The 57,163-nt window shown below is 69.2% G+C and carries 47 protein-coding genes, 4 pseudogenes and 1 other annotated feature (1 of these 52 cut by a window edge); of the genes and pseudogenes, 6 read left to right on the top strand and 45 right to left on the bottom strand.

Going from position 1 to position 57,163, the window contains the following annotated elements:
* The 32 genes from MFF64_RS22630 to MFF64_RS22480 form a co-directional block, all read right to left on the bottom strand.
* Positions 1–617, bottom strand: the 5' portion of a protein-coding gene (locus MFF64_RS22630; RefSeq protein WP_099901629.1) for a hypothetical protein. 301 nt of this gene lie to the left of the window's left edge; the window shows 617 of its 918 coding nt (coding positions 1–617); its start codon is at positions 615–617; its stop codon lies off the left edge, out of view.
* Positions 618–619: 2 nt separating this feature from the next.
* On the bottom strand, positions 620–3,265 hold the full coding sequence (locus MFF64_RS22625; protein WP_238192470.1) for a hypothetical protein: 2,646 nt from the start codon (positions 3,263–3,265) through the stop codon (positions 620–622).
* The gene (locus MFF64_RS22620; RefSeq protein ID WP_238192469.1) at positions 3,262–5,427 is read right to left on the bottom strand and encodes a baseplate J/gp47 family protein; all 2,166 of its coding nucleotides are present in this window, start codon (positions 5,425–5,427) and stop codon (positions 3,262–3,264) included. The genes MFF64_RS22625 and MFF64_RS22620 overlap by 4 nt, the downstream gene beginning before the upstream one ends.
* A gap of 1 nt (position 5,428) precedes the next feature.
* A complete protein-coding gene (locus tag MFF64_RS22615) occupies positions 5,429–8,875 on the bottom strand; it encodes a putative baseplate assembly protein (protein ID WP_238192468.1) in 3,447 nt (1,148 codons plus the stop codon).
* A 1-nt stretch (position 8,876) separates the two neighbouring features.
* Positions 8,877–9,323 carry a GPW/gp25 family protein gene (locus MFF64_RS22610; protein ID WP_238192467.1) on the bottom strand — a complete coding sequence of 149 codons (447 nt, stop codon included), beginning with the start codon at positions 9,321–9,323 and terminating at the stop codon, positions 8,877–8,879.
* A gap of 1 nt (position 9,324) precedes the next feature.
* On the bottom strand, positions 9,325–9,606 hold the full coding sequence (locus MFF64_RS22605; protein WP_238192466.1) for a PAAR domain-containing protein: 282 nt from the start codon (positions 9,604–9,606) through the stop codon (positions 9,325–9,327).
* Positions 9,607–9,616: 10 nt separating this feature from the next.
* Positions 9,617–10,279, bottom strand: coding sequence for a phage baseplate assembly protein V (locus MFF64_RS22600; protein ID WP_238192465.1), 663 nt, complete (start codon positions 10,277–10,279; stop codon positions 9,617–9,619).
* A gap of 13 nt (positions 10,280–10,292) precedes the next feature.
* Positions 10,293–11,513 carry a phage late control D family protein gene (locus MFF64_RS22595; protein ID WP_238192464.1) on the bottom strand — a complete coding sequence of 407 codons (1,221 nt, stop codon included), beginning with the start codon at positions 11,511–11,513 and terminating at the stop codon, positions 10,293–10,295.
* Complete coding sequence (locus MFF64_RS22590) at positions 11,513–12,166, bottom strand: CIS tube protein (protein WP_238192463.1); 654 nt, start codon at positions 12,164–12,166, stop codon at positions 11,513–11,515. Before MFF64_RS22590 ends, MFF64_RS22595 begins: the two co-directional genes overlap by 1 nt.
* A gap of 2 nt (positions 12,167–12,168) precedes the next feature.
* Positions 12,169–12,942 carry a hypothetical protein gene (locus MFF64_RS22585; protein ID WP_238192462.1) on the bottom strand — a complete coding sequence of 258 codons (774 nt, stop codon included), beginning with the start codon at positions 12,940–12,942 and terminating at the stop codon, positions 12,169–12,171.
* Positions 12,939–13,169 (bottom strand): DUF6760 family protein, encoded by a 231-nt coding sequence (locus tag MFF64_RS38030; RefSeq protein WP_309296460.1) that lies wholly within the window; start codon positions 13,167–13,169, stop codon positions 12,939–12,941. The genes MFF64_RS22585 and MFF64_RS38030 overlap by 4 nt, the downstream gene beginning before the upstream one ends.
* Positions 13,082–13,474 (bottom strand): hypothetical protein, encoded by a 393-nt coding sequence (locus MFF64_RS22580; RefSeq protein WP_238192461.1) that lies wholly within the window; start codon positions 13,472–13,474, stop codon positions 13,082–13,084. The genes MFF64_RS38030 and MFF64_RS22580 overlap by 88 nt, the downstream gene beginning before the upstream one ends.
* A 10-nt stretch (positions 13,475–13,484) precedes the next feature.
* Positions 13,485–13,928: a phage tail protein gene (locus MFF64_RS22575; protein ID WP_238192460.1), complete on the bottom strand. Its 444-nt coding sequence runs from the start codon at positions 13,926–13,928 to the stop codon at positions 13,485–13,487.
* Between the two features lie 28 nt (positions 13,929–13,956).
* The gene (locus MFF64_RS22570) at positions 13,957–15,132 is read right to left on the bottom strand and encodes a phage tail sheath family protein (protein ID WP_238192459.1); all 1,176 of its coding nucleotides are present in this window, start codon (positions 15,130–15,132) and stop codon (positions 13,957–13,959) included.
* 10 nt (positions 15,133–15,142) lie between these two features.
* Positions 15,143–16,009, bottom strand: a complete 867-nt coding sequence (locus MFF64_RS22565) for a Pvc16 family protein (RefSeq protein WP_238192458.1) — start codon at positions 16,007–16,009, stop codon at positions 15,143–15,145.
* Positions 16,009–18,105 carry an ATP-binding protein gene (locus MFF64_RS22560; protein WP_238192457.1) on the bottom strand — a complete coding sequence of 699 codons (2,097 nt, stop codon included), beginning with the start codon at positions 18,103–18,105 and terminating at the stop codon, positions 16,009–16,011. The genes MFF64_RS22565 and MFF64_RS22560 overlap by 1 nt, the downstream gene beginning before the upstream one ends.
* Complete coding sequence (locus MFF64_RS22555; RefSeq protein WP_238192456.1) at positions 18,102–18,308, bottom strand: hypothetical protein; 207 nt, start codon at positions 18,306–18,308, stop codon at positions 18,102–18,104. The genes MFF64_RS22560 and MFF64_RS22555 overlap by 4 nt, the downstream gene beginning before the upstream one ends.
* A 511-nt stretch (positions 18,309–18,819) precedes the next feature.
* Complete coding sequence (locus tag MFF64_RS22550) at positions 18,820–19,596, bottom strand: AfsR/SARP family transcriptional regulator (RefSeq protein WP_238192455.1); 777 nt, start codon at positions 19,594–19,596, stop codon at positions 18,820–18,822.
* 833 nt (positions 19,597–20,429) lie between these two features.
* Positions 20,430–21,191 (bottom strand): SDR family NAD(P)-dependent oxidoreductase, encoded by a 762-nt coding sequence (locus MFF64_RS22545; protein WP_238192454.1) that lies wholly within the window; start codon positions 21,189–21,191, stop codon positions 20,430–20,432.
* Positions 21,192–21,309: 118 nt separating this feature from the next.
* On the bottom strand, positions 21,310–22,302 hold the full coding sequence (locus tag MFF64_RS22540) for an acetamidase/formamidase family protein (RefSeq protein ID WP_091754777.1): 993 nt from the start codon (positions 22,300–22,302) through the stop codon (positions 21,310–21,312).
* Between the two features lie 23 nt (positions 22,303–22,325).
* Positions 22,326–23,036, bottom strand: a complete 711-nt coding sequence (locus MFF64_RS22535) for an ABC transporter ATP-binding protein (protein WP_099901361.1) — start codon at positions 23,034–23,036, stop codon at positions 22,326–22,328.
* The gene (locus MFF64_RS22530) at positions 23,029–23,769 is read right to left on the bottom strand and encodes an ABC transporter ATP-binding protein (RefSeq protein WP_099901363.1); all 741 of its coding nucleotides are present in this window, start codon (positions 23,767–23,769) and stop codon (positions 23,029–23,031) included. The genes MFF64_RS22535 and MFF64_RS22530 overlap by 8 nt, the downstream gene beginning before the upstream one ends.
* The gene (locus MFF64_RS22525; protein WP_238192453.1) at positions 23,766–24,815 is read right to left on the bottom strand and encodes a branched-chain amino acid ABC transporter permease; all 1,050 of its coding nucleotides are present in this window, start codon (positions 24,813–24,815) and stop codon (positions 23,766–23,768) included. The genes MFF64_RS22530 and MFF64_RS22525 overlap by 4 nt, the downstream gene beginning before the upstream one ends.
* 11 nt (positions 24,816–24,826) lie before the next feature.
* Entirely contained in the window at positions 24,827–25,699 is an 873-nt protein-coding gene (locus tag MFF64_RS22520) for an ABC transporter permease subunit (protein WP_238192452.1), read from the bottom strand.
* Positions 25,700–25,772: 73 nt separating this feature from the next.
* Entirely contained in the window at positions 25,773–27,008 is a 1,236-nt protein-coding gene (locus tag MFF64_RS22515) for an urea ABC transporter substrate-binding protein (protein ID WP_238192451.1), read from the bottom strand.
* Positions 27,009–27,031: 23 nt separating this feature from the next.
* Positions 27,032–27,634, bottom strand: coding sequence for an ANTAR domain-containing response regulator (locus tag MFF64_RS22510; RefSeq protein ID WP_238192450.1), 603 nt, complete (start codon positions 27,632–27,634; stop codon positions 27,032–27,034).
* 32 nt (positions 27,635–27,666) lie between these two features.
* Positions 27,667–28,824 carry a transporter substrate-binding domain-containing protein gene (locus MFF64_RS22505; protein WP_238192449.1) on the bottom strand — a complete coding sequence of 386 codons (1,158 nt, stop codon included), beginning with the start codon at positions 28,822–28,824 and terminating at the stop codon, positions 27,667–27,669.
* A gap of 808 nt (positions 28,825–29,632) precedes the next feature.
* Complete coding sequence (locus MFF64_RS22500) at positions 29,633–30,844, bottom strand: HAD family hydrolase (RefSeq protein ID WP_238192448.1); 1,212 nt, start codon at positions 30,842–30,844, stop codon at positions 29,633–29,635.
* Between the two features lie 186 nt (positions 30,845–31,030).
* Positions 31,031–32,734, bottom strand: coding sequence for an arylsulfatase (locus MFF64_RS22495; protein WP_238192447.1), 1,704 nt, complete (start codon positions 32,732–32,734; stop codon positions 31,031–31,033).
* Positions 32,731–33,651, bottom strand: coding sequence for a formylglycine-generating enzyme family protein (locus MFF64_RS22490; RefSeq protein ID WP_238192446.1), 921 nt, complete (start codon positions 33,649–33,651; stop codon positions 32,731–32,733). Before MFF64_RS22490 ends, MFF64_RS22495 begins: the two co-directional genes overlap by 4 nt.
* Before the next feature lie 199 nt (positions 33,652–33,850).
* Positions 33,851–34,120, bottom strand: a complete 270-nt coding sequence (locus MFF64_RS22485; RefSeq protein WP_238192445.1) for a hypothetical protein — start codon at positions 34,118–34,120, stop codon at positions 33,851–33,853.
* A 200-nt stretch (positions 34,121–34,320) separates the two neighbouring features.
* Positions 34,321–34,725 (bottom strand): hypothetical protein, encoded by a 405-nt coding sequence (locus MFF64_RS22480; RefSeq protein ID WP_238192444.1) that lies wholly within the window; start codon positions 34,723–34,725, stop codon positions 34,321–34,323.
* 294 nt (positions 34,726–35,019) lie between these two features.
* On the opposite strand from MFF64_RS22480, the gene MFF64_RS22475 reads away from it, so the two are divergent.
* From MFF64_RS22475 to MFF64_RS22465, 3 genes are all read left to right on the top strand, one after another.
* Positions 35,020–35,346 (top strand): hypothetical protein, encoded by a 327-nt coding sequence (locus MFF64_RS22475; protein WP_238192443.1) that lies wholly within the window; start codon positions 35,020–35,022, stop codon positions 35,344–35,346.
* Between the two features lie 123 nt (positions 35,347–35,469).
* Positions 35,470–36,477, top strand: a complete 1,008-nt coding sequence (locus MFF64_RS22470; protein WP_238192442.1) for a GntR family transcriptional regulator — start codon at positions 35,470–35,472, stop codon at positions 36,475–36,477.
* A 10-nt stretch (positions 36,478–36,487) separates the two neighbouring features.
* Entirely contained in the window at positions 36,488–37,645 is a 1,158-nt protein-coding gene (locus tag MFF64_RS22465) for an ABC transporter substrate-binding protein (protein ID WP_238192441.1), read from the top strand.
* A gap of 52 nt (positions 37,646–37,697) precedes the next feature.
* On the opposite strand, the gene MFF64_RS22460 is transcribed toward MFF64_RS22465, so the two are convergent.
* From MFF64_RS22460 to MFF64_RS22430, 7 genes are all read right to left on the bottom strand, one after another.
* Positions 37,698–39,488, bottom strand: coding sequence for a hydantoinase B/oxoprolinase family protein (locus MFF64_RS22460; RefSeq protein WP_238192440.1), 1,791 nt, complete (start codon positions 39,486–39,488; stop codon positions 37,698–37,700).
* Positions 39,485–41,563, bottom strand: coding sequence for a hydantoinase/oxoprolinase family protein (locus MFF64_RS22455; protein WP_238192439.1), 2,079 nt, complete (start codon positions 41,561–41,563; stop codon positions 39,485–39,487). Before MFF64_RS22455 ends, MFF64_RS22460 begins: the two co-directional genes overlap by 4 nt.
* 38 nt (positions 41,564–41,601) lie before the next feature.
* A complete protein-coding gene (locus tag MFF64_RS22450; RefSeq protein ID WP_099904644.1) occupies positions 41,602–43,260 on the bottom strand; it encodes a dipeptide ABC transporter ATP-binding protein in 1,659 nt (552 codons plus the stop codon).
* A 2-nt stretch (positions 43,261–43,262) separates the two neighbouring features.
* On the bottom strand, positions 43,263–44,132 hold the full coding sequence (locus MFF64_RS22445; RefSeq protein WP_099904642.1) for an ABC transporter permease: 870 nt from the start codon (positions 44,130–44,132) through the stop codon (positions 43,263–43,265).
* A gap of 82 nt (positions 44,133–44,214) precedes the next feature.
* Positions 44,215–45,156: an ABC transporter permease gene (locus MFF64_RS22440; RefSeq protein WP_099904640.1), complete on the bottom strand. Its 942-nt coding sequence runs from the start codon at positions 45,154–45,156 to the stop codon at positions 44,215–44,217.
* A gap of 4 nt (positions 45,157–45,160) precedes the next feature.
* Positions 45,161–46,735 carry an ABC transporter substrate-binding protein gene (locus tag MFF64_RS22435; protein WP_238192438.1) on the bottom strand — a complete coding sequence of 525 codons (1,575 nt, stop codon included), beginning with the start codon at positions 46,733–46,735 and terminating at the stop codon, positions 45,161–45,163.
* A 102-nt stretch (positions 46,736–46,837) separates the two neighbouring features.
* Positions 46,838–48,271, bottom strand: a complete 1,434-nt coding sequence (locus MFF64_RS22430) for an amidohydrolase family protein (protein WP_238192437.1) — start codon at positions 48,269–48,271, stop codon at positions 46,838–46,840.
* A gap of 47 nt (positions 48,272–48,318) precedes the next feature.
* Between MFF64_RS22430 and MFF64_RS22425 the strand changes: the two genes are divergently transcribed.
* The gene (locus tag MFF64_RS22425) at positions 48,319–48,603 is read left to right on the top strand and encodes a hypothetical protein (protein WP_238192436.1); all 285 of its coding nucleotides are present in this window, start codon (positions 48,319–48,321) and stop codon (positions 48,601–48,603) included.
* 221 nt (positions 48,604–48,824) lie between these two features.
* On the opposite strand, the pseudogene MFF64_RS22420 reads toward MFF64_RS22425, so the two are convergent.
* Both MFF64_RS22420 and MFF64_RS22415 read right to left on the bottom strand, forming a co-directional pair.
* Positions 48,825–48,976 (bottom strand): annotated as a pseudogene (locus MFF64_RS22420) (IS30 family transposase); the annotation flags it as partial.
* A 30-nt stretch (positions 48,977–49,006) separates the two neighbouring features.
* Positions 49,007–49,942 (bottom strand): IS110 family RNA-guided transposase, encoded by a 936-nt coding sequence (locus MFF64_RS22415; protein ID WP_238192435.1) that lies wholly within the window; start codon positions 49,940–49,942, stop codon positions 49,007–49,009.
* A gap of 198 nt (positions 49,943–50,140) precedes the next feature.
* Between MFF64_RS22415 and MFF64_RS22410 the strand changes: the two are divergent.
* Positions 50,141–50,814 (top strand): annotated as a pseudogene (locus MFF64_RS22410) (IS3 family transposase); the annotation flags it as partial.
* Positions 50,410–50,526: a sequence feature (AL1L pseudoknot), on the top strand. Its footprint overlaps the pseudogene before it by 117 nt.
* 119 nt (positions 50,815–50,933) lie before the next feature.
* Positions 50,934–51,476, top strand: a pseudogene (locus tag MFF64_RS22405) (IS3 family transposase); the annotation flags it as partial.
* A 39-nt stretch (positions 51,477–51,515) separates the two neighbouring features.
* Here the strand turns inward: MFF64_RS22405 and MFF64_RS22400 are convergent.
* The 4 genes and pseudogenes from MFF64_RS22400 to MFF64_RS22385 form a co-directional block, all read right to left on the bottom strand.
* Positions 51,516–52,243 (bottom strand): annotated as a pseudogene (locus tag MFF64_RS22400) (MFS transporter); the annotation flags it as partial.
* Between the two features lie 112 nt (positions 52,244–52,355).
* Positions 52,356–54,143, bottom strand: a complete 1,788-nt coding sequence (locus MFF64_RS22395; RefSeq protein WP_238192434.1) for a glycoside hydrolase family 15 protein — start codon at positions 54,141–54,143, stop codon at positions 52,356–52,358.
* 118 nt (positions 54,144–54,261) lie between these two features.
* Entirely contained in the window at positions 54,262–55,419 is a 1,158-nt protein-coding gene (locus MFF64_RS22390) for a Gfo/Idh/MocA family protein (protein WP_238192433.1), read from the bottom strand.
* A gap of 99 nt (positions 55,420–55,518) precedes the next feature.
* On the bottom strand, positions 55,519–56,907 hold the full coding sequence (locus MFF64_RS22385) for an amidohydrolase family protein (RefSeq protein WP_238192432.1): 1,389 nt from the start codon (positions 56,905–56,907) through the stop codon (positions 55,519–55,521).
* Positions 56,908–57,163 lie beyond the last annotated feature (256 nt).

The following is a 57,163-nucleotide window of genomic DNA, read 5'->3' as shown; positions in this document are numbered from 1 at the left end:
GCCGGATACCTCCACGCCTCCACGCCGGTCGAGCCCGCCGCGATGAACGGATAGGCCGAGGGCTTGGCCTCTCTCCGGCGCTCGAGGGAGATCCGGGAGGCGAGCTTGCAGTTCAGCACCTCGACGCGGCCGAGCGCGATCCGCTGCGCGGACAGGAGCTCGCGCAGCAGGTCGCTCGGACGCAGCACGTCAACCCATTGAAGGCTCGGGACCTCGCGCTGCCGGACCGCCTCGGGGCCGCCGCAGAAGCTGCGCCGCGTCTCGGTGGTGTCGAGGTCGTCGCCCGGATAGGCGGCGGCGAGGTCGAAGGCGGCCGCCTTGCCGTCTGCCCCTCCCGCTACCGGCGGCACGGCGATCGTCCGTGTTTCGGTCAGGACGATCTCGCGGCCGAAGGCGTCGACCGCGTAGCCGGGGCCGACGGTCACCTCCCGCGCGCCCTTCTCGCCCGTAACGGCGAAGCCGCTCGCCACTCCGGGCTGATGGAGCGAGCGGTTGTGCAGCCAGCGCAGCTCGCGGCCGCTGGCTTCGAGGTTTTCCAGATCCGAGGCGAGCAGTCGCTGGCTGGAGAAGAAGCGGAGACGCTCGCCCGCGATCGACAGGCCGATGGGGTTCTGCATGCTCAGCCCTCCGGAGCGGTTGCGTGATCGACGTCGCCGCGCTCGACGCCGAGCCACGACACGAACAGGCCGTCGCGCCGCGCCTCGGCGGGGAAGGTGTCGGCGACGCGGGCGTTGTAGTCGAAGCCGAGCCGCACGCTCTCCGGGCGCAACCGGTCGCCCTCGGCGAGGCCGTCGAGTCGGAGCGCGACGAGCCCCAGGTCATGCGTGACCGAGGAGACGAAGGCGGGGGCGAGCCTGGTCTCGCCGGTCCGGGCGTCGACGCCGCTCAGCGTGAGCGCGTCCTCCTTGGCGACGCCCTCGACGTCGGCCAGGCGCAGCACGGGCCGCTGGAGCGACAGGTCCGCGAGCCCGAGCATGTCGCCCGCAACGAGACCGTCGAGCGGATCCCGGAGCGTCAGCGTCCCATCCCGGACGCTTGCGACCGGCCGGTCCTCGGCGCGGGAGACCCAGCGCTCGACGACGCCGACGACGTCGCTCGGCCTCAGGTCGCCGGGATCGTCGACCCCGATTTCGTCGCCGGGGTCGGACGGGGAGGCCTCGAGCGGCGTTAGGACCTCGAGTTCGCAGACCGCGTCGCCGACACCGACTCCGAGCTCGCGGTCGAGCCGGATCGTTCCGTCCGTGACGGACCGGACGGTCGCGCACGTCGTGCTGCCGGCTTCCGCCGCGCTTAGCAGCGCCGTCGGACCGACTACCCCTCCTTCGAGGATGACGTCGCGGCCGTCCGCCGAGACGAAGGAGGCCCGGCCCGCGGCCGGCCGCCTCAGCGAGACGACGACCGCGCCGGGCGCGATCGGGAGGCGCTGGTTCAGCCTCACCCGGTCGCCGACGATCAGCTCGACGGCGCCGAGGTCCTGGCGGGCGTTGCCGACGAGCGCCGCCACCGGCTGTCCGACCGCGAGGCCGACCGTGGAGCCGACCCGCATGGTGACGCCGTCGGCCGCGATCTCGACGACCGAGGTGCGGCCCGCGACCATCATCCGGGCGACCGCGTCGCCTGCGGCGACCCCGTCCAGCGGGCGGGAGAGCGAGAGCACGGTCCCGTTGACGGCCGTGACCAGCGCCCATGCGCCCTTCGCCGTCGCGATCCCGTCGGCGGCGCGGAACGGCGAGGCGTCGTCCACCTCGAGCGTCTCCGCGGCCGGGACGACACGGCGGATCCTGAACTCTCCGCCGGGCAAGCGGAGCCGGGCGCCCACCTCCGGCGTCGCGCTCCCCGCGGCGAGGGTCAGCGTCGCCCCCTCGACCGAGGCCAGCCGCGCGGCCTGCCCGGCCTCCCCGTCCGGGCCGAAGTAGACGACGTCGCCCGCCGCGACAGAGGCGCGCTGGTCGAGGGTCACCGTACCGCCCTCCACGGAGACGACGAGCGCGGCGTCGGCGAGGCGAAAGAGCACCATATTCCGCCGCCAAGCCGTCACGGCCGCCGCGAGCGTGACGGTCGAGCCGGAGACCGAGGCGATCTCGACCGGGGCCGTGGATGGCGGCGGGTCGCCCGGCCGCACGAGGACGTCGCCGGCCGAGAGGTCGGCGCCGTTCGTCAGATCCAGGCTGACGCGGGGGGCGCTGCGCCCCATCGCCCTGGCGAAGCCCGGACGACGGAAGGCGCCCAGCGTCGTCTTCTCCTCGAGCTTCAGCGCCGCCGCGAGCTTGACGCTCGATCCCGAGACCTCCTCCACCCGGATCGCCCTGGCCGCGACGGGAAGCAGCCGCGTCACGGCGTCCGCCCTCGCCAGGAAGCCCGCGCCGCCTGTCGTTCCGATCTCGCGCCGGTCCTCGCCGATCGAGCGGACGCGCGCGAAGGCGGTCGCGACGCGAACGTCGCGGCGGGCAACGCCCCACAGCAGCAGTCGGTAGGTGAAGCCGTCGGCGGTCGCGTCGGCGACGTGTCCGAAGACGGCGAGCGGGCTCTTCTCCGCCTCGGCCGGCCAGCTCGCGCTCGCGAGGTAGACGGGTGCGGCCCCGTCCTCCGGACCACCCGAAAAGCCCGCCGCGCGCGTGTCGATCCTGGTCTGGACCCCGGCGACGACGAGGCGGAGCACGCCGTGGGCGTCGGTGGTCGCGACGGTCCAGCGCTCCCAGTTGGTCGAGATCCGCGAGGTTTCGCCCCGCGCGATGCGCGGCCGCCGCATCCCGCGGCTGCGGAACGGCCGGAAGTCCTCGTCGAGCCGGACGGTCTCGCCGCTCCGCGTGAGCCGGGCGAGGACAGGATCGATCCGCCGGCCGGCGCGTCCGCGCATCCAGACGAGACCGGCGCCCGGCGCCGGCGCGGGCGCCTCGCAGGGCCACGGCGTCTCCGGCCGGCCGCCGGCGTCGCGTGCGTCCGGGGCGGTCAGCGCGAGTTCGACGATCTCCGCCTCCGCGAGGTCGTCCGGAGCTGCGATCGTCGCCGGCGCGGCGAGGATGAGTTCGCGGCCGTAGGCGTCGTAGGCGAGGCCCTTCTGCGCGGTGACGCCGACGCGTCCGTCGGCAGTGGTCCCGAGGCTCGCCTCGAGCCCGAACGCGATTCCGTAGGGCCTGTGGCAGGCGCGATTGTGCCACCAGCGCAACTCGTCCCGGCTCGCGGCGGCGGCGTTGAGGCCGCCGGCCCGCAGCAGGTCGCCCTCGAGATAGCGGACGGATTCGAGGTGTTCGGGACGTCTCGTCATCGCACCGCCTCGATCCGGTGGGCGCCCGGCGCGACGAGCGCGAGCGGGCCGATGCAGGCGTCGCCGCAGGACGGTGCGCCGTCGATGTTGAATTCGAGCGCCAGCACGTGGTCCACGCCGTCGATCGCGTCGAGCAGCGCCATGATCTCGGCCCGGTAGACATCGCGGCCGAGCGGCCAGCCTCCGCCGTCCGGACCGCCGGTCAGCGGATCGAGGAAGCGGTCCAGCGCGGCCGCGGCGCGGGCCCTCAGCGGCTCGATCGCGGCCTGCGGCCGAGCGCGCAGGCGCGCGCGGCAAGCGACCTCGCGGTAATCGGGTCCGATGACGCGCAGGCCGGTCCCGAGCAGCCGGCGCTCGTCGAGGCGCCGGCGCACCGCGCTGAGCAGGCCTGCGCTCGGGCTCGGGCGCGGTCCCGGCCGGTTCGGCACGACGACCACCGTCACCAGGCCGGGCGCCTTGGCGGAGACGAGCGAGGGGTGCAGGTCGGCCCGCGGGATCGCCCGGGCGACGTCGCGTCCGGGCGCGTCGAGCGCCAGCCGTGCGAAATCCGGCGCGGTGATCGCGCGCCCGGTCGTTTCGCGCTCGGACGCGTCTCGCAGGATCGCGTCGGCGAGCAGCTCGCGGCCGCGTCCGGCTTCCAGCGTGGCTGCGACGGCGCTCGCACCGAGCCTCGCCGAGACCGCCGCGACGTCGCCGAGCAGCGCGACGTTGCGCGGGGTCGTGGCGAGCGACAGCGCCGCGCCCTCCGGGATCGCGCCGCTCCCGGCCAGCGACGCGCGCAGGCGTGCGAGGGCCCAGGCGCCGTCCGGCAGGACGCGGCCCTCGGCGCCGTCGCCGAAGCGGGCCCGGCCGTCGGAGGCTTCCGTCCAGTCGGCGTCCGCAGGACCCGAACCGAAGAAGTCGGGGCGCGGGCGCCAGCCCCGCCAGCCGCCGTCTTCGAGGGACCAGACGGACGCCCCGAGCGCGACGGCAGGGTCGGGGACGAGGCGGAATTCCTGCCAGGGTGCGCCGTCGCCCATGCGCAGCGGCGCGATGTCGAGCGTGACGCGCCCCGGTTCCCGGCCGGGCGCGACATAGTCCAGGACGGCGATCGCGACGGGGCCCTCGGCATCGAAGTCGAGCCGCACGATCGCACCGAACGGGTCGAGCGCCAGCGCGAGCCGCCGCCTTTCGCCGCTCGCGGGCGGCGCGCCGGCCACCTCCGCGCCCGGCGCGATCCGGAACGTGTGCCAGATCGATCGCGACTGCTCCGCCTCGACCGCGTCGGGCACGAGCGCGAGCGCAGTGCGCGGACTGTCCCACTCCCCGCCGGCGGCCGTGAGGCGCAGCGTGACGCGTTCGGACCCCGTCTCCTCGGTCGCGCGCAGCAGGATGGCTCCGTCCTGCGACAGGCCGCGGGTGCCGTCGAAGATCTCGACCATCCGCCAGTCGCCGTTCCTGCCGAGCGCCTCGCAGCGAAGGGACGGGGCGTCGTCGCAGCCGCAGACCCTTCCGCCGCGCGGCCGGCGCGGGCGCGCCCCGCAGGGGTCGGGCGGCGGCGCGCAGGCGGCGCGGCGGCGGAGGCGGTCCTCGATCGCCCGGCGGCGCTCGTCGCGGGAGGATCTGCGCGACAGGAGCCGGACGTAGAGCGCGATCCGGTCACCCGGCCGGGCCCGGCTCTCCAGCGCGATCGTAACGGCGTCGCCGACGGCCGGGGCGGCGTCGAACAGCGGCAGCCGCTCGCCGCGCCCGAGCGCGCCGGCCAGATCGGTCAGGACGCCGCCGGCCGAGCGCCTCAGCGAGACGATCCGGGTCCCGGCAACGGTCAGGCCCTGCGTCAACCGGACGGGGACGCCCCCGGCCGACGCCTCGGTCGTCCGCGGGAGGGCGACGGGATCGGCCCCCTCGGCCAGCGAGAACGCCGCGACGACGCGCGCGGAACGCGGCGGCAGGGGCGCGAGCCCGGCGAGGCCGAGCATGCGCCGTTTCCGCGGCTCGGGGACGCGATTGACGCGGTAGATCTGGCGTTCCGTGACGAAGGCGAACAGCTCGATCAGCGTGACGCCGGGATCGTGCGCGTTGTGGTCGGTCCAGTCCGGCGCGTGGACCGGCACGAGTGCGACGGCATCCTGGACGAGGTCGTCCCAGCGCCGGTCGTCGAGATCGGGGAGCGCGTTCGGCATCTCAAACCTCCCGCGCTTCGAGCGTGAAGGAGATCTCGCCCGCAGCGACGATCCGGCCCGCCGCGACGGCGGCGGCCCCGCCCTGCGGGATGCCGGCCACCGTCAGCGCGACGTCGCGGGCGTGGTCGAGCCCCGGTACGCGCTCCAGGACGGCGGCGACGTCGGAGAGATGGACGCCGCGGCCGAGGTCCCAGCCCTGTCCGTCCGGGCCACCGGTGAGCGGATGGAGGAAGGCGGCGAGTGCGGCGCGCGCCGCCTTCTCGACGTCGCCGGCCTCGGAGAACAGCCAGGGGACCAGCGTCGCGGCGACGCCGATCGGCGTGTAGTCGGGACCGGTCACGGTCAGCGCCTCCGGATCGCCGAGCGTCGCGGAGGCGCGGCTCGCCACGTAGTCGCGCACACGCTGGCGCAGGCCCCGGGTCGGGAACGGCCGGGCCTCCGCGCTCGCGGGGACGATCACGACGGTCACGCGGCCGGCCTGGCTGCGCCCGTTGGCGCCGCGCAGCGGCAGCACGCGGGCGAGGGCGACGGCGGCGGAGGCCTCCAGCGCCAGCGCCTCGATGTCGCGCGCCGTCACCGCCCGGCCGCGATGGGCGAGCGCCATCGGACCACGCCGGCGGAAGGCTGCGGGGGATTCGCCGTCCGAGCCGCCTTCGGACGGCTTCACGTTGTAGACCTCCTCGGCGCCAGCGACCGCGCCGATCAACTGGGAGATCGCCCTGGCCGGCAGGTTGCCCCGCGAGCCGCCGCCGGTCTGGAGCCGCCGCGCCAGGATCGCCGCGCCCACGGGTGGCGTGCGGCCCCGATGGCCATCGCCGAAGAACAGCCGGCCCCGGAGCCGATCGAGCGCATAGACGCGGTCCGAGGGGCCGGCCGCGAGCAGGCTCGCGACGCCCGTCCATCGGACCCAGACCTCGACCGGTTGCTGCTTGGCGTCGCGCCGGAGCCGGAGCGGACCGTAGACGACGTCCGGGTCGGGCGAGGCGCGGTTCAGCGCGTCGCCAATCGCCGCGATCGCGAGGTCGTCGATGCCCGCCAGCTGGCGCGCGATCAGCCGCCAGTCGGTGCGCGCTCGCGGTCCGAGGCTCTCGCGCACCTCGATCCATTCGTCGGCGAGCACGGGGACCTGCGCGATCGTGAAGCGCTGGCCCGGCGTGCCGTCGCTCGATCCGATCGCGACGTCCCGCAGGGTGCGGCGCTCGCTCGCCCAGACCGCGTTCGGTGCGATCGCCGCGAGGTTCGGCGCACCCGGCGCCTCGCTGCGCCGCAGGCGAGCGCGGACCCAGTGCAGAGGCGCGCCGAAGCGCGGCGTCGCGACGGAGCGCTCGGCGCCCAGCAGCGAGACGATGCCGGGCGCGCGCAGGCTCCCGGTCTCGTCCTGCGCCGACAGGCGGCGCCACCCGCCACCGTCGAAGCACTCCCATTCGAGCGAGGGGCCGACCGGGTCGAGCCGGTCCTCCTCGAGGTCGAGGAACAGCGAGAGCACGTCGGCAGGCGGCCTCGCGTCGAGGCCGACATAGAGCGTGGGCGCCGCGTCCCCGCTCGGCGTGAAGGGCTCGTAGCTCCGGCCCGGCCAGGTCGTCTCCTCCGTCCGGTCGGCGAAGGCGAAGTCGTTCTCGGTCAGCACCCGCTCGGGACGGAACGGACCGTGCTGCCAGACATAACCCATGGCGACAGCCGCCAGCGCCGGCGGCTGCGTCACGGTCACCGTCATCTCGTTGCTCTGCTCGTGGACGCCGAGCCACACGATCGTCTGCCTGTAGCCGTAGCCGCCGCTGACGATCCGCACGCGCATCCAGCGCGCCACGACGTCGTTCAGGCTGACCGGCTCCATGTCGTCGGGCACGACGATGTCGACGATCTCGGAGCGGGCGAAGTCGAGCGTCTGGCCGACCTGCGCGCCGGCGACGCCGAGCGGCGCCCATGCCCGGCCGTTCCAGTATTCCCAGGCGAGCCGATGCGGCATGGCGCTCGCGCCGGAGGGCGGAGCGACGTCCTGGGGGCCCTTGGTGCGGGGCAGGTAGATCCGCATTTCGGCGCCGGGCTTCGAGAAGATCTCGGCGCTCGTGAAGGCGAAGGTCGAGCCGGGCTGCGGCTGCGCGCCGAACGGCAGGAACGGCTTCGAGAGATCGATCGCGGTCCCGTCGGCGAAGGCCTTGTCGGGCGTCGCGCCCTTCAGCAAAATTGTCAGCACGGATCGCGCATAGGCGTCAGGCAGCGGGCTCGGCAGCGGGATCTCGGCGACCACGTCCGAGAAGGTGACGCGCAGATGGCCGCCCGCCTGCACGGCGTCCGCCAGGCCGAGCTGGAAGAAGCCGTCGTCGCCGGTCGGCTGGGAGATCGCGACGGCGGCGTCCGCGTCGGCGCGGTGAAGCGAGACGACCGCCCCGCGGAGAGCCTCGTCGGCCTCGTTGACGACGCGACCGCTCATGCCGGAGATCGAGCCCGTCGCGGCGAGCAGGACGCCCCCCCCTTCGATCCGGCCGGCCATCGGCCTGATGTCGAGCTGCGCGTCGAACCTGCGTACGGAGACCGCGCTGATGCGGACGGTCTCGATCGCCGGCAGCTCGGTCGAGCGGTCGATCGAGGCGGCGAGGTCCGGATCGGGCAGCAGGGGCTCGGCGAGGCTGCCGCGGATCCAGAACCCGGAGAGGCCGTCGACCGCATTCTCGACCGACTGGGCGCAGGCTGCCCTCAACCGGACGACGCCCGTCCGGCGCAGCCCGTCGGTGCCGTCGACGCTGTGGTCGTCGGATCGGGCGTCCTCCCCGACGTCCCTCGTCCCGTCCGGGAAGTCGAGGAAGCCGCGCCACACCTCGCCGTCCCAGTAGCGCCAGTCGATCCCGAGCTTCTCCGCGCTCGGCCGTGCGAGGCGGATCTCGACCGCGAGGTCGACGGCGCCGGACAGCGCGAGCAGGGTCCGGTGCGCGATGTAGATCCGGTGGGGGATCGGCTGGAGCAGATCGCGCGCGAACAGCCGCGCCGGCCGTCCCGCCGCGAGCTCGCCGGTGTGGTCAATATACTGGTCGCGCTCCGGCCACAGGCTCGCGACCTGCGCCACGCGCGCGGCCGTGAGGCCGACCGCCTGCTCGGTCTCGAACACGATCGGGCTCGACTGGCCGGGCGGCGGGGGCGCGGAGACGGGCGTGCCCGCCGGCGCCGTTCCGGAGACCGCGTCCTTCGACAGGCGGATGATCATCGGCGCGCGCGCCGATTGCGGCGGCGCGGGGCCGAGGCCGGCGAGGTCGAGCAGGGCGAACGCGTTCTTCTCCGGCGCCTGCTCCAGTCGCGCGGCGACGGCGCGCAGGTAATGCGCGAGGATCGCCGTCATGGCGCGGCCCGGTCCCAGCTCGCCGGGAGTCCAGCCTGGAACGTAGCCGGCCGCGCGCGCGGCGAACTCCTGCTCGAAGGCGTGCTCGTCCGGGACGGAGGCGGGCCAGATGGTCATGCTAGCGGCCCTCGTCCAGGTAGAAGGGGAAGACCAGGTTGCGGACCGCGTTGGTCGCCCGCACGCGATACTCGATCGAGACGAGCAGCGCCGCACCGGCCGGGACCGGCCGGAAACCGTCGGGCACGGCCGCTTCCGGCGTCTGCCCGGTCATCGGCGCGACCAGGACTTGCTCGACGATGATGCGCGCCTCCCAATCGACCAGCGCCTCGAGCACCCGCGTGCGCAGCCGCTCGGCGAGTCCGATGCCGATCGGCTCGAACAGGAAGGAGGAGAGGCCGGCGCCGAAGTCGGGCCGCATCACGCGCTCCTCCCGGTCGGTGCCGAGGATGATCAGCACCGCCTGGCGGATGTCCTCCTCGTACGCCGCCATGGCGACGTCGCGCCCGGCGACGGCCGGGGGGAAGGCCCATCCGCGTCCGAGGAAGGCGCGCGCCGGATCGGGCATCTCAGCCGCCTATCTCGACGAGCGGCATGCCGGCGAGGATCGGCGAGCCGCAGCCGGACACGTCGCCGACCCGCGCGGCACCCCGCCCGCCGATCAGCACCGTCAGGCTGCCCTTGGCGATCGGGCTCGGCGGATGCGGCCCCGCCGGCGGCGGCATGGTGCAGCCATGCAGGTCGCCCTGGACGGCGGCCGGCAGGCCGCCGATCAGGACCGTCAGGACGCCGGGCCCCACGATGGCACCGGGATGGCCGGTCGGATCCCCGACGCGCGCAGCGAACGGCATGCCGGCCTCCTCAATTCAGCTTGATGGGAAGGCCGGTGACCGTGCACGGCCCGGCCGACGTGACGGACACACTGCCCGCCTTGATCGCGACCGACGCACCGGTCAGCGAGATCTCGGTCGCCTTGAGGTCGATGCTGTTGACGGCCTGGATCGAGATCGACTGGGTCGTGTTGTCGAGCGAGATCTTGAGCGTCCCGGCGAGGTTGCTCAACGTGATGGCGAGGGGGTCGAGCGTGAGCTTCTGCATCGTCGAGGTGGTGATCGAGACCGACTGCAGGGCGTCGTCGAACTCGATCTCGTGGCCGATCCCGGCGGCGACGCCGGTCTTGATCACGCGCTTGGTCGGCGCCTCGACCGGCACGAGCGAGGGCGGCCGGGACAGCGTACTCCAGAGCCCGCCGAGCACGTAGGCCGAGTTCGGATCGTTCTGCGCGAAGGCGACGAGCACCTCGTCGTGCAGCTGCGGCACCCAGTAGAATCCGCGGCCGGAGCCCCCGCCGACGCTCGACAGCCGCGCCCACGGATCAATGCCCGGCGCGGACGCGATATGTACCTGCACGCGGCCCTCGGCGATCATGTCGACGTTGTTCGTGACGACACCCGGCGCGATCGCGAACTCGTCCGGAAGCGGTCCGTCCGCGACGCCCGCGAGCTGCCTGACCGACTGGCTCATGACGCGACCTCCTTCAGCGTGCGAACTGGCCGGTGAGCGGCCGGTAGTTTGGAGCGGAGAAAGGCAAGGGCACCGAGCCGAACCAGACCTCCTTGCGGGCCTCGAAGGAGGTGCGGTAGCCGCTGGAATCGAAGGTGTGGCTCGCTGAGGTGATGCGATAGAGCCCGCCGAACTGGCCGCCGAGGTTGCCGAGCCGGCACACCTTGGCGGACTTGATCCGCGGGTTGCCGATCGCGCTGCCGCGGCCGGTCTGCCGGCCGTTGAGGCGCGGCAGCAGCTCGCCGAGTATCTTGCGCGGGGCGGTGGCGTAGCCGGTCGGCTTGACGGTGAGGGTCTTCTTGGCGTTCGCCGGACCGATCAGGTCGTCGATCTTGCCGACCAGGTTCGGGTAGATCTGGACATCGAGCGAGGCGCGGTCGTAGTCCCAGGAGACGATGATCACGAACTCGACGCCGATGCTGTCGACCCAGACGCGCGCGCTGACCCCGAAGATGTCGCCGACGGTCGTCAGCCGCGGCGTGAACTCGATCAGCGAGGATCCCCAGTCGAGCTCGACGCTCGCCGAATAGTCCTGCAGCAGGAACTGGAAGCGCAGCACGCGGCCCTTGGGCTCGGCCGAATGATCGATGAAGATCTCCCAACCGTTCTCCCTCGATACGCGCTTCAGAAAGTCGAAGTCGCTCTCCGATGTCTGCAGCCTGACCGATTTCTGAGCGAATTGCGGGAAGCTGAGGAACGTCGCGAGCGACACCAGCGTCGAGAGCGCCCCGCCGATCGGGTCGATGTCGGGGATCAGCGCGTTGGTCCCGCTGACGATGGCGGCAACCAGCGGGTCCGGCAGCGGGAAGTTGCCGATGCTCGGAATGCTGACCCTGAAGCCGCGGTCCTTGGTCCCTTGCGTCAGCCGCTGCAGGAAGTCGTGCGCGGTGACGGTGATCATCGGCATGCCGCCGGACGGGAAGCTCGGGGCGACGCCGGTGATCTCGCCGGTGAAGACCTCCTCCAGAGTCTCGCCCGCATAGCCGATGGCGAGCGACAGGGGCTGGTCGACGGCGAGCAGCGGATGGTCGAGCCAGGTGAGGGAGGGATTGGCGATCGTGATCTCGACCCTGTCGGCGCCGTCGATGCCGTCCTCGTAGGTGAGGCTGGCGATGCAGCCGCGCAGGGCCGCCGGGATCGGCGCGTCGTCGATCCTGAGCGCGTATTCCGGGGCGTATCGGGGATAGGCGCCCATCAAGTGACGAGCTCCCCGGTCTCGGCGTCGACGTAGGGGATGGCGGGGACGACGAGGGCGCGGCCGGCCCGGAGGTCGAAGGGATCGTCCATGCCGTTGGCCACGGCCAGCACCCGCCACAGGCGCGGATCGCCGTATTTCCGGCCGGCGATCGCGCTCAGCGTCTCGCCCTGCGCCACCGTGTGAAGCTTGGTGTAGTCGGCGGTCTGGCGGCTGACCTCCTTGGCTTCGCGCTCGGGATCGATGAATTCCTGGAAGCTCGTCGTGACGCGCGCCCGGACCGGCCGCCCGTCGGCGAGGAACAGGATGAAGCGCTGGTTGGCGCGGGTCAGCACGCAGCGGAACTGCAGCGATGCCCACTCGACCCTCAGGATCGGCGGGGCGTGCAGCTCCGGGTCGATCCGCATCAGCTTGAGCAGCTTCTCGGTTTCCTGCCGCACGTCCCTCTGCTGCTCGTAGGTATCGAACAGCAATTCCACGTCGAGCGTGCGCGAACCTCCGTGCGCGAATTGGATGACCGGACCGCTGAGGCCGGGAATGCTCTGCGACGCGAAAGTGTTGTCCTGATTGACCGCGTATTCCTCCGGATTGAACATCACGGAAACCACGGCGCCCGAATGCTCGGTGGTGATGGTCGCCTTGACGAGCGCCATAGCTACCTCCGCCCCATCCGCTCGCGCATCGCGACGACGCGATGGTCGAGGGTCCGCAGGACCTCGTCGGCGATCCGCCGCGGATCGACCGGCGGCATCGGCGCGACGCTCTCGGCGGCGGATCGCAGCGCCTCCTGCCGGGCCCCGCCCGCGAGCTTGTCGACCGCCGCCTCGAGCCGCCCGATCGCCGCCGCGAGCGGCTGGGCGTCCGGCCGCGCCATCGCGCGCGGCAGCGCCGCGACGGCGAAATCGCGGCGCCCGCCGGCGGAAGGTGCGTCACGGTGCACGGCACGGGCGTCGGGCGGGGCCGCAGGATGGCCCCCCGGCGCGGGAGCACCGACCGTTCGCGTCCGGAACACGGTCTCACGGACGGTGCTGAGGCGCATCTCGCGCGCGACGGGCGGAGTCCGGAATGCATCGGACCGCGCGAGCAGCGCGCGGCGCGGCGCTTCCAGAGCACGCGACGACGCGGCGCGCTCACGGATCGTCGCGGCCACCGCTGCGATGCGGGCGGGCGGCACCGTCTCTGCGGCCGGGCGTGCCGCCTCCCGCAGAATGCCCGCGATGGTCAGCGACAGGTCGAAGCGCGGCGCGACGCTGAGCGTCGACCGGAGGTGCAGGATCAGCGACGAGCGCCGCGCTGCGTGATGCGTCATGGGGGCGGCCGAGGCCCGCGCTCGGGCGAGGGCGTGGCGTCCGGCCAGACGGGCGGCGAAGCCGCCATGCCGGCTCGCGATCTTTCCGCCGATGTCGTCGCGCAATTCCAGCCGCGTCATGTCAGCTCCAGGCTCGCTTTCGCCTCGGCGATGGATTGTTCGTTCATGCGGGAGACTTCGCTCACCCACTTCCGCCGCTCGGCGTGTTCCAGCGCCACGAGCTGATCGAGCGGCCAGTGGAAATGGTAGGCCAGGAAGGCTACCTCCTCGTAGAGCTGGTCGAGAGGGTAGCCGAGGATCCCCCCGCGGCGTGTTCCGTCGCGAAGACGTGGCTGCAGTTCGGACACATCTGCCCGCTGTGTGCATCGACGTCGTTGAGCTTGTTGTAGAGGGTCTGCAGGTAGGCCATGTCAGCCGCGTAGAGGCCTTCGATCACCTTCGGGGTGATCTGCGGCACCGAACCAAGGCGCGAGACGACGCGCGAGAGGACGATGACCGAGAGATAGGCCGGATTGCCCTGAACGCGGGAATCCTTCAGCGGCAGGATCTCGTCCGCCGCGGTCGCGAGGCGCATCACCCCATCCCGGTGCAGCGAGCCCTCCCCGTCCTGAAACCCGATCGGGAGCGTGAAGTCGTATTCTGTCTGCAGCATCGCGGCCTCCTCACGCCTTCTCGATCCGCTCGTAGGCGATCTCGAGAGATTCGATCGAAAGCTCATTGCCTTTGGCGTTGTAGGACGCGGCCGTGTACTTGACCGGGAAGGCGCTGAAGAGATTCCAGCGAAGCGTCTCCTTGCCCGCCATGTCGAGCTGGACGATCGAAATGTTCTTGCGGATCTTCTCGGTGCGCCCGGTCATGACGTCCTCGAACCAGTTGAACAGCTGCTTGTCGTCGGTGAATCCGCGCTTGAGCGACAGGTTCGAATGCTTGGTCATCCCCGGGAACTTGCGGGGACCGAGGATGTCTCCGCCCTCGCGGTACTCGATCATGTCGATGGTGGCATCGATGCCGCCCACCTCCTGGAAGCGGGCGTTGTCGATCCCGTCGATCTCGACCATGAACTGGAAGGCCCTGAAATAGATCGGCTGCTGGCCGGGCTGTGGCATGGCGGCGGCTCCTTGCTCGGGATCAGGATCAGGCAGCGGCTGCGTTCTGCATGATCAGGCCGATCCTCACGATGATGAACTCGGCCGGATAGACGGCCCTGAGGCCGATCTCGATCGTGAGCTTGCCGAGCGCGCGGTCCTCGTCCCGGTTGAAGAGATCCGGGAAGCGCACGTAGTAGGCCTCGTCCGGCGTCGCGCCGAAGAGCGCCCCGTCGCGCCAGACCCCGTCGAGAAACCCACGCACCGAGCGCGTGATCGTCTGGCGCAGGGCGAGGTTGTTCGGCTCGAACACCGCGAAGCGCAGGCCGTCCTCGAGCGACTCCTCGACGTAGTTCACCAGCCTGCGGACATTGATGTAGCGGAAGGTCTTGTCCGCCGCGTCGGCGGCCTGCAGCGTGCGCGCGCCCCAGAGCGTGGCCTGCCCGGCGAACATGCGGATGAGGTTCACGCCGTCGGCGTTCAGCGTGTTCTGTTCCGCATTGCCGAGCGGGTGCTCGACGCCGAGCGCGCCGAGGATGCGTTCGTTCGCCGGGGCCTTGTGGACGCCGCGCGCCGCGTCGACGCGCGCATAGACGCCCGCGATATGTCCGGTGGGCGAGGCGAAGATGGGATTGGCGACGCTGTCCTTCGGATCGTTGGCGAGCCTCGGCGTCACCTGGATCCTCGGATAGTAGAACGCCGCGTAGTCGGAGGCCGGAGGACGGTTGGAGCCGCCCGCCTTGAGCTTTGCGAGGTCGTCGACCTTGGCGGGCGGGTCGAGAAGGGCGAAGCGGTCGCCGGTCCGGAAGGCTTGGTCCTCGAGGGCGGCGTAGACGTCCGGATGGACGTGGCCGGGAGCAGCGATGATCGCGACCTCGTCGATCGGCTCCAGCAGCTTGATCCCGGCGACGACGTCGCCCTGGGCCTCGGAATCGACGTTGACGACGTAGCAGGTCGTCCCGCCGTTCTCGAAGAAGCCGAACACCGCCCGGGAGAGCGAGGTGCTGTCGGCGGCCGGCGGGTCGGCGGGTTTCGTGCCGGTGATGTAGTCGGCCTCGAACTGGTCGGCGCTCGTGACAAGCCGCGCGACCTTCAGGAAGCGGCCGGTCATCGGCGACTTGCCGACGAAGCCCGCGGTGCTGGTGCCGACGCCGGCGATGGGCGGCGCGCCGAGCCGGACCTCGAGGATCTGGACGCCGGGCGTGTTGGGATAGCTGGTCGCCATGGTCGCTTCCTCACGACAGCTCGAAGATGTGGTCCGCCGGCGGGCCGTCCGGCACGCTGACGTCGCGCTCGAGGGGGGTCAGCCCGGCTGCCGACGCCCGGATCCGGTGCAAGCCGGGTTGGAGCCCGGCGAAGCTGTAGCGGCCGCGGGAATCGGTCGTGATCTCCCGCCCGGCCGCCATCAGGCGGACGCTTGCGCCTTCGACCGGCGCGCCGCCGACGGCGCGGACGACGCGCCCGCCGATCTGGATGCGCTGCTCGGCCGTCGCCGATCCGGTCGTCAGGAAGCGCTGGATGAAGGTGATCACGAGCGGTTCGACCGGACCGTCGAGCAGGAGGTCGAGCGGCGCCGTCACGGTGAGCTGGACGGCCAGCCGCCAGGCCCGCTTCATCGTGGTCCAGAAGTCGTTGAGCGGCTGGCCGCCTTCGGGGTAGGCTGCCGAGAGATAGACGTGCGCGGCGTTGAACACGGTCCCGCCACTCGGAATGCCGAGCGCCTGCGGCACGACGTCCGGATTGCGCAGGAGGATGCGCAGCGCCTCGCCGAGCAAGCGGTGCTCGACGCCGACCGGATCGGCCGCCTGCTGGTCGCTCGCGGGGCTCCAGGCCGACACGACGTAGACGATGTCGAGATAGACCGGAGGATGCGAGTAGGACGCGCCGGTGCCGAGTTCGGTCTTGTCCCATTCGGGCCGCCGCAGGTGACGGTTCTCGCGCACGTCCGTCATGAAGATGTTCAGCACCGGCCCGCCGGCATTGACGACGAAGGCCGGAAAGCTGTCGTCGGGCGCGGCGAAGGAGAAGGCGGGCTTGGCCAGCGTCACCGGCCAGCCGGCGTCCAGGATCTCCTCGACCACCTTGTCCACCAGATCGAGCATCACGCGGCTCCCGCAGTGAGGCTGTCGCGGAGCTCCTGCTCTGCTGCGGGCTTGCCGAGCTTCTGGAATTCGCGCCGCAGCGCCGTGACGACGTCGCCCGTCACGACGTCCTGCCCGCGCTCCGCCGCGAGGAAGGAGGCGGCAATCGCGATGTTCGAGATGCTGCCGCCGCTGAGCTTGAACTGGGAGGCCAAGCGGTTGAGGTCGATGTCGCGCGGCCGCCGGTCCGGATCGGGCCAAGCCCCTTCCCAGATCCGCCGGCGGTGGGCGGCGTCAGGGAAGGGGAAGTGAATCACGAAGGCGAGGCGTCGCGTGAAGGCGTCGTCGATATTCGCTCGCAGATTGCTCGCGAGGATCGACACGCCGTCGAACTCCTCCATTCGCTGCAGCAGGTAGCTGATCTCGAGATTGGCGTAGCGGTCGTGGGAGTCCCTGACCTCGGAGCGCTTGCCGAGGATGGCGTCGGCCTCGTCGAAGAACAGGATGGCGTTGCTGTCCTCGGCGGCGTCGAAGATGCGGTCGAGGTTCTTCTCGGTCTCGCCGATGTACTTGCTCACGGTGTTCGGGAGGCTGATCCGGAACAGGTCAAGCCCGAGTTCGCCGGCGATGATTTCCGCCGCCATGGTCTTGCCGGTGCCGGAGGAGCCGGCGAAGAGCGCGTGGACGCCGCGCGCGGAGCCGGCGCGGTGGCGCTCGCTCCATCGCGACAACACGCTGTCGCGCAGCTCGACGCGCCGGCAGAGCTCGCGCAGCTGCCTCAGCGCGTCCTCGGGAAGAATCAGGTCCTCCCATCGCGCCCGAGGCGGCCTCCGGGCGGCGAGTGCGCCGATCCTCTGCCCGGTCTGGGCGCATGTCGCGGCGACGACCCGCCGAAACGCCGCGGACGGCGATGCCGCATCGGGCCGGACATCCGGCTCCGCCGCGGCCGCGACCGCCGCGGCGGTCTCGATCTGGCGGCCGGTCAGGCGGTAACGCTGCGCCAGGACACGGATCTGATCCGCCGTGAGGCCGAGGTCGTGCACGGCCAGACTCGTGGTCCAGATCGCCTGCCGGGCGGACGCGTCCGGACGCGGGACGGCGACCCTGGCAAGGCCGCGCGCGGCCCAGCCGTCCCTCAGCCAGGCCTGCTTGCCCGCGAGGAACGCGACCGCCCCTTTCCGCTCGGCCTCCGCCAGGAAGGCCGTGCAGAACGGGCAGGGCTCGCGGCTGTCCTCGTCCTCGAGCCCGTGGAGGAACAGCGCCGCGTCGCGCAAGCCCGCCTCCCGGACAAGCAGGGCAGCGATCTGAGCCGGCGGGCGGTCGGCGGGAACGGCTGTCTCGTCGATCTCGATCAGCGGCATCCCGGCGAGCCGCGCGGCCTCGGCCGCGACCCGCCGCTTGGCGAAGGGGTCGGGTCCGTCGAACCACACGAGCCGGGCGCGGACGAGCGCCGCGGACGCTCCGGCGGCGGCGTCATCATCCGTCCCGGCGCGCGCGGTTGCCGGTGCGAGGCGCACGAAGCCGGCGAGCCGCTCGTCGATCCCGCCATCCCCCGTGAGGAGGCGCAGAATCTGCGCATCGAGCGTGATCTGCGTCGTTAGCCAGTGTCCGCCGGGCTCGCCCCACGTCTGGATCATCCGCTCGGCGATCAGCGGCGCGTCGGGTGCGAATCTGCGCCGGAGCGCCAGCCGTTCGGCGGGGCCGCGCGCGATGAGATTGAGGACGAGGTCGAACGTCGGGCGCGTTCTCGCCAGATCGTCCTGCAGGAAGGCGTAGATCCGGCCGAAGCGGCTCGAAACCTCCGGCGCGAGCGCCAGCAGCAGCACGCAGGCGTCGAACGTGTCGGCTCCGCACAGCTGCGTCAGGCGCGTCTGCTCCGGAAGGTCTCTCGCCGCAGCGGCCCGGTCGACCGGCATGCGGGAGGAGCGGCACTCGTCCGAGAGAGCGCGCCGCGCCTCGTCCGGGCCCATGACCAACCCGTGAAAGGCGCCCGCCTGACCGCCCTCGTAGCCCCGCGCGACGCGCTCGACCTCGGGAGCGAGCCAGGTTTCGACATGAGCGAGCGCCTTCTCGAGCTCGGCCCAGCGCCGCTCCGATTTCTGCAACTCGACGTTCATCGCGCTTCGCCTTCGCCCGACCGGACGGCCGTCTCGACGGCGGCGTCCTCACGGACGGCCTGCCCGAGCAGGGTCCGTATCGCCCGGAACAGCCGGTCCATGCCGACGAAGCGGCGCTTGATCTCGACGCCGCTCAGATAGACGTGCCCGCGCCAATCCTCGTCCCGCGGCGGCGTGTGGTTCGGCTCGCGCCAGATCCGCACGATCAGAACGTGATCGCCGGAGACGGACGGACCCGCGCCGTCCGAAGAGGGGGAGTGGCACGTTTCGACCACAGGAGCTCACCTCGTTGACCGGGTCCAGCAGAGCCCACGCGGATCTGCCGGGCCTCGCGCGCGGCTTGTCGAGGCGGCGCGGCGCTCGGGTCTCGCGCTCGTCCGGTCATTGCTCGCGGCTCGCGGATCGGATGCGCCCGGCTCTCCGCCGCCGGCGCCGGGGATGCCGGAGGTCTCTCCGCAATCTCTATCCCGTCTGGTCTCGACGTCGCGCCACCGGGCCGATCACGGTCGGGCGGCCGCGAGCCGGTCGCGGGAGGAGATGCGGACGCGTTCGGGGGTGGGGTTCGCTCGCCGCCTTCGTGCTCGATGGCGCGGCAAGCTCGCGAATGTCCGGGCATGCCGGGAGCGACGCCCAGGTCGTGGCGGCCCTGGCGAGAGCGCAGGCGTGACGGGCTGGTTCGACCCGGAACGATCGTGCGCCGGGTCGCGGCGCGGCTCAGCCGCGGGTGCCGAACGTCTCGCTGAGGAGTGCCGGGATCCGCTCGAAGACTGCGCCGCTGCGGATCATCAGGTCGAGCGAGCGAGTCTCCGGCATCGGGTCGACGCCGCATTCCTCGCGCAAGGTCGCCCGGCATCGCTCGAACTGCCGGATGGCCTGACCGCGCTGGCCGTTCAGCGTGTAGAGCAGCATGGTCGCGCGCTGCGCGCTCTCGCGCATCGGGTCCGTCGCGAGGATCCGGCGCGCGCAGCTCAACGCGTCCTCGTAGCGGGACTGGTTCGCGGCCTGCCGCATCATCAGCGTCAGCGCGCGGACGTAGAGGACCTCGAGACGCTCGCGCTCCTCCAGCACCCAGTCCCCGTCGAACTCCTCGAGAAAGGCGCCCCCATAGAGCTCGATCGCCGGTCGGATCGAGTCCGCGCAGCTCGCCGAGAGCGCGACCTCGATATCGGTGGCGAAGCGGTGCGCGTCGACGATCGCCGGCTTGGCGATCTCCAGCACCACGTTCGGCCCGACCGCGTGCAGCGCCATCTGCCGGCCGGAGGCGCCGATGGTGCGCTTGATCTTCCAGAGCGCCGTGCTGAAGGCGGTGCGTCCCTGGTCCGGCGCGCTCTCGGTCCAGAACAGGTCGATCAGCCTGTCGCGCCGATGGCTGCGGTTGGGATAGGCGAACAGGTAGGCTGCGAGCCGCCGGCCGTTCCGGCCGAGCACCCCCGACTGGTCCCGTTGGGACTGCTCAAGGGCGAAGCACCCTAATAGACGGACCTGCAGCATGGCCGGATGCTCGATCGACCGCGGACGAAGCTCACAAGTCACGATAGTCCAGAGCCGCACCTGCCGCAATCTGGACACCTCCGAATACCCCTTGGAGCCGAAGGGAGGAGACAAAAGATCGCCGGGATGAGCTTCTGACGATTGGAGGTAGGCCGTCTACCCCCGGCGCCGGCACACCATACCCGCTTCAAACCGTGATATTTTTAGGGATTTCCATCCGACTTGCGGTCGATGCAGAGCCGATATGGCGATGGGAAAATCCGATCATGCAACCTTGTTGGCGAAGACACGCGGCAGTTCTTCCGAAGCCGCGCAAACGTCGTCCTTCGTTCCGCGGCGGTCCGCGAAGCGCCTCGATTGTCCGCGCCGAGTCCCGCCTCCTGCAGCGCGGATCGCCGTCGGGTCGGCTGCGGGGACCGAACGGGGCCCGGGGACGAGTTCCACCTCGCCGCAGCGGCCCAGAACCTCAGGAAACCCGCTAAGCTGATCCCGCTCCAGCAGCTGGGCCCGGCCCGATCGGCCGGGACCGCCCCACATTGGCGCGGTCCGCGCAGCCGATCGGTGCTCGATCCAAATCGGCCGCGAGTTTTTCAACACAATTCACCCCTGCGGTCGTTCGGTGAAGGCGGATCGCAGGTTCGCGTGTGGTCTGGAGTTCGCACCCCGTTTGTTCGGCTGTGCGCCAATTACAGACCCCCGGTTAGGGTCGTTCGGATGGCTGCTCACTGCCCAACACCAGACATTCAAGCTTTGCTGGTTGCGCTACTATTTTCGCGTTCGTTCGCGTAAGGTTATCGCATGAAGCCCTACATATTCGATGACCATGCGTACGCTCAGAACTGTACGCCCCGGGTCAGCGCACCGTCGACGACGAGGTTGGTGCCGGTGACGAAGCTCGCGGCCGGGCTCGCGAGGAATACGGCGGCGCGAGCGATCTCATCTGGGCGGGCCATCCGGCCGGTCGGGTTGAGGCGCAGAGCCTCGGCGAACAAGGTCGGGTTGCCCTCTTCGATCCTGTGCCACACCCCGCCCTCGAAATAGGTGTTGCCCGGCGACACGGTGTTGGCGCGGATGGCCTTGCCGGCGAGTTGGAAGGCGAGCCCCTGCGTGTAGTGGATCAGCGCCGCCTTGAAGGCACCGTAGGGCCCCGCCGCGAAGTCGATCTCACGGCCCGACACGCTCGAGATGACGACGATCGAAGCCGCTTTCGAGCGTTCGAGGAACGGCATCGCGGCCGCGACCGCCGCGACCGTGCCCATGAGGTCAACGGAAAAACCTGCGCGCCAGGCGGCCTCGTCGGCCCCGACCGCAAGCGCGCTGACATTCGGCACCAGGATGTCGAGGCCGCCGAGTTCTTCCGCAGCCTCCGCGATCCAGGTCTTGAGAGCCCCCGAATCGGCGACGTCGACGGCGCGGCCGGTGGCGGCGACGCCCTTGGCGCGGAGCGCCGCCACCTTGGCGGCGACCTCCTCCGAGTTACGGGCGCAGAGCGCGACGGCGGCTCCCTCCTCCGCCAGGAGGTCGGCGATGGCGCCGCCGATCCCCTTGGTGCCGCCGGTGACGAGGGCACGAAGCCCTGCGAGGCCGAGATCCATGGCGCGCTCCTTGATTTTAGAGCCCCCTCCGACCGCGTTGCAATCGAATGGTGCTACAGGTCGTTGATTTTACCGCATTTTCTTCGACGAGCCGGTATCCACTTCGTCGGACAATGCTCTAAGCCAGCGCGATCGACTTCGCTATCGAGGCGCCCAGAGTGTACTTCGGATCGACCATGTTGCCGAGCCGCACTCGCCCACACTGGGTGAGCAGCATATAGGCGTCGATTTCCTCGAAGCCGAAATCGGCTGCGAGCCAGCGCACCAGCTCGCGGTAGGCGATGCGAGCGGCATCCTCCATCGGCCGCGACGAGCCGATGGTCATGAAGAAGTCCTCCGTCTCCAGGCGCGGCCAGCGGATGGTCCAGCCCTTGATCAGGTCGATCTGCACCGTCGTGTGGGTCGGGTGTTCGACGGCGACGCCACAGAGTTCGCCGTCCCCTTGTGCGGCGTGGCAGTCGCCGAGGTAGAGCAGCGCCCCCTTGGTATTGACCGGCAGGTAGATGACCGCGCCGACGCCGACGTCGGGCAGGTCCATGTTGCCGCCGTAATAGTCAGGCTGGAGCGAGGAGATCGCCTCGATCTCCGGCGAGGTGCCGATCGTGCCGATGAACGGCTGGTAGGGCAAGGTGATGCGGTCGTTCCAGCGCACGCCGCCTTCCGCCGTGACCTCGAGCTTGCGCACCCGCTCCGGCAGTGACGGGTTGAGGAGCGCGGTGTCACCGGTGGCGACGAGGCCGCCGAACTCGGGCATGATCAGCGTCGTGCCGCACGGCTGGGGCCCGCGCGGCCGGATCGACTTGATGGCGACCGCCAGGCAATCGCCCTTCTCCGCCCCGTTGACCCAGATCGGGCCGTTCTGCGGGTTGAGATAGGGAAAGTTCAGGATCTTGGTCGGGCTGTCGGTCTCGTGGCGGATCTTTCCCTCGAAGGCGTCGTGGGTTTCCACCGTGACGACGGCGCCCGGATCGACGGTGAGCACCGGATCGACGAAGGGTCCGTAGACGTAGTGATAGCGGCCCTGCTCGGCCTCCGTGATGGTGTGCTCCGCGCCGGGCTTGCCCTTGGCCACGCCCTTCTTGGCCATGATCGACTGGTCGAGCCACTGCATGGTCGTCTCTCCCTTGACTGAACTCAGACGGCGAGGTGGCGCCGCACCAGGTCGCGGTCGTCGAGGTCCCGCGCCGTCAGCTCCGCAACGATCCGGCCCTTGTCCATGACGTAGCTGCGCTGGGCCATGGCACGGATCAGGTCGAGGTTCTGCTCCACGAACACCACCGTCACCCCGGTGCGGCGGTTGAGGTCGACGAGGGTACGGCCGATCTCCTGCACCACCGAGGGCTGGATGCCTTCCGAAGGCTCGTCGAGCAGGATCAGGGACGGGCTACCGACCAGGACGCGGCCGATCGCGAGCTGCTGCTGCTGCCCGCCCGAGAGGGTGCCGGCGCGCTGTGCCCGGCGCTCGCGCAGGATCGGGAACGGGCCGTAGGCACGCTCGATGTCGAAGGGTGTGCCGGGGGAAAGCAGCGAGGCGCCGACCGTCAGGTTGTCGGCCACGCTCATGCGCGGGAAGACGTCGCGCCCCTGCGGCACATAGCCGATGCCCAGGCGGGCGCGCTTATGGGCGGCGAGCCGCTCGACCGACTGGCCCTTGAAGGCGATGCCGCCCGCGGCCGCCGGCAGGAGGCCGATCAGGCTGCGCATCAGGGTCGACTTGCCGACACCGTTGCGGCCGATCACCGCCACGATCTCGCCGGCCCGGATGGCGAGATCGACGCCCTGGAGCACCGGCTTGCCGCCGTATCCGGCACGCAGGCCGGCGGTCGAGAGGAGCACGTCAGGCATCTTCGGTCCTCCGCGGCGCCTCGGTCTCCCCGAGATAGATCGCCGCGACCGCCTCGTTCGCCACGATCTCGTCGGTGGTGCCCTGCGCGAAGATGCGCCCGACATGCAGCACGGTGACCCGCTGGGCGATCTGGCGGACGAAGGCCATGTCGTGCTCGATCGCCAGGATCGCGACGCCGTCGCGGTTGAGCGCCTGCACCATTTCGCCGGTGGCGAAGGTCTCGGCCGGCGACATCCCGGCGGTGGGCTCGTCGAGGAGCAGCAGGCGCGGCTTGAGGCTGATCGCCATGCCGATCTCCAGCCACTGCTTCTGGCCGTGGCTGAGGGTGCCGGCCCGCTCGCCCGCGGAATCCGCGAGGTTGAGGAAGGCCAGCAGTCGCCGGATCTCGGCCCCGAGGGAGGAGCCCTCGAGGTGGTGCTGAAGCGCGATCTCGAGGTTGTGGGAGACTGTCAGACCGGGGAAGATGCCCGGCACCTGGAACTTGACGCTGAGGCCCCGGCGCACCCGCTCGAAGGGCTTCAAGGCCGTGATGTCCTCGCCGCGGTAGAGCACCTGGCCGCGCTCCGGCGTGTACTCGCCGATGAGCAGGCGGAAGAAGGTGCTCTTGCCGGCGCCGTTCGGACCGATCAGGCAATGAATCTCGCCGTCGCTCAAGCTGAAATCGACGCCGTTGGTGACGTGCAGGCCGCCGAAATGCTTGTCGAGGCCGCGCGTTTCGAGAATGGCGGTCATCGCGCCGGCGCCTTTCGGGCAAGGCGGGCGAGCCCGCGCATCAGCGCGACGACCAGGCCCTCGGGGGCGGCGAGCACCACCACGACGAGGAGCAGGCCCATCACCACCAGCGCGTACTGGCTGCCGTAGATCGTCAGCGCCTGGAACCCGCCGAGCACCACGAGCGTGCCGACGAGGGTGGCGGTCACGTCGCTCCGGCCGCCGACCGCGACCCAGATGACGGGCAACGCCGCCGCGGTGAGCCCCATGCTGGAGGGCGTGATGTACTGGCCCCAGGCCGTGTAGAGCGTGCCGGAGAGGCCCGCGAGCGCGGAGCCGATCACGAAGGCGCCGAGCTGGTAGCGGCGCACGTCGTATCCCAGCATCTCGGCCCGCTCGGGGTTCTCGCGGATCGCCACCAGGACGTTGCCGAACCGGGCATTCACCAGGATCCGCAAGGCGAGATAGGTGATCACCAGCAGGCCGAGCAGCCCGTAATAGAGCGCCACGTCGGGAAACAGCACGATGTCGCCGTCGAACCACGGCACGGTCAGGGGCGGCATGCCGCTCATGCCGTTGTAGCCGTTGAGGCGGGCCGCCCCGATGCGCCAGTCGGGCCCGGCGGTCTGCGCCATGAAGCGCTCCAGGGCGAGCGTCACCGACAGGGTGATGATGCCCAGGAACACGCCGCCGATCCGGCCGAAGAACAGGAAGTAGCCGAGCAGCGCGGCGACCCCGGCCGCGAGCGCCACCGCCAGCACCACCGCGGCGATCGTGAAGCCGTAGGCCGCGCCGACATTGAGGGTGAGCACCCCGTAGGCGTAGCCCGAGAGGCCGAAGAACGCGGTCTGGCCGAAGCTCAGCGCGCCGCCATAGCCCCAGATCAGGCACAGGCCGAGCGCCATGAACACCCAGCAGAAGAAGTAGGCGGTGTTGCCGACCGTGTAGCCGTCGGCGAAGTACGGATAGGTGATCGCGAGGGCGAGCACGATCGCGAAGGCGGCCCAGAAGGCGGGGCCGCGGCCGAGGGTCTGCGGCCCTTCGAGCCGACGCAGGAGACGACGCATCGCGAGATTCCTCATGCCCGCTCGCGGAGGATCAGGCCCGAGATCCCCCGCGGCAGGACCCGGATCACCAGGATCACCGCGACGAGGAGACCGATCTGCCCGAAGAGCTGGCCCTGCCACGAGGTCAGCACCGCCCGCACCGCGCCGAGCACGAGGGCGGCCGGAGCCGTGCCGAGGAAGATGTCGGCCCCACCCACCACCACGGTGACGAAGGCTTCCATGATGAAGGTGGTCCCCATGGTCGGCACGATCGTCATGGTCGGGGCGTACAGCCCGCCGGTGAGGCCGGCGAGCGCGGCCCCGATCCCGAAGGTCAGCGCGTAGACCTTGCGGGTGTCGACGCCGAGGGCCTCGGCCATGTGCGGCACCTGGATCGTCGCCCGCGCCAGCGTGCCGAATCGGGTGGCGTTGAAGGCGAGGTAGAGCCCGGCGAGCACGGCCAGCGCCGCGAGCATCAGCACCACCCGGTAGGTCGAGTAGGAGTAGCTGCCGAGGGAGAAGCTCCCGAGCGGCGTGCCGACGCCCGGCATGCTGGAGCCGAGCAGGATCAGCATCCCTTGCGTCGCCGCCAGGCTGACGCCCCAGGTCGCCACGATCGTGTCGAGGGGCCTCCCGTAGAGGTGGCGGATCACCAGGCGTTCCAGCACCATGCCGATCGCGCCGGCGACCAGGGCACCGGCAAGGATCCCGAGCGGCAGCGGCAGCCCGGCGCGGGTCGTCGCCACGGTCACGTAGGCGCCGCACATGATGAACTCGCCATGGGCGAGGTTGATGACGCCCATCATGCCGAACACCACCGCGAGGCCGCAGGCGGCGAGCACCAGGAACGCGAAGGCATCCCCGAGCTGGTAGAGGAAGGCGAAGGCCGGATCGAGGAGGACCATGCGGTGTTCTGCCGTCTCGCGAAAGGGGCCGGGGCGGAGTGCCCCGGCGGCGGGTCGGTTCAGGGCGCGACGGTCAGGGCTTGGGCGGGTTGCTCGGGGTGTACTGCGCCATCGGATCCTTCTTGGTCAGGTCGCAGCCCGCCTGGCCGAGCCAGTACGGCTTGATGTCGGTCCAGGTCTTGGGGAACGAGATGTCATGCTTCTCGTCGACCTTGGCGAGATAGATCGTGTGCGAGACGTGCTGGCTCTTCGGGTCGATGCAGACCTTGCCCTCGGGGGCGTCGACGCAGACGTCGCCGGCGGCGATCACTTTGCGCAGGTCGGCCCGCTTGGTCGAGCCGTTCGCCCGCTCGACCATCTGCTTGTAGAGGTAGACCGCGTGGTAGGAGTTCTCGGCCTCCTGGTTGACGTAGGGCTCGTTCGGGAATTTTGCCTTCCACTTCGCCAGGAACGCCTTGCTCTCGGGCGTGTCGACCTCCTCGATGTAATTGGTCGTCACGTACATGTTGGCGAGGCTCGGCGGCTTGAAGCGCTTGTGCTCGTAGCCCTGGCCGACATTGACCGAGGAGCCCATCGGCACCTTCAGGTTCGCGGCCGCCGCCTGCTCGTAATACGAGGCCTGGGCGGTGCCGACGAGCAGCGTCATCAGGATGTCGGGCTTGGCCTTCTGGATGTTCTGGATCGTTTGCGAGAATTGCGACACGCCGAGCGGGATGAACTCCTCGCCGACCATCTCGCCGCCGTTCTCCTTGACGATATTGCGCACCCACTCGGCCGAGATCTGGCCGAAATTATAGTCGGCCGCGATGGTGTAGACCCGCTTGCCGAACTTCTCCATCATCCAGGGGATCAGCGTCGAGAATTGCTGCTCGGGCACGGCGCCGGTCACCACCATGTGGCCGTCGCAGACGCCGCCCTCGTACTGGTTGTTGTAGAAGGCGAAGCCGTCGAGCTGGTCGACGATCGGCCGGTAGGCCTCGCGCGAGGCGGACGAGAAGCCGGCGAAGACGGCGGCGACCTTGTCGCGCTGGAGCACACGGCGCATGAACTCCTGATAGCGGGTGTTGTCGGATTGGGTGTCGTAGATCACCAGTTCCAGCTTGCGCCCGGCGATGCCGCCGGCGGCGTTGATCTCGTCGGTGGCGAGCTGGATGCCGTGGACCTTGCCGATGGTGGCGAGGGCGAAGTCGCCGGACTGGTCCTCGAGCACGCCGAGCTTGATCGGCTCGGCGGCCTGGGCGGCCGGGCCGGCGAGTACGAGGGCGGCCGCGAGGGCGGTCAGGCGGGATCCGTGGCGGGGTCTCGTCATGGTGGGCGTCCTCGTGCTGGGGTTCACTCGGGAAGGGCGATGCGCCGGGCCGGCGCCGGCACATCGGGGCGGGCCCGCACCAGGGCCTCGCAATAGTGTTCGAGCGGCAGGCGGGCGCGCATGCTGTCCCGCCGCAGGAACTCGAAGGCCGCATCGTCGTCGAGGCCGCGCTCCTGCATCACCCGCAGGATCGCCTTGACGACGTGGCGCCGTCCGCGCCGACGCTCTTCGTGGCGCGCCAGTTGCTCCTCGAGAGCGCGGCGCCGCTGATGCTCGTTGATCGTGAGATACAGGGCGGCGTAGACCGAAGCGCCGTGGATCGGCTTGCGCAGGAGACCGGTTGCGCCCAACTGCAGCAGGCCCTTGAGCCGGCTCGGCGCTTCGACGCCGACGAGACCGAGCACCGGTACCGGCGGCAGATCTGGGACGGTGCTCGCCGCGGTCCCGGGCAGCGGCAGATCGCCATCGACGATCATCAGGGCACGCTCGGGTTCAAGCGCCGCCCACGCGACTGGACAGGCGTCGTCCGCTGGCAAATTCGAAGCCACGGTCAGCCCGAGCTTCATCAGCGTTGCCACGAGCGTATCGCTCACGGTCGTCGGCGCCACGATCAGGTGGGCCTGCATCCCGCTGAAATTCTGGATGAGCCGCGGTCCCGTCACGACGGCACCACGCGCAGGCTCGGGCGCCGGAGCACCGGGGCGATGCGAGGGGCACTGCGCACCAGATAGGGGTCGGGCGCAACCGGAGCCGGCGCCTCGGCCAGGATCGTGAAGCGCGCCGCCGCGGTGGAGAGGCCGATGCGCGGCGTCAGTGCTGCATGGAGCGTCGTCTCGTCGAGGCGCACCGCTCCTTGCGGCGACTCGAAGGCGACCTCGCTGGCTGCCCGGCGAAGGGCCACGATCTCGTCGGTGCCCGCCCGCACGAGAGCTCTGGCGAGGATGTGGACGGCAATGTAGGCGGCTTCTGTATCGGCCGAGGGCGTCGGCCCGCCGGGAAACCGCGCGGCGTAAGCGTCCGTGAACGCGCGGTTGCGGTGGGTGTCGATGGACGAGAAGTAGACGCTCGAGCTGATGTGGCCGTCGACGGCTTCCGGCCCGATCGCTTCGAGTTCCGGCTCAGCGAGGCTGCAGCTCGCGACCGGAAGCTCCCGTGCCTGATCGATGCCGCGCTCGCGGCAGGCGCGCCGCAACTCTTGAAAGAAGCGGTAGGCCGAGCTTCCGATCAGAGTATTGAACACGAAATCCGGCCGCGCTGCTATGACCGCCTCGATGACCTGCCCGAACTCGGTCTCGCCGATAGCAAAGTAGCGCTCCGCCACGACCCGCCCGCCAGAGAGAGACATGGTCTCGCGCAAGATGCGATTGTTCTCCCAAGCCCAGATATAGTTCGAACCAACGCAAAATGCGGTCCGGTTACCGCGGGCGAGCAGGTGCTGAGCCAGCGGCACGATGTGCTGGTTCGGGGACGCGCCGGTGTAAATCACGTTTTCGGAGGTCTCGAAACCCTCGTAATGCGATGGGTACCACAATATTCCATCAAGTTTCTCAAATATAGGTATGATTTCCTTACGGCTCGACGAGGTGTAGCAGCCGACAACGTGGCGAATCCCAGCACGCAGTAGTTGCTCGGCACCAACCGCATAGCCGGTGATCTCGCCCTTCGGGTCGATGACCTCGGGTACAAGGGCGACTCCGAGGCTTCCCGCATTCACTTCCTCGACCGCCAAGACAGCGCCGTTCTGCATGGCGCGACCAACGAGGCCATAGGGCCCGGCGGTGGAGAACAGGATGCCGATGCAATGTCTGTCAGTCATCGGTGCCTTTGGAATGCAAAAAGCCCGCCAGCGCGAAGCGCTGCGGGCTGCATTGCCGGATGGAAGCGGGCGTTATGGCGCGGGAATGGGCATCGTTGCCCTGCGCCTCAAAAGCAGGCTCCAACGTTGCGTCGACGATGTCAAGCTGGTTTCTACGGAATGCGGATACGTCTGTCGGAGGGCGAGCGCTCGCATCCGTTGTTGGTTGTGGGCTGTCACCGGCGGAGCCGCCTATTCAGAGGTGAAGCTGTCACGCTGGGCCCAGGATACCCCAGGACCGACGGGGTGACGCATGAGCATCAAGCAGCAAAAGGCGCCTCGGCATCGCCGCACGACGCTCCCAGCAAGTGCTTTGGACCCGCCCTCCCCGACCCGGGGACATAGGGGCAGGATGGCGTAGCCACCTGACGCACTTCCTGCCCAGCTATCCGCAAAATGCTTGGGATCGCCTTCGCAAGAGCGCATGTAAACTTATTTTTTATTATATTATACGATTGTTCCGGAGAGAAAACGGTATAATCATCTCAAATGAAGCCGATGATTCCACTTAGAGCACCTATCTAAACCGTCTTCATACCTGCGATCTCAAGCACTTAGCGGGAACGATAGGGGGTCATGTTAGGGGCTCTAAGCCATTCAAGACATGGAGCTTCTGCACACGCCCGGTGGGACCCTCTCTGCGTCTACGAGGACCGGCTCTGCGTCTGCGGAGGGCAGGCCTTTGCGGCGCGACCGGCGGGATCTGGTCTTCGGCCTTCTGCCTACCATTTCCACGAAAGTTGGCGGAGCACCACCTCGTAAGGGCCGATCATACGTCGAAGGCGAAGATGCGGTTCCAGTCATTTTTCATACTAATCACCGTCCAGCCCTGCTTTCGTGCCTCGTCGTAGAGCATCGGGGTGAAGGTGCCGATCTTGCTGTCGGGCAGGCCGGTCGCCGGACCGTAAACATATTCCCGCGAAGCATCGTCATGGAGCACCAGCATCGCCAGACGAGCGCCCTGGCCTGCCCGCGTGTATTCCAGCATCTCACGGTCACCGACGGAGTTGCCGAAGGCGGCAATGGGACGTCGACCGATCATGAAGTAAATGCCTTCGACCTTGCCAGCCTTGTCGTCGTTGAGGAGCAGCTTCGGCTCCTTTGTCAGGAACGGCTTGCCATCACGGCCGTAACCGAACTTCGTCGTGCCCGCCGTGCCGACCACCTGCTCGGGCGGAATGCCATAGACCTTCGCGGCATAGACGCGGGCGAAGTCTTGCCCGCCGCCAGTGACGATGTAGGTCTTGAAGGCATTGCTCTGCAGGTATCGCAGAACCTCTTGCATCGGATGAAAAATTAATTCTGTATAGGGACGGTTCCATCGTGGATGTCGAGCAGTCTCCAGCCATCTTGAGACCTCGGACTGGAATTCCTCTACTGGCATACCCGTGAGCGTGGCGACGAGGATCTTCTCTAGATCTCGCAGAGAAAGTTTTGCTATCGCCTCGCGGTTGCCGGACAGCACGGTCTTGAAAGGCTCGATGCTCCTCAGTTCCGGCTTCTTTGCGGCCACTGCCGGGATGCGCTCCAGGCAGTAGGCGACCTGCGTATACATTGGCTGTTCGACCCAGAGAGTGCCGTCCTGGTCGAACACCGCAACCCGATCGTCCGGTGCCACGTAGGTCGGGCTCGATTGCTCGGTTGTAGCGTGCACGAAATCGAAGATCGCCTGCTTTGCCGGCCCCTCCCTCCAAGACGGCAACAACCCGCCCGGTGCTTCTGTCTGTGCGGCAGCGGGGACAAGGGTTTCTGGCAGGGTCGGCAGCAGGACTAGGGTCGCTAGCAACGAGCGGCGGTTGATGCCGTCCTGGCTTCGATCTCGCCTCATGCCTGCCTCCTCCGGTGATGGGATGGGTCTCTCGTCGCTGAACAGTGTGCCACCAAACACGACAGAGAAGATCAGAATATTATAACGCAATGGAAATATCCATAAGTGAATAATAATTTTAAATATACCGTTAGATTGCAGAAACTTACGCAATCTGCCCAACGTTGATACAAAACACTACAGACGTGCAGTTCGACTCACGCACGTAATTAGTAAAATTTCGGAAGGAGCCGGCGCAGGCAATCTGCGCGGGTCAGACCGCTCTTGCCTTTGCGATGCGCAATGGCTGCGAATGACGTCGACGACTATCGGCTCGTCCTTCGCTATCGCATCTAAGATTTACTTTCCTATCGCGGACCTGGCAGCCTGGATCTTTGCCTTCACCGCTTCGAGATTGAAGCTCGCGCCTTTCTGCATCGGTGGGAACTCAACGGCGGTCATGGCGAGCTTCTCCACCTCCTGCTGAACGAACACGAAGCGCCAGAACTCGTACAGGAACCAGCTCATGTAGTTCTGCGCTCCAGCCTTTGTCCCCTCGTCCGGCCAGCCGGTGCGCTCGAAAGGATCGAGCCGCAGGTTGGTGATGTAGGGCACGTCGGGCCTCGTCTTGTCGCCAAGCCACCCTCCGGGCTGATCGATGAAGCGGTATTTGTAGTCACCGATCCGGACCGCCCCCAGCTCGCTCTCACCGAAATACCAGACTTCGTTGCGCTTTGACGGACCCCTGCCCAGGATCATGTCCAATTGGTTGTAGCCGTCCAGATGCACCTTGTAGGTCCGGTCGCCAATCTGCTTGCCCTTCTTCAGCTCCTCGGCGATGTCGGGATTCCCCGCCGCTGCCACAAGCGTCGCGAACCAGTCGAGGCCGGAGATGACGCCGTTCTCGACCTTCCCGGCCGGTACCTTGCCGGGCCAGCGGATCATCGCCGGCGCGCGGAAGCCGCCTTCCATGACCGTGCCCTTGGACTGCGCGAACGGGGTCTGACCGCCGTCCGGCCAAGTGAAGACCTCAGTGCCGTTGTCCGTCGTGAAGATCACGATGGTGTTGTTGTCGATCCCCAAATCCGTCAGCTTCTTCATCATCGCACCGACGACATCGTCGAGCTGCGCCATGCCAGCTTCCTGGATGCTCCAGCCATTCTGGGAATTGCGCATGCCCTGGTACTTCGGCGACAGATGCGTCGTAACGTGCATGCGGGTCGGGTTGAGCCAGACGAAGAACGGCTTCCCGTCGGCCTTCGCCTTGTCGATGAACCCGAGCGCCAAGTCGCGAATCTCCTCGTCCACGGTCTCCATCCGCTTCGGGTAGAGCGTGCCGGCATCCTCAATGCGCTGCTTACCGACCTTGCCCCACCGCGGGTCTATCGTGGGATCGTCGACGTTCGTCGCCCAGGAATGGACCATGTTGCGCGGGCCGACCCGGTTCAGCAACTCCTGCGGATAGGCGGGATGAGCCGGGTCCTCCATCGCGTCGAGGTGGTAGAGATAGCCGAAGAACTCGTCGAAGCCGTGCACCGTCGGCAGGAACTCGTTCTTGTCGCCCAAGTGGTTCTTGCCGAACTGGCCCGTGGCGTAGCCCATGCCCTTCAGCGCGGTGGCGATGGTCACCGCCTCCGCCGGAATGCCGATGGGTGCGCCGGCCTGGCCGACCGTGGTCATGCCCGTGCGGATCGGCAGCTCGCCGGTGATGAAGGCCGCGCGCCCCGCCGTGCAGCTTGCCTCGGCATAGTAGTCGGTGAACAGCATGCCCTCGGCGGCGATCCGGTCGAGATGGGGCGTCCGCCCGGCCATCATGCCGCGGTGGTAGGCGCCGATGTTCCAGATGCCGATATCGTCGCCCATGATGACAAGGATGTTCGGCCGTTGCCCCGTTGCCGGCTGCGGCTGCGGCTGCGGCTGCGGCTGAGCGAGCGAGGTTTCCGAACCCGTCACCAACGCAGCGGTCGCGAGGGCCGACGTGCCCGTGAGGAGGATGCTGCGGCGGCTGAGGGGGGTGCCCGGTCCAGGGTTCACCCGATCCGCATCGTGCGTGTCACCACTCATGGCAGGTCCCCTCTTACGACGCATCGGAAGCCGACGTGGCTCATGGAGGTATCGACCGGCTGCGCGTGGCGGGCCGCGGGCCGGCAGCGGCGGCAGTAGGTGGGGGCGCAGAGATGCGAGCCGCCCTTCACGACTTTCCAGGGAATCCCGCTCCGCGGGTGGTGCGGGTCGCCGCTGTCGGCCTCGCGACCGCCACGGGGGGTCCTCGGAATGCAGCAGGCCTTCGGAGCATCGTCGGAATGTCGCGATGCGTACCAGTCGGGAGTCCACTCCCAGACGTTGCCGATCATGTCGACAAGTCCGTAGCCGTTTGCCGGGAAGGACCCGACGGGGGAGGTGCGCGCAAGGGCCGCCGGAGAGAGGTTCCAATGCGGAAACTCGCCCTGCCATGTGTTCGCCATGCGGCGCCCGCCGGATGCGAACTCGTCACCCCAGGCGAATGCGGCACCGTCGAGCCCGCCGCGCGCAGCGACCTCCCACTCGGCTTCGGTCGGCAGCGCCTTGCCGACCGAGGCGGCGTAGGACGCCGCATCGTTGTACGCGACGTGAACGACGGGATGGTCGTCGAGGCCCTTGATCGAGCTGCCCGGGCCGTAGGGGTGGCGCCAGTTCGCGCCTCTCAGGAGCACCCACCACTGGCTGTAATCGCGCAGGTCGACAGGTCGGCGCGGGGGCACGACCACGAGGGAGCCCGGGAACCGCAGTTGAGACAGCGCGTCGGGGTAGTCCTCCGGCTGTGGCGGGATCTCCGCGACGGTGCAATGGCCCGTGGCGCGCACGAACCGTCCGAACTGCCGGTTCGCGACCGGGGCGTCGTCGATCCAGAAGCTGTCCACGGTCACGCGATGGACAGGCGCCTCCTCAGGGTAGTGCTTGGCCGACCCCATGCGGAAGGTCCCGCACGGGATCCGGCGCATGCCCGGACGAGCCTCGGGCTTCGCCGCGGGGCCAGTCTGGGCAGCGAGTCCGGTCGACCTGCTCAGGTTCCTTCGGTTCTGTGCATCGTCCCCACCCGCGTCGTTGACGCGCAATGGCGGAACGAGCGCGCTCCCGACCGGACGCCGGGCTGCGCCTCGGCGCGACGGAATTCGCGAGGGTCCGGGCATCATCGCCGGTCTACATCTGCAGGCACGTGAGCAGGGCGACGTAGCTCGGCGGCCCCCCGATGCGCGTCTCCTGGGCACAGGTGTCGCGGCGATGCGCGTCGAAGCCGGCCCATTGCTGCTCGACTTGCGTCAGTGCTTGTGCCTCGTCCCTGAGGCAATCCCGGTCCACGTTGCCTGCTCCTCCTGCGAGGGCGGGCGCCGCGCGGCACGTCGCTTCGATGTTGTAGCGCGGAACCTCGTCTGCAAAGGCCGCCGAGGCCGACAGCAGAAGAAGCAGCAAGCTTGTGGTCCCGTGTCATCGCAGGCTCTCGACTTGATCCACCGGAGCGTGATCAACGGCATTCGTTCGATCGGCCAACGGCACACCGTCGCCGCTTATCGCCCTTTACGGTCTTGCCCGGCCTCAGCAGGGCCGCGACGACCGCTCGAGCGACCCGCGCGGCCCCTGCGCGCGCGGGATGCGTTTGTGCTGGCCGGTCCTCATGGACGGATGACACGCACGATTCTGCGAGAACCCAGGTCGACGATGACCGCCTTGTCATCGGGAGAGATGAAGTAACCGTAGTAGCCGACCGGGTTCAGACCTTGGACCGAGACGTTCTGAAACGAGCCGATCTGGACCCAGTCTGGAATCGAGCTTCCGATCCCGACCCTCGCTCCACGCCCGTTTGCTCCGGTATAGCGAGGCCCGGCGTAGAACAGGGTTTGGACAGAGCCGGTCTGGTTGCCGGACATGAGCACGCCTTGATCGGCGAGGTACGGATTGACTCGCACCATCAGGGGCTGGGCCAGCGCGACGGAACTGTTGAGAACGCCTGCCATCGCGAGGCTCATTCCACCGGTCAGGCATGTCATTGCTGTCCTGCGCGCTGATGTGAACGACATGGCTCCGCTCCTGTAGATTTCCTCTGCGTGCCGAGACGGGCGTGTGAGCGGTTACTATAAACCAGCCAGGCAAGCTTACTTGATCGTATGAGACATCTTTCAGCGTTGCCGTAACAATGCGCGGCGACCCTGCAAACCGACTCCGTCTACCATATTGTCAAGCTGCACATCAGCGCCGCAACTATGCGTCCTGTCGATGCAAGATCAAGCCGCCGCTTCAAGCAAAGCGCAATCTTTCCTAGCGCGCCGGCCCGGCCTACAGAACGATATTTTAGAATAGAACAACGTTTATTCATGCGCCGCGCAAGTCGCATCAATCAAACGGAAATTGTCATTGGCAAAAAAGCACTCACCTGTTCAGCGGCGCTGGCGCGGCCCCTGGCGATGAGAGTTGATCCGCACCGTGCTGATCAGAGCTACGACCCGACACGGCTCTGCCTCGGACGGTTCTCACGATTCACCTCTCCCGGTTACGGCTACCGACCCTTCGGCGCGGATCCGGAGGGTTTTCAGCGATTCCAGCCCCTGATGGTGTCCTCAGACTTGATCGGCTTCACGCTCGATCGCGCCTGGCCGTACAGGTTTCCTCTCCGGCCTGGTGGCGGCCACCTGACGGGCTGACGGGCGCGCCCGATCTTGGTAGGTGAGCCGGAGAGGCCCGCTCCCGGTCTTGCCGGCTCTCGCGCATCGCGCGACGCTCCCGGCACGAAGGGGCCGTGCCCACCCCGCCAGCTGACGAGGCCCATGTCGACCCGGGAGACGCCTGCGCTCGGCAAGGGCTATTACGAGCTGGTCCGGACGGTCCTGGCGGAGAACATCCGCACGGGCCGGATTCCGCCTGGAACCCGCCTCTACACGGCGGCGGTTGCGGACCGGCTGGGCTTGAGCCCCTCGCCGGTGCGTCGCGCCCTCGATGGGCTCGCGGCGGAGGGAATCCTGGCGGTGCATCCCCAGCAGGGCTACGTCGTCGGCATCGCCCTCCCCGAGGCGTCGCCAGGGCGCGAGAATCTGCACCGGCTCGACCTCGACCTGTCCCTGCTCGAGACCGGCCGGTCCACGCCCCTGGCACCGCGTTGGGAAACCATCCTCGAGGAAGTCGAGGGCGCCGTGCTCCGGACGATCCCGTTCGGCACGTTCCAGATCTCCGAGGCCGGCCTGTGCGAGCATTTCGGTGTCAGCCGCACCATCTCGCGGGAAGTGCTGGCGCGGCTCAACGGCCAGGGCCTGATCGAGAAGAGCCGCTCGTCACACTGGATCGTCGGCCCCCTCTCGGCCCGCACCCTCGATGAGATGCACGAGATGCGCCGCCTTTTGGAGCCGCAAGCCCTGTGCGGGGCGGCGCCGCGCCTCGAACCGGGTGTCCTGACGGCGATGGCGCAGGAGCTGGAGCGGCTCTGCGCGGGCGGTGGTCGGGGGGACTCCACCGAGATCGACGCCATCGAGACGGCCCTCCACCGCGACCTGATCGCGGCTTGCCGCAACCGTCGGATGATCACGACGATCCATGGCCTGCAGGTCGCGCACGTCGTCGATGCACTGTTTCGCGCCCATATCGGGGTGCACGACGTGGGCGCGATCATCGACGAGCACCGGATGGTCGTCCTCCACCTCCTCGGGCGCGACGCCGAGGGCGCGGCCCAGGCCTTGCGCCGCCACCTCGACCTCGACCACCAGCGCGTCCGGGCCCGCCTGAAGGTCCTGTCGATCTTCGACGCGCCAAACGATCTTCCGTACCTGATCCGGATCCACTGAGAGGCCCGCCGTGCCGTCCTCCCGCCCCCGGCTGCGCGTCGTCGCGCGGCGCGAATTCGTACCGACGCCGCTGCGCGAGGAGGCCGCCCGGGCGCTCGCCATCGACATCGACTTCGCGGTGGTGGATTCCCTCGACGGCCTGCGCCGCGTCGTGACGGCGCCGGAGAGCTTCGACGTCTACCATCAGTGGCACACGGTCGACCTGATCTGGACCTCGCGGGCGATCCGGCCGATCACCCTCGACCGCCTGACCTGCGCGGCGGAGCTGAGCGCCCTCGCCCACCCGCCTCTCGACGCGCAGGCACCGCCCACCGTCACGGGCAAGCTGTTCGTGCAACCGGACGGGGAGCTGGGTCCGCGCCCAAGCGACCGGGTGTCGATGCTGCCGGTCCTGCGCGGCATCGATGCCTTCGCCTACCAGCCGGCCCTGCGCGACCTGATCGGCCCGGACGCGCCGGAGAGCTGGGGCTGGCTCTTCGACGACCGCCTGAGCGGACGGGTCGGTCTCCTGTCCGACCCGGTGCTCGGCATGATCGAGGCGGCGCTCGCTACCGAGGCGTCCCAGGGTGTCGCCTTCGGCGACATCGGCAACCTCGCCATCGAGGAGATCGACCACGTTGCCGACACCCTGATCCAGCTGAAGAAGCGGGGGCATTTCCGCGGCGTGTGGTCGAATTACGAGGAGGCCGCTCGATTGATGCAGCGCGGCGCCCTGATCCAGAGCATGTTCACCCCTGGCGCCACCCGGCTGCGGCGGGAGAAGATGGAGGTCGCGGTTGCGAATCCGGTCGAGGGCGGGCGGGGCTGGCACTCCGACCTCTGCCTCTCGGCCGCCGCCGACGGCGAGACCCTGGACGCCGCCTACGCCTACCTGAACTGGTGGGCGGGGGGCTGGCCTGGCGCCTGCCTGTCGCGCCAGGGTTACTACGCCTTCCTCCCCGAGCGGGCGCGGGCCTTCCTGTCACCGTCGGAGTGGGATTACTGGTACGAGGGCCTGCCCGCGGCCACGGCCCTGCCGGACCCGTTCGGCCTTCCCGCGATCCCGGCCGGGCACCTGCGCGAGGGGGGCTCCTACGCCGCTCGCATGGCGCGGGTGCGCGTCTGGAACACCTTCATGGACGAGCACGGCTACCTGGTGCGCCGCTGGCGGGAGTTCCTGGAGGCGTGACGAGGCGGCGGCGGTTCACCGCCGGATCGTCCGGCCGGCGGCGACCGGCCGCTCACGAGGGCGGGGAGACGATCCGCCGCCCGCGCTCGGCCCGCGTCGCCGCCTCGTCGAGCCCCGCCGGCATCGCGGCGACCCCGTAATCGGCGAAGGCCGCCTCCGGCCCGAGCAGGCCCTCGCGCAGGTCGTGCAGCACCGCCTCGGGGTCGCGCGCCAGGGGATCGCCGTAGCCGCCGCCGCAGGGGCCGAGGCAGACCAGCCGGTCGCCGGCCTTCGCCTTCAGGTAGGGGATCTTGGAGACGAGGGCGCGGGGCGCGCCGTCCGCCGGCACCAGCGTGACCGAGGCGGTGAGCCCGTCCGCGCCGCCGTCATGGCCCCAGGGCCGGTGGCTGTGGCCGTCGCCCTCCATCGAGAAGCCGCCATCGGACAGGAAGGTGAATTCCCGCACCGTGCCGATGCCGCCGCGCCAGCGCCCGGGCGCCACCGCGTCCTCGCGCAATTCGTAGCGCGTGACCCGCAGCGGCAGGTGCATCTCGATGTCCTCGATCGGGTTGTTGCGGGTGTTGGCGTAGAGCGTGTCGACCGCATCCATGCCGTCGAGGCCCTGTCGCCCGCCGTAGCTACCTTCCAGGATCTCCATGTGGACCCAGTGCCGGCCGTCCTTCAGGCCGGAGAACGAGGCGACGCGCAGGTTGCCGATGCCCGCCGAGACCCGATCCGGCGCGACCTGGGCCAGCGCCTTCATCACCGTGTCGGCGAGCTGGTTGCCCGGACAGAACCGGGCGATCACCGGGGCCGGGAAATCCGGGTTGGCGAGGCAGCCCTTCGGCGCCACGATGCGGATCTGCCGGGTGAGCCCGGCATTCTGCGGGATGTGGCCGAAGGTGACGCTGTCGAGCAGGATCGAGCGGACGGTCAGCCAGATCGCGCAATCCACCGTGCCCTCGAAGGGCATGTTGATCGGCTTGTCGGGGAGCTGCGGCGCGGTACCGGTGAGGTCCACCTCGAGGGTGTCGGCGGCGATGCGCAGGGTGACGACGAGCGGCAGATCGCGGCGGCCCGGGTCCGGATCGTCGAGGTAGCCGTCGAGATGGGTGACCGCGCGGTACTCGCCGTCGGGGAGCGCCCGGATCGCCTCGCGCATCAGCCGCTCGGAATAGGCGATGAGGTCGTCGTGGGCGGCCGTGATCGCGGCGAGGCCCCAGGTCTCGATCAGTTCGCTGAAGCGCGCGGCGCCGATCCGCGCCGCCATGATCTGGGCCTCCATGTCGCCGACCACGAGCTGCGGCGCGCGGAGATTGGCCTCCAGGATCTGCCAGACCGGATCGACCCGGCGCCCGGCCTCGTAGACCTTGATCGCCTTGAACTGCAGGCCCTCGGCGTAGGTGTCGACCGCATCGACGATGCCGCAGCTTCCCGGCGTCAGCGCGCCGATGTCGAGGTGGTGCGCCGTGGTGACCGAGAAGCCGACGAGCGCGTCCTGATGGAAGACCGGCACGCAGAAGGCGACGTCCGGACCGTGGCTCGCCCCGCCATAGGGGTCGTTGTGCATGATCACGTCGCCGGGCCGGATCGCGTCGCCGCGTCCCGCCACGACCTTGAGGATGTGGCGGACGTAGCCCGGGATCGGCCCCGATTGCAGCGGCGTCGACATCCGGCACTCGCAGAGCTGGCTGCCGGTCGGATCGGTCAGGGCGGCGCCGAAATCCTCTGATTCGCGGATGATCGACGAGTGGCTCATCCGCATGAGCTTGTGGCCCATCTCGACCGCGATGGTCTCGAGCGCCCCCTGGATCACCGCGGCGGTCACGGGGTCGATGGCGGTGGTCGGATCGGGCGCGGTCATGCGGCGTCTCCCAGGGTGATGACGAGGCTGCCGGAAGGGTGCACGCCGGCGCGGGCCCCGGGCGGCACCAGGGTGGTGCTGTCCTGCTGGACGATGATGGCGGGGCCCGCCACGGCCGCGCCGACCGGCAGAGCCTCGCGCCGGTAGAACGGCGTGTCGCAGGGCGTGAGCCGGCCTCCGATCCGGAACAGGCAGCGGCCCCGGCGCAGCTCCGCGGCGTCGAGCGAGCCGCCCGCCGGCGCGGCGAGGCCGGGCAGCTTGCGCAGCAGGCCGGTGCCGGCGACCCGGATGTTGACGATCTCGATCGGGCTGCCCGGGAAGGCGTGGCCGTACTCGGCGGCGTGCCTGTCGTGGAACGACCGCCAGACCGCGTCGAGCCCCGCCGCGTCGAGGGCCCCCGAGGGAAAGTCGATCGAGAGCTCGTAGCCCTGGCCGAGATAGCGCAGGTCGCCGGTGCGGGTGGTGCGCACCCGCTCCGCCGGCACCCGGTCGGCGGAGAAGAGCCCGGCGAGCTCGGCCTCCATCGCGGCGAAGCCCTCCGTCAGGCGGGCGATGTCGAGGCTGTCCGAGACCTGGAACTGGGTGCGGATCGCATCGTACTTGAGATCCGTGGTGAGGAGCCCGAGCGCCGAGGTGATGCCCGGATAGGGCGGCACGATCACCTCCGGGATCGCGAGCATCTGCGCCACCGCCGCGCCGTGGAGCGGACCGGCCCCGCCCATCGCCATCAGGGCGAAGCCGCGCGGATCGAGGCCCTTCTGGACCGTCCGGGAGCGGATCGCGTTCGCCATGTTGGCGTTGAGCACCGTCAGGATGCCCTCGGCGGCCTCGTGCAGCGGCAGCCCGAGGCGGCCGGCGAGATCCCCGACGACCCGGACCGCCGCCTCGGGATCGAGGCGCAGGTCCCCGGCGACGAAATCCTCCGGGTCGAGATGGCCGAGGACGACGTGGGCATCCGTCACCGTCGGCGCGTCGCCGCCCTTGCCGTAGGCGGCGGGGCCCGGCACGGCGCCGGCGCTGCGCGGGCCGACCCGGAAGGCGCCGCCCCGGTCGAGATGGGCGATCGAGCCGCCGCCGGCCCCGATCGTGTGCACGTCGATCATCGGCAGGAGCAGGGGAAAGCCGGCGAGCGCCGTCGAGCGCGCGTCGGTCTCGGCGAAGCGGCCCTCCCGGATCAGGCTGATATCCGCCGAGGTGCCGCCGATATCGAGGGTGATGAGGTCGTGCCGGTCCATCCGCTCGCCGACCCAGCGGCCGCCGAGCACCCCGGCGGCGAGGCCCGAGAGCAGCGTCAGGGCCGGCTTCTCGCTCACCATCCGGGCGGTGGCAGCGCCTCCGTTCGAGGCCATGATCCGCAGCTCGCCGGTGACGCCGAGCCGCGCCAGGGCGGATTCGAGGTTCGCGATGTAGCGCCGGACCTTCGGGCCGATGGCGGCGGCGAGCGCCGCGGTGGTGAAGCGCTCGAACTCGCGGAATTGCGGCGAGACGGACGAGGAGGTGGTGACGAAGGCCTCCGGCATCACCGCCTCGACGATGGCGCGGGCGCGCTCCTCGTGCGCCGGGTTCAGGAACGAGAACAGGAAGCAGATCGCGACCGCCTCGACCCCTTCCGCCTTCAGCTCCTCGGCGGCGCGGCCCACCCCGGCCTCGTCGAGGGGCACGAGTTCCGCCCCGGTCGGCGGGACGAGGCGTCCGGCCACGGTCTTGCGGTGCCGGCGGGCGATCGGCGGGCGGCTCTGCCAGGGCAGCTCCTGCCGGATCGAGTAATGCTCGACCCGCTGGTGGCGCCCGATATGCAGGATGTCGCGAAAGCCCGCATTGGTGATCATCCCGGCCCGGGCGAGCTTGTTCTCCAGAACGGCGTTGGTCGCGGTCGTCGTGCCGTGGAAGACGTAGGCGATCTCCCCCGGCTCGGTCCCGGCCCGGGCGCACACTTCGCGCACGCCCTGCACCACGCCCTCGGACGGGTCGTGCGGGGTCGTCGCGACCTTGTGGATGACGACCTCGCCGTTTCCGACGTCGCACAGGGCGAGGTCCGTGAACGTGCCGCCGACATCGACACCGATCGTCTTCATCAGGCCTCCCTTGGGGTGGTGTGGTTGCGCGCGGCCCGTCACAGGGCGGCGGCCTGCGGCTCGGCCCGGAACTCCGCGAAGTTCCAGCCCCGTCCCGGGGCGGCGGCGATCAGCTCGCGGGTGTAGGGATGGGTGGGGGCGGCGAGCACGGCGGCGGCGGTGCCGGTCTCGACCACCTCGCCCCGGCGCATCACCGCGATCCGGTCGCAGATCTGGGCGGCCACCCGCAGGTCGTGGGTGATGAACAGGATGCCGACGCCGCTCTCGTCGCAGATGCCGCGCAGGAGCGCGAGCACCTGGCTCTGCACTGAGACGTCGAGCGCCGAGACCGACTCGTCGGCGACGAGCACGTCGGGCTCGAGCGCCAGGGCGCGGGCGATGGCGATGCGCTGGCGCTGCCCGCCGGAGAACTGGTGCGGGAAGCGCCCGAGCATCTCCCGCGACAGGCCGACCCGTTCGAGGAGCTCGCCGGCCCGGGCATAGGCCGCCTCGCGGGAGACGCCGAAATTGAGCGGGCCCTCGGCGATCAGGTCGCGCACCCGCATTCGCGCGTTGAGCGAGCGGAACGGATCCTGGAACACGATCTGCAACCGGCGCCGGTGCGGGCGCAAGGCGGCGTTCGACAGGCCGGCGATCTCGGTGCCGTCGAGGCGGATCGAGCCCGAGGAGGGCGGGACGAGCCGCATGATGCAGCGGGCGAGCGTCGTCTTGCCCGAGCCGGATTCGCCGACGATGCCGAGGATCTCGCCGCGGGCGAGCCGCATGTCGGTGGGGTGGAGCGCCGCGACGCCGGCCTTGCGCCGCAGTATCCCGCCGAGACCGCGGGTCTGGCCGTAGCTCTTCGCGAGTCCCGCCACCGTCAGGACCTCGGAACCGCCGCCGGGCGCGCGCTCCGGCGGCACCAGGCTCGGCACGGAGGCCACCAGCATCCGGGTATAGGATTGGCTCGGCCGCGCCAGGACGTCGTCGCGGCTGCCGATCTCGACCATCCGGCCGCGATTCATCACCACGATGCGGTCGGCGATCTCCGACACCACGCCGAAATCGTGGGTGATGAACAGGACGGCGGTGCCGAAGCGCTCCTGCAATTCGCGGATCAGCAGCAGGATCTGGCGCTGGGTGGTGACGTCGAGGGCCGTGGTCGGCTCGTCGGCGATCAAGAGCTTCGGCCGCAGGATCAGCGCCATGGAGATCACGATGCGCTGGCGCTGGCCGCCCGAGAGCTGGTGGGGATAGGAGGCGTGGATGCGCTCCGGGTTCGGCAGGTGCACGGAGGCGAACATCTCGAGCACCTGGCGGCGGCGGGCGGCGGCATCGCCGATCCCGTGCACCTTCAGCACCTCCTCGACCTGCGCCCCGACGGTCTCGACCGGGTTCAGGGCGGTCATCGGCTCCTGGAACACCATCGACATCCGGGTGGCGCGCATCCGGCGTAACTGCTCCGGCGACGCCGCCAGCACGTCCTCGCCGTCGACCGTGATCCGCCCCGCCGTGACCGCGAGGGCGGCGGGATCGAGGAGACCCATCACGGCGAGCGAGGTCACGGACTTGCCGGAACCGGATTCGCCGACGACGCACAGGGTCTCGCCCGCCCGCACGGCGAGCGAGAGGTCGGCGACGGTGGGCTGGCCCGTCGCCTTGAGAGAGACGGTGAGGCCCTCGATGCGCAGGACCTCGGCGGGTGCGGGGGCAGTCATGGTCAGCGCCTCGTCGCGAGCTTCGGGTCGAGGGCGTCGCGCAGGGCATCGCCGATCAGGTTGATGCTGAGCACCGTGAGGGCGAGGAACAGGCCGGGGAAGAAGATCAGGCCGGGCCGGATCTGGAAGTAGGTCCGCCCCTCGGCGATCACGTTGCCCCAGGACGGCACCTCCGGCGGCAGGCCGACCCCGAGGAAGCTCAGCACCGCCTCGGTCAGCACCGCCGAGGCGACCAGGAAGCTGCCCTGCACGATCAGCGGCGCCAGGGTGTTGGGCAGCATGTGGCGCAGCAGGATCCGCCAGGTCGGGGTGGCGAGCGAGATCGCCGCCTCGACATAGGCCTCCTGCCGCAGGCCCAGGATGACGCCGCGCACCAGCCGGACCACCCGGGGGAAGTCCGGCAGCACGATCGCCAGGAGGACGGTGCCGAGATTGGCCCCGGTCACCGCCACGAGGGCCACGGCGAGCACGATCGAGGGGATCGCCATGATGCCGTCCATCACCCGCATCACGACGCCGTCGAGGAGCCGGAAGTACCCCGCCAGGAGCCCGATCAGCGTGCCGAGGACCAGGGACAAAGCGGCCGAGGCCAGCCCGACGAGGAGCGAGGTCCGGGCGCCGTAGACGACGCGGGCGAAGACGTCGCGCCCCATCGCGTCGGTGCCGAACCAGAACGCCGCCGAGGGCAGCTTGAGCCGGTTCACCGGATCGATGTGGAGCGGGTCGGCGGCGATGACGAGCGGCCCGATGAGGGCGGAGAGCCCGATGACGAGCAGCACCAGGGCGGCGCAGGCGGAGAGCCCGTGGCCGCGCGGCAGGAACCGCCGCCCGCCGTGGTGCGGCGGCGAACCTGTGGTCGTGAGGGCTGACATGGATTTTCACCCTTCGCATCCCGCACCGGACATCGCGGCGGACCGGGACTTCGAGAAGACGATGCGGTAAAGCAGGTTGTTCTCAGTACCGGATCCGCGGGTCGAACACCGTGTAGAGCACGTCGACCGCGAGGTTGATCAGGATGTAGACCAGCGACAGGAGCAGGATCAGGCTCTGGATCAGCGGGTAGTCGCGCGCGAGGACCGATTCGACGACGAGGCGGCCGAGCCCCGGGATATTGAACACGCTCTCGGTGACGACGACCCCGCCGATCAGGAAGGCGGCGCCGGACCCGACCACCGTGACGATCGGCACCGCGGCGTTGCGCAGCGCGTGGCGCAGGACGATCCTCGCCTCGGGCACGCCCTTGGCGCGGGCGGTGCGGACGAAATCCTCGCCCAGCACCTCCAGCACGCTGGAGCGGGTGATGCGGGCGACGAGCGCGATGTAGACCGTGGACAGGGTCAGGGTCGGCAGGGTGGCGGTGCGCAGGAAGCGGATCGGATCGATGGTGAGGGCGGTGAAGCCCTGCACCGGGAACCAGCCCGCCTTGAGCGAGAGCAGGTAGATCAGCCCGTAGCCCACCACAAAGACCGGCGTCGAGAAGCCGAGCACCGCCACCGCCATCACCAGGCGGTCGCTGAGCCGCCCGCGCCGCCAGGCGGCGTAGACGCCCATCGGGATCGCGACGAGGAGCGAGACCGTCACGGTCGCCACCGCGAGCGAGAGCGTCGGCCCCAGGCGGCTCCCAATCATCTCCGCCACCGGCTTGTGGGAGTGGAGGGAGAGGCCGAGATTGCCCTGGAGGATCTGGCCGAGCCAGGTGACGAACTGCACCGCGAGCGGCGCGTCGAGGCCGAGCCGTGCCCGGATCTCGGCGAGCTCCGCCGGGGACGCGGCGTCCCCCGCCATGATCGAGGCCGGGTCGCCGGGCGCGAGGTGCAGCAGCGCGAACACGATCAGGGCCACCACGCCCATCACGGGCAGGGTCATCGCGACGCGCCGGGCGAGATAGCCGAGCATCGCCTCAGCGGCCCTTCTTCGAGATGTTCCAGAAGAGGTTGGCCGGCGCGTCCAGCACCCCCTCGACATCCTTGCGGAAGCCGCTGACCCTGGCGAACGAGCCGAGCGGGGCGAAGACGCCCTCGTCGTAGGCGATGCCCTGGATGCGGCCGGCGATCGCCTTGCGCTCTTCCAGGCTCGTCGCCGTCAGGAACTCGCGGGTGAGCGCGCCGATCTGCGGCACGTCGGCCCAGCCGGCATAGCCGCCCTTGCCCTCGGCGACGATCATGAAGTTGCGCAAGGGGTCCTGGATCTCGGTGTTGTGCCAACTGGTGACGAAGATGCTCCAGCCGCCGGCGGAGACCGGACCCTGGTTGGCGCGGCGCGACAGCATGGTCATGAAGTCCATCGCCTGCAGCTCGACCTTGAAGCCCGCCGCGCGCAGCTGCTGGGCCATCACCGGTGCGACCGAGGACAGGGACGGGATGTCCGAGATGTGGATGAGGCCGACCGGCGTGCCGTCGTAGCGGGCTTCCGCCAGCAGTGCCTTGGCCTTGGCGGGGTCCGCCTTCAGCACCATCGCGGCGGAGACGTCGCTCGCATAGGGTAGGCCGCAGCCGAACGCCGCTCCGCACAGGCTGTAATGCGCAGGATCGCCGAACTGCGCCTGCATGATCTCGCTTTGCCCGATCGCCCACAGGGCAGCCTGGCGCACGAGCTTGTTGGTGAAGGGCGGCTGCAGGTGGTTGAGCCGGTAGCTGACCTGGTAGCCGAGTGCGTCGAGGCGACGGGTCGTCACCTCGCTCGTCTGGACGAGGGGCATCAGGTCGACGTTGATGTTCTGGAGGTAGTCGATCTCGCCGCTGTTGAGCGCGTTCACGGCGGTCAGCGGGTCCGGCATCTCGATGCGCTCGATCCGGTCGACCTTGGCGACCTTGGCGCCGGCAAACCAGCTCGGCGCCTCGCTGCGTGGCACGTAACGCGGGTTCTTCTCGTAGATGGCGCGCACGCCGGGCTGGTAGTCGGAGGCCTTGAAGACGAAGGGGCCGGAGCCGGTGTAATCGGTGATCGCCTCGGTGACCGGCGTCGCCGCGACGCGCGCCGGCATGATGAAGAGCGGTACGCCGCTCGGCTTGGCGAAGGCCTCGAGGACGACGCCGGAGGCCTGCGACAGGGTGAGGGTGAAGGTCCGGTCGTCCGGGGCCGCGAGGTCGGTGGTGATCGACTTGAGCGCCATGCCCATCCGGTCGCGCTGGCCCCAGCGCTTGATCGAGGCGACCACGTCGGCGGCGGTCACGGGCTTTCCGTCGTGCCAGGTCAGGCCGTCGCGCAAGCGGAAGGTGTAGACCTTGCCGTCCTGAGAGACCGTGTAGCCTTCGACCATCTGTGGTTGGACGGCCTGGCTCGCGTCGAGGGCAAACAGCGTGTCGTAGATGAGGTAGCCGTGGTCGCGGGTCTGGTGCGAGGCGCTGAGGATCGGATCGAGATTCCCGAGCCGGCTCTCCATCACGACCTTGAGGTCGCTCGCCCGTACCGGCGCGCCGGCGAGCGCGAGGCAGGTCGCCAAAAGGGCGAGGGTCGTCCGTTTCTTGCGCGTCATTGCTATCCCCATCGCGGCGCGGCCGGGTCGTGAGAAGTCGAGGTCCGGTCCCGCGGCCGGGGCCGCAGGACGTCATCGGTGAAGGCGGGTCGTCTCGGCCGATCAGCGCCGGAATTCGGGGTAGCTCTCCGGCGAGAGCTGGTTGATGTCGCGCTTGGCCCAGTCCTCGCGGTGCATGTTGGCCCACATCGATTCCGCCCCGCTCTGCAGGTCGGCGGTGAGCGCCGCGATGTCGAACCCGGGCACGACCCGGTCCCGCATGATGAAGCGGCCGTCGACCATCGTGGCGTTCAGGTCCTCGGCCTGGGCCGAGTAGACGATGTTGCGCACGGGATCGCGCATCGGCGTCATGAACAGGCTGCGGCCTTCCCAGAACAGGAGGTCGGCCTTGGCGCCGTCCGCGATGCGGCCGAGGTCGTCGCGGCCGAGCGCCTTGGCGCCGGCGAGCGTCGCCGAGTTGAACACGTCGGACGCGGTCGCGACCTCCGTGCGCCGGTCCATGATCTTGCTGATGACGGCGGTCCAGCGCAGGGCCTCAATCATGCTCTGCGGGCAGGTGTCGGTCGCGAGCGTCATGTTGACCCCGCGGGCGAGATAGCGCGCGTAGCTCTCCATCGCGATGCCGCGGCGGGCGAACACCCAGACCGCGTGGGCGACGTTGGTCCCGGTATCGGCCAGGATGCCGATGTCGTCGGCGTGGTAGTTGGTCCAGCTCGACCCGCCCGGCATGATGACGTGGCCGAGGATGACGTCGCTGCCGAGGAAGCCGATCTTCTCCAGCCACTCGACCGGCGAGCAGCCGTTGCGGCGCACCATCTCCTGGAATTCCGGCACCGATTGCGAGACGTGCAGCGCCAGCGGCACACCCATCTCGGTGGCGACCGCCCGCGAGCGCCGCAGCAGCGCCTCCGAGCAGGTGTCGACCTGGACCGGGGTCAGGAAGCCCTTGATGCGCCCCTCGGCGCGCCCGTCGATCGCCGTGATGAAATCGACCGCCCGCTGCATCGCCGCGGCGCCGTCATCCTCCCACCACTGGTACTGAACGCTCTTGCCGTCGTCGGTGTACCAGCGGCCGGAGCGGTACATCTCGCCGATATAGGCGCGCAGGCCCGCCTTCTCGGCCTGTTCGGCGACGTATGGCCCCTGCAACCCCATCTCGACGATGGTGGTCGTGCCGGTGCGGATCAGCTCAGGCATCGAGGCGGCGACGGAGGCGCGCCGCGCCGCCTCGGTGATCGCCCCGTCGCGGGCGGTGAGGAACTCGAAGAGGCCGGACAGGTAGAAGTTCCGCGGCCCGCGATCCTCCACGAAGGAGCGGTCGAGCGGCGATTCGCTTAAGTGCGCATGCGTGTTGATGAAGCCCGGCGTGACGACCTTGTCCCGCGCGTCGATCACCTCGTCCGCCTCGCCCTCGAAGGCGCCGCCGCCGACATGGGCGATGCGGTCGTCCTCGATCACGATCGTCCCGCCCTTGAGATGGCGATGGCCACCGTCCTGGAAGGCGATCACGTGCCCGGCCTGGATCACCGTCCTCATGGCATCCCCCTATCGAGTCAATTGTGTATCCATAGTTGTTTTTATGCGTGGCGATGTCCATCTCATTTTCGCGGCACGCTGCGCATTTTTCGTGCGGCGGCGCATGGCCGCTGACCAATGGCGCCTGTTTTCTCCAGATGAAAATCGAGATCTACCTCGGCGCGCTGAATGTTTATGGCATATATATTTTGTATATTTGTATTTTACAATTTGTACACATTCCATTGCTGATTGCTCAGCGCCTGCTCTGCCTGAAAGATACCTCCGCAATTGGGAGGTTGCCTGCGTTGTGCGAGATACCGACGAGGCTTAGACGTGCGCAGTGCGGCTGAGTTGGAGAGCTGCTTCATGGGATCAAGCCGGTCCCGACACCGTCCTTCGTCCATATGACACGGATCAAGAGCGGATCGTGACGATCCCAAATCTGCGTCGCTTTAAATAATTTATGGATACATGATTTACGCAAGCCTGACCACGACGAGGCGCCGGCTGACGGCATGACGGCAATCGCGGGGTTGTTCTGTCCGGGAGCAGAGCCGCACGTTCCTTCGAGCACGAAGCGTTCCCGAACCTCCCGTTCGACGGAAAGGAGGATCTCCGGAGGTGACGAACGACCTGCCGCGGCCCAGGCTGCGGGCTCGTGGCACCCGCAGAGCCCATCCTGTGCGAGGACACGCGGTCCAGCTCACGCTTCGCCGCGCCCCTGAACCGCCCCGGGTTTCCCGGCAACTGTAATCAGATCGCGGCGGCTGGGGTGTAATCGGTACCGCTGGCGAGCATGGCGTTTAGTGTAACCAGCAGTTTGCGGGCAGTAGCCGTCAGTGCCGCCTTGGTCGGTTTTCCGGCCAACTGGAGGCGCTGGCGGAAGTCTCGGAATATGGCACACCGCCGGGAGGCCTGCAGAGCTGCGAGGTAAACGATCGTTCGGACGATTGGCCGACCACCGCCGACGCTGCGTGGGCCGACACGCTTGCCGCTGTCACGCGCGATCGGTGCCAAGCCCGCCAGGGCAGCGATGCTGCGGCGATCAAGCTGCCCGAGTTCAGACAGCTCGGCGATTAATGTCGCGGCAACGATTGGACCTACACCAGGAGCGGTTTGAAGGCGCTGATTGAGAGGGCGGAGTTCTGGATCGGCTTTGATCAGGTCACCGATCTGCGCCTCGACCTTCGCGATGCGACGATCGAGAACCGCAATCAAGCTCATGATGTCAGCGCGGGCTTGGCGGTCAGCTGTTTGCTGGAGCCTTGTGGCCTCCTGTTTACGGATCTCGACGAGTTGGCGACGGCGGGTCGCCTGGGCCTGAAGGGCGCGTCGGGCTGTGGCGAGGGGCTGTGTCGGTGCCGGCCGCAGCCGTATCCCTAACTCTGCCAACATACGCGCATCGACGCGATCGGTTTTCCCGATCACTCCCATGGCCCGGGCAAAATCGCGAGCCTGTCGCGGGTTCACGCGACTGAACCGGGCATTGCAAGTTTCGAGAGCATCACGCAGCACGCGATCATAACCACCGCTAGCTTCGAAGATGACCCATGCTCCCTGCTTTGCACATGCAGCGGCGAAGCTTCGTGCTGCAGCAGTCGTATTTGCGATCCGGCGTGCGCCGCTGAGCGCATGGTGAACGTCGAGCCAGTCCTTGGCAACATCAACTCCGACGAAGATGTCTTGCATTATGATTCCTACTCCTGTCCTGCGGGATCGGCCGAATCTGTCCCAATCAACTGTTCAGGCTGATGCTTCATGGCGCGGACGGCTCCCGATCCGGGAACTGGGCTCAGACACCCTGGAGGCTCGCGGGATGCCGTCCGCGGTCGCAGAGTAGATCAACCGCGACAGACAGGAGGCTCCAACTTCTGAGAGGATGGAGCCATGACGAAGCGAACAACCCCGTTTTCCCCTGAGGTGCGCGAGCGCGCGGTACGGATGGTGCGCGAGCACGGCTCGCAATGGTCGGCGATCCAGTAGATCGCGGCCCAGATCGGCTGCTCGGGCGAGACGCTGCGGAACTGGGTGCGCCAGTCCGAGCGTGATCAGGGCGTGCGTCCTGGCCAGACGACGGACGAGCACGAGCGGATCAAGGCGCTGGAGCTCGAGGTTCGCGAGCTACGCCAAGCCAACGAGATCCTGCGCAAGGCGAGCGCATATTTTGCTTTTGCCGAGCTCGACCGCCGGTTTCGGCCATGATCAGCTTCATCGACGATCATCGAGCCGTCTACGGGGTCGAGCCGATCTGCAAGGTGCTGCCGATCGCCCCGTCGACCTACTACGTGCACGCCGCTCGGCGTGCCGATCTCGACAAGCAGCCGGTTCGTGCGCGCAGTGACGCCGCGTTGATGATCGACATCCAGCGCGTGTTCGAGGCCAACTTCTGCGTCTACGGCGTGCGCAAGATCTGGCGGCAACTGGCCCGGGAGGGGATCGTGACCGCTCGGTGCACGGTGGCGCGGCTGATGCGCCGGATGGGCTTGACGGGGGTGGTGCGGGGCAGGCGCGTGCGCACCACGATCCCCGACCCGGCCGCAGCCTGCCCCCTCGACCGCGTCATACCCTCGCGCCTTGCCATCGACACGTCGATGGCAAGGCGTCCGGCGCATCAGCGCCGGCGCCCATTCGGGCTTGCCTTGCGCCTCCGAACGAGTCCGTTCGAAGGCGCGGCGGTATCAATCGCCAGTTCAAGGCTCCGCGGCCGAACGCCTTGTGGGTCAGCGACTTCACCTACGTGGCGACGTGGTCGGGCTTCGTCTATGTGGCCTTCGTCATCGATGTGTTCGCCCGGCGCATCGTCGGTTGGCGGGCCTCACGCAGCGCTCACGCGAGCTTCGTGCTGGATGCTCTGGAACAGGCGCTGCACGAGCGTCGTCCTGTTCAGGGCAGCGGGCTGGTGCATCACTCGGACCGCAGCTCGCAAGACTTAGCTCTACGGTACACCGAGCGTCTGGCCGGAGCAGGGATCGAGCCGTCGGTCGGCAGCGTCGGCGACAGCTACGACAATGCCCTCGCGGAGACGATCAACGGCCTGTTCAAGGCGGAGGTCATCCACCGACGCGGACCCTGGCGCTCCTTCGAGGCCGTCGCGTACGCCACCCTGGAGTGGGCGGACTGGTACAACCACCGTCGCCTCCTCGCGCCCATCGGCAACGTCCCCCCCGCCGAGGCCGAAGCGCGCTATCATGCACACGTCGGCGACCAAGCCTTGGCAGCCTGACCCAAGCCAACCGGCCTCCGAAAAACCCGGAGCGGTTCAGCCGACGGTCATGCCAAGCCCGAACACGGCGAGCACGGCCGGGATTGCCGATGGCGCCACGTGGGTAACGTCCAGCAGGGTCGAGGGAAGGTAGGTGTAGTCCGAGAATAGGCCACCGAACCCGATGGCGCCTATGGCCAGCGTCAACCAGACCTGCCCCGCCGCAGCGCCCCGAGTTCGCGCAGCGGGCTCGCCCTCCTGGCGGCGGGCGCGCCGAGTGGCGCGTGGACGCGCACCAGGACGGCAGTTAGGATCGCCAGCGCCGCCACAAGGCCGAAGCTCCAGCGCCAGCCCACGAGTTGGCCGATGCCATTGGCGAGCGGCACGCCGACTACGGTGGCGATGGTCAGCCCCAGGATCACGCGCGACACGGCCTGGGTCCGCTGCTCGCGCGGGACCAGAGAGGCGGCGACAGGGAGGCCACACCGAAATAGGCGCCGTGCGGCAGGCCGGCGAGGAAGCGGAAGGCCAGCATCCAGCCGTAGCTCGGCGCGAGCGCCGAGAGGCCATTGCCGAAGGCAAACAGCACCATCAAGCCGATCGAGGAGTGTGCGCCGCACGATCCTGGCTGCCAGCACCGCAATGACGGGCGCACCAATCACGACGCCGAGCGCGTAGGCGCTGACGACGTGGCCCGCGGTCGGCGCGTCAAGGGCGAGGTCGGGGGCGAAGGCCGGTAGCAGGCTCATCGCCGCGAACTCGGTCGTGCCAATGGCAAAGCCGCCCATGCTCAGCGCGGTAACGACAAGGGCTGGGTGAGCTCCCGGAACGGTCGGAGCCGGCGCGGCCGCTTGCGCCGCCTCCGCATCGAGGGGGCGGTCTCGGGCAGGTCGACGAAAGTCATTCGAGGGCTCTGATAGGACGATTCCGGTCGCCGCGCAGCGTGCAGGCGGCATGAATCAAGGCAAGGTGACTGAGCCCCTGGGGCGTGTTGCCGAGGAAGTCCCGGCTCTCCGGGTCGACCATCTCGCTCAGGATGCCGATGCCCTTGGGCAGGGCGCGAAGCGTGCCGGTGAAGACCTTCTCTGCCTCCTCCTCCCGCCCGAGCTCGGCCAGCGCCTCGGCCAGCCAGAACGAGCACGCCAGGAACGCGCCTTCCTCGCGCTCGGCTCCGGAGTAGCGGTAGACGAAGGGCCCGCGTCCGAGTTCCTCGCGGATCGCGTCGAGGGTCGAGGACAGCTTGTCCCAGCTGTCGAAGCCGAAGCGGACCGCGAGCGCGAGCGAGGCGTCGAGCCGCTCGGTGCCAGGATGGAGCACGAAGGCCTTGCGCCGCTCCGACCAGCAGTGCTCTTCGATCCAAGCGGCGATGCGGTCGCGCTCGCGCCTCCAGCGCGGCACGCAGGTTGCCGGCAAGTGCCCGGCCTCGGCGAGCTCGACCGCGCGGGCGAGCCCCTGCCAAGCGCTGATCTTCGACATCGTGTAGTGCTGTGGCTCGCGCAGCTCCCAGATCCCAGCATCCTTCTGGCGCCAGCGGTCGGCACTCTGGTCGGCGAGCGCCGATAGGACCGCAGCGCTGCGCTGGTCGAGGACGTTGCCGTCGGCGACGAACAGGGCCGCAGTCTCGAAGATGTCGCCGTAGATGCCGTGCTGGTGCTGCAGCGCCGCGGCGTTGCCGACGAGCACCGGTCGTGAGCCGCGGTAACCTGGGAGCTCCAGGGCGCGCTCGTCCGGCCCGACCTCGCCGCACAGGGTGTAGAGCACCCGCGGCCCGTGCTGGTCGAGGCGCTTCATCAGCCACGAGAAGGCCGCCTTCGCCTCCGGCATCGCGCCGACCCGCAGGAAGGCGTTCACCGCATAGCCCGCGTCACGGATCCAGGCATAGCGGTAGTCGTAGTTCTTCTCCCCGCCGATACCCTCTGGCAGCGAGGTCGTGGCGGCCGCCGCGATGGCGCCGGAGGGCGAGTAGAGCAGCAGCTTGAGCGCGAGCGCGCTGCGGCGGACCGCCTCGCGGTGCGGGCCGTCGTAGCGCAGCCCCTCCGCCCAGCGCCGCCAAGCCTCGTCGCTGATGTCGATGCGGGCATCGACCTCCTCCATCGTGGGCACGCCGAGCGGCTCGTCCTCGCCCGCGAGCAGCGCGACGGTCGCGCGCTCGCCCGCCGCAAGGGTCACCGTGGCGCAGATGGTGCGATCCTCCTCCTCGGTGACCTGCATGTTGTCGCTGCAGCGGAACAGGCCGAGCACCGGCCCGACGTGGAAGACGCAGCCGTTCGGGTTCGGCTGCAGCCAGGGCGATGCGGTGTCGCCGCGCGTGCCGAACACCGCCCGGATGCGAAAGGTCATCGTGCCCGCTTCGACCTCGATGCGGCGGGCGAGCTCGCACCAGGGCAGGCGGCCGGCGGTGGAGCTATTGAGGGACTCGGTCAGGCGCGCCCGGCCACTATCGGAGGCGAGCACCGTGTCGAGCACGTTGCTGTCCTGCCTGTAGCGCCGCTCGACCACCTCGGCCCCGTGGGCCTCGACCTGGAAGAAGCCGCCGGCCCGCGGGTCGAGCAGGGTGTCGAACAGCGGCGGCGAATCCATCTCGGGCACGCACCACCAAGCGACCGCCCCGTCCGGCGCCAAGAGGACGACGGAGCGCCCGTCGCCCAGCGCGGCATAGTCCTGGATCGGAAACTCCGAACCCGGCAATCGCGCGTGATCCGCGTTCCCGAGATCGCCGCCTTCGTAAAGGCCACGCTTGCCCCTTGTCTGCTCGGTCATGATCCTGCCAGGTTGTAGTTTTCGCGCGACGGTCCCAAAACAGCCATTAGTTCTGCGGAACCTTGTCTTTGCCCTTGCCCGGATTGGAGGTATTCACGAGCCGGGGCCCCTCTTGTGCCTTGAGCGTCTCGCGTTGGGCGCCCGTGTCGATCCGCTCGGTCCGGGTGAACGGCTCCAGCTTGACGGGTCCGCCGGACTTGATGGCCCGGACGATGCCCTCCAGCACCCGCACGTCCGCGTAGCCCTCCTCAGCATCCGGCTCGGGCTCCCTGTCGTTGAGGATGCAGTCGGAGAAATATCTGAGTTCGCTGCCGAAATGATCGGTGTTCTTGAAGCTCTCGTGGCTCTTGGCCTCCCCAAGCGTCACGGTGTGCTCCAGCGGCTTGCCGTACATGTAGGCCGGGTTTACTTCGACGCTGCCCTTCGTGCCGACCACAGAGTAGGTGTCGAGCGTATTTCCCCAGTAAGACATCGTGAACTGTGCGATCCGATTGCCTGGGAAGCGCAAGGTCACCGCGACCGTGTCGTCGAAGTCGCCCAAGCTTGCCTCCGGGTGGCGCACACCCACTGCCGAGACTATCTCGGTCGGCTCGTCGCCGAACACGTAGCGGGCAGCGTTCACCGGGTAGGGTCCCATGTCGAAGATCGGCCCGGCCTCGACGCCGTTCTTGGCCCGGTGATTCTCGGGCGAGACCATTTGAGTGAAGGTCGAGGTGAAGGTGAGGAGCTCGCCGAGCTTTCCCGAGCTGATCAGGTCGATGGTGGCCAGCGTGGCCGGTTCGAAGTGCAGGCGGTAAGCCACCATCAACTTGGCTGACGAGGTCTTGGCCACCTCCAGGATCTCCTGGCACTTCTCCGTGGAGACCTCTAGGGGCTTCTCGACCAGCACGTGGATGCCGGCCTTCAGCGCCGGGATGGCGAACTCGGCATGGCGCCAGTTCGGCGTGGCGAGGTAGATCGCGTCGATATTGCCGGAGGCGAGGAGCTCGCCAAACTGCTCGTAGCCGTAGGTATCGGTGACGCCGTACTGCTTGCCGACGCCCCGCGCCTTCTCGGAGTCGCCGGTGACGAACGCGACCACCTCCGAGTTTCCGGTGTGCGCGACGCCCGGAAGCATGGCCTCTTGGGTGATGTCGCCCAACGCGACGAAAGCGTAGCGGACCTTCTTGCCTGAGGTCAGGCCGAGCGCGGATGCAAGGCTCATGGTGTCTCCTTCGAAGCGAGGTCGAAATTCGGGTGCGGGATGGACGGCGTGGCGCTGGCGTTCGCCGGCCGTCGGAAAAGGTTGTTGGGCGCTCGGGTTTCAACCGGCGCGGGCCCGTACGGAGCGAATGGACCGGCGCGCACGGTCGAGGAGCGCCGTCATGTCCACCCCGACTAGGTGGCCGTCCCGCTTCACGACGCGTCCGCCGACCATGACGAGGGCGACGTCCTCGGGACGGGCCGAGTAGACCAGCAGCGAGCACGGGTCGCCGCCGTCGAAGCCCGCGAGGTTGAGCGCATCGAGGCGGACGACCTGGAGGTCGGCCCACCGCCCCGGAACCAGGGAGCCGAGCTCGGCGTCGAGGCCCAGGGCCCGGGCCCCCCCGATGGTGGCCAGCTCGAGCAGCTGACGCGGCCGGACGGCCTTCTCGTCGCGCGTCGCCCCAGCCATCGTCAGGGCAGCGAGCCGCATCAGGGCGAACATGTCGGTGAAGCCGGCGAGCCCGCTGCCGTCGATGCCGAAGCCGAGGCGGCTCACCCCGGCGAAGCGGTCGAGCCGGGTCAGTCCGTAGCCGACCCGATGCTCGGACAACGGCGTCATCACGAGGCCCGCGCCCGCTTCCTCCAGGGCGGCGAGCTGGTTGGGCCGCGCATCGGTCGCGTGGATGACCTGCAGGTCCGGGTGCAGCAACCGTCTGGCGATGAGCGCGTCAAACATCGCCTCGGCGCGTCCCGGCACCGTGCCGCTGACGTGGACCTGGAGCGGCAGGCGGAGGCGGCGGGCCGCCTCCCATTCCCGCATCTTGATCGCCCAGGCCGCGGCGTCGTCGAGCGCCTGCGGCAGGCGCCAGGCGAGGCCCAGCGACAGGCGGCCGTCGGCCGCGTGCCCCGTCCAGCCCCGCTGCCATTCTTCGACATGGTCGAGGTCGATCATGTCCGCGGCGGTCTTACTTCTCATGCCGTAGAGCAGCCTCGCGCGGATCGGCGCGTCCCGCAGGGCATTGAGCCCGGCTTCGGCATGGTCGCGGTTGCGGACGAGATCGAAGAAATCGGCGCTCGTTGTGATGCCGGAAGCCGCGCTCTCGACCCCGCTCAGCAGCATGCCGGTGTAGGTGTCCTCCGGCGCGTAGTGGGCGGAGAGGCGGTTGGTGGTGGGAAAGAACGCGGCCTCGGCGGTGTTGCCGTAGAGCCCGCGCATCTGGCTGATCGAGCCGTGGGTGTGGGCGTCGACGAAGCCCGGCAGTACCACCATGCCGGCAGCCTCTACCACCTCGGCGCCCGCCGGCGCCGCGAGACCGGCGCTGATCTCGGCGATGCGTCCGTCGCGCACCAGGACGTCGGTGCCGGCCAGGTCGCCGCGGCCAGGGTCCATGGTCATGACGTAGCCGCCGCGGACCAGGGTTGCGACGCCAGTGGCTGCGGCCGCGCCGTGCGCCATGCCCGACAGCGCCGCGCCGCCCAGCACCGTCCCGAACTCTCGCCGACTCATCTCCATCACCCCGACAAGTCCCTTCTCGCCGCCCTAGAGAGACCCGAAATAGGCCTGCGGGTCCGCGAGCGTCATCGCAGCGACGGACAAGGTGCCTTCCCGGTCCGGACAGGATGGAGCGTGGGTGCCGGGCGCTGCCCGTTCGCGACTGGTCCTGACCCACGAAACTGGTCCGGGCTGAGCGCAAGATTTTCGGGCATCCTGAACCCTGAAGGAGGGTGGATGCCATGCCTCGCAAACGCTTCACGAACGAACA

The organism is Methylobacterium frigidaeris (assembly GCF_022179185.1).
Lineage (GTDB): Bacteria > Pseudomonadota > Alphaproteobacteria > Rhizobiales > Beijerinckiaceae > Methylobacterium > Methylobacterium frigidaeris.
This window is presented reverse-complemented; position numbering and strand designations above follow the sequence as displayed.

What these genes read in the sequence shown, in the direction of transcription:
- MFF64_RS22625 (WP_238192470.1), bottom strand. Translation starts at nt 3,265, where the DNA reads ATGACGAGACGTCCCGAACACCTCGAATCCGTCCGCTATCTCGAGGGC.
- MFF64_RS22620 (WP_238192469.1), bottom strand. Translation starts at nt 5,427, where the DNA reads ATGCCGAACGCGCTCCCCGATCTCGACGACCGGCGCTGGGACGACCTC.
- MFF64_RS22615 (WP_238192468.1), bottom strand. Translation starts at nt 8,875, where the DNA reads ATGACCATCTGGCCCGCCTCCGTCCCGGACGAGCACGCCTTCGAGCAG.
- MFF64_RS22610 (WP_238192467.1), bottom strand. Translation starts at nt 9,323, where the DNA reads ATGCCCGATCCGGCGCGCGCCTTCCTCGGACGCGGATGGGCCTTCCCC.
- MFF64_RS22605 (WP_238192466.1), bottom strand. Translation starts at nt 9,606, where the DNA reads ATGCCGTTCGCTGCGCGCGTCGGGGATCCGACCGGCCATCCCGGTGCC.
- MFF64_RS22600 (WP_238192465.1), bottom strand. Translation starts at nt 10,279, where the DNA reads ATGAGCCAGTCGGTCAGGCAGCTCGCGGGCGTCGCGGACGGACCGCTT.
- MFF64_RS22595 (WP_238192464.1), bottom strand. Translation starts at nt 11,513, where the DNA reads ATGGGCGCCTATCCCCGATACGCCCCGGAATACGCGCTCAGGATCGAC.
- MFF64_RS22590 (WP_238192463.1), bottom strand. Translation starts at nt 12,166, where the DNA reads ATGGCGCTCGTCAAGGCGACCATCACCACCGAGCATTCGGGCGCCGTG.
- MFF64_RS22585 (WP_238192462.1), bottom strand. Translation starts at nt 12,942, where the DNA reads ATGACGCGGCTGGAATTGCGCGACGACATCGGCGGAAAGATCGCGAGC.
- MFF64_RS22580 (WP_238192461.1), bottom strand. Translation starts at nt 13,474, where the DNA reads ATGCTGCAGACAGAATACGACTTCACGCTCCCGATCGGGTTTCAGGAC.
- MFF64_RS22575 (WP_238192460.1), bottom strand. Translation starts at nt 13,928, where the DNA reads ATGCCACAGCCCGGCCAGCAGCCGATCTATTTCAGGGCCTTCCAGTTC.
- MFF64_RS22570 (WP_238192459.1), bottom strand. Translation starts at nt 15,132, where the DNA reads ATGGCGACCAGCTATCCCAACACGCCCGGCGTCCAGATCCTCGAGGTC.
- MFF64_RS22565 (WP_238192458.1), bottom strand. Translation starts at nt 16,009, where the DNA reads ATGCTCGATCTGGTGGACAAGGTGGTCGAGGAGATCCTGGACGCCGGC.
- MFF64_RS22560 (WP_238192457.1), bottom strand. Translation starts at nt 18,105, where the DNA reads ATGAACGTCGAGTTGCAGAAATCGGAGCGGCGCTGGGCCGAGCTCGAG.
- MFF64_RS22550 (WP_238192455.1), bottom strand. Translation starts at nt 19,596, where the DNA reads ATGCTGCAGGTCCGTCTATTAGGGTGCTTCGCCCTTGAGCAGTCCCAA.
- MFF64_RS22545 (WP_238192454.1), bottom strand. Translation starts at nt 21,191, where the DNA reads ATGGATCTCGGCCTCGCAGGGCTTCGTGCCCTCGTCACCGGCGGCACC.
- MFF64_RS22540 (WP_091754777.1), bottom strand. Translation starts at nt 22,302, where the DNA reads ATGCAGTGGCTCGACCAGTCGATCATGGCCAAGAAGGGCGTGGCCAAG.
- MFF64_RS22535 (WP_099901361.1), bottom strand. Translation starts at nt 23,036, where the DNA reads ATGCCTGACGTGCTCCTCTCGACCGCCGGCCTGCGTGCCGGATACGGC.
- MFF64_RS22530 (WP_099901363.1), bottom strand. Translation starts at nt 23,769, where the DNA reads ATGACCGCCATTCTCGAAACGCGCGGCCTCGACAAGCATTTCGGCGGC.
- MFF64_RS22525 (WP_238192453.1), bottom strand. Translation starts at nt 24,815, where the DNA reads ATGCGTCGTCTCCTGCGTCGGCTCGAAGGGCCGCAGACCCTCGGCCGC.
- MFF64_RS22520 (WP_238192452.1), bottom strand. Translation starts at nt 25,699, where the DNA reads ATGGTCCTCCTCGATCCGGCCTTCGCCTTCCTCTACCAGCTCGGGGAT.
- MFF64_RS22515 (WP_238192451.1), bottom strand. Translation starts at nt 27,008, where the DNA reads ATGACGAGACCCCGCCACGGATCCCGCCTGACCGCCCTCGCGGCCGCC.
- MFF64_RS22510 (WP_238192450.1), bottom strand. Translation starts at nt 27,634, where the DNA reads ATGCAGGCCCACCTGATCGTGGCGCCGACGACCGTGAGCGATACGCTC.
- MFF64_RS22505 (WP_238192449.1), bottom strand. Translation starts at nt 28,824, where the DNA reads ATGACTGACAGACATTGCATCGGCATCCTGTTCTCCACCGCCGGGCCC.
- MFF64_RS22495 (WP_238192447.1), bottom strand. Translation starts at nt 32,734, where the DNA reads ATGAGTGGTGACACGCACGATGCGGATCGGGTGAACCCTGGACCGGGC.
- MFF64_RS22490 (WP_238192446.1), bottom strand. Translation starts at nt 33,651, where the DNA reads ATGCGCCGGATCCCGTGCGGGACCTTCCGCATGGGGTCGGCCAAGCAC.
- MFF64_RS22480 (WP_238192444.1), bottom strand. Translation starts at nt 34,725, where the DNA reads ATGTCGTTCACATCAGCGCGCAGGACAGCAATGACATGCCTGACCGGT.
- MFF64_RS22475 (WP_238192443.1), top strand. Translation starts at nt 35,020, where the DNA reads ATGCGCCGCGCAAGTCGCATCAATCAAACGGAAATTGTCATTGGCAAA.
- MFF64_RS22470 (WP_238192442.1), top strand. Translation starts at nt 35,470, where the DNA reads ATGTCGACCCGGGAGACGCCTGCGCTCGGCAAGGGCTATTACGAGCTG.
- MFF64_RS22460 (WP_238192440.1), bottom strand. Translation starts at nt 39,488, where the DNA reads ATGACCGCGCCCGATCCGACCACCGCCATCGACCCCGTGACCGCCGCG.
- MFF64_RS22455 (WP_238192439.1), bottom strand. Translation starts at nt 41,563, where the DNA reads ATGAAGACGATCGGTGTCGATGTCGGCGGCACGTTCACGGACCTCGCC.
- MFF64_RS22450 (WP_099904644.1), bottom strand. Translation starts at nt 43,260, where the DNA reads ATGACTGCCCCCGCACCCGCCGAGGTCCTGCGCATCGAGGGCCTCACC.
- MFF64_RS22445 (WP_099904642.1), bottom strand. Translation starts at nt 44,132, where the DNA reads ATGTCAGCCCTCACGACCACAGGTTCGCCGCCGCACCACGGCGGGCGG.
- MFF64_RS22440 (WP_099904640.1), bottom strand. Translation starts at nt 45,156, where the DNA reads ATGCTCGGCTATCTCGCCCGGCGCGTCGCGATGACCCTGCCCGTGATG.
- MFF64_RS22435 (WP_238192438.1), bottom strand. Translation starts at nt 46,735, where the DNA reads ATGACGCGCAAGAAACGGACGACCCTCGCCCTTTTGGCGACCTGCCTC.
- MFF64_RS22430 (WP_238192437.1), bottom strand. Translation starts at nt 48,271, where the DNA reads ATGAGGACGGTGATCCAGGCCGGGCACGTGATCGCCTTCCAGGACGGT.
- MFF64_RS22415 (WP_238192435.1), bottom strand. Translation starts at nt 49,942, where the DNA reads ATGCAAGACATCTTCGTCGGAGTTGATGTTGCCAAGGACTGGCTCGAC.
- MFF64_RS22390 (WP_238192433.1), bottom strand. Translation starts at nt 55,419, where the DNA reads ATGAGCCTTGCATCCGCGCTCGGCCTGACCTCAGGCAAGAAGGTCCGC.
- MFF64_RS22385 (WP_238192432.1), bottom strand. Translation starts at nt 56,907, where the DNA reads ATGAGTCGGCGAGAGTTCGGGACGGTGCTGGGCGGCGCGGCGCTGTCG.